Genomic DNA, 57,671 nt, shown 5'->3' on the forward strand with positions numbered 1-57,671 from the left:
ATCATCGTGATGAATAACCAGCTCAGCTTTTGCAACGTCCACACCCACGATCAATCTGTCTACCTGCATTGCCATGGGCGGTACCTCACGTTATGGTTTCGGGGCTTGAGGGGGTTTCACCAAGAGGCGCTGGCTTGCTTCTATCGTCGCTTGCAAACGATGCATTCTTTATCGGCGCTTTGGTGGAAGGGGTGGGGCGATGTCTCCCACGGTCTGTACTGCTGCGAACAGTCAGAATCGGGCATTTAGTCCCACCACCCCTTCAAGTCTAACCATACAAGCGGGCTTGCCCGCGAAAAGGCCGACGCGCGATTCAAGCCTGAACCGCGACCCGCCCGCGCCGCACCACCAGACTGTCGACCACCCACATCACTACCATCGACACGCCCACCAGCGGGAACACGACACCCAGCACCAGCATCACCGTCACCGCCGTCTTCCAGCGCGGCAGGTCATGCCGCAGCGGCGGTACGCCAAGCCCACCGGACGGGCGGCGCTTCCACCACATCACCAACCCGCTCACCGAGCCCAGCAGGATCATCAGGCACACCAGCAGGATGACGATCTGGTTGAGCGGCCCGAACATCTTGCCCTCGTGCAGCATCACCCCAAGCTCGGTGGCGCGGGCTACCGGGCTGTAGTCGTGCCAGCGCACGTCGGCCAGGACCTTGCCGGTGTACTGGTCGACATGCAGGGTGGCGTCGTTACGCGGATCATCGGCGAACACCGCGATGGTGAACACGCCTTCAGCGGTGCTCGGCGAGGTGATGCTGTAGCCCGGCGCCACGCCGCGGGCGTTGGCCAGATCCTCGACCTGCTGCAGAGTGATCTGCGGCGCGGCCGGGGCGCTGTGCATGCCGTGATGGCCCATGTGCTCGGCATGCGCGCCGGACACCGGCATCGGCGTGTTCTCCAGTGCCCAGGGCACGGTCTGGCGATGAGCGCTATTCAGCGCGCCGGCCTGCTGGTCGGATTTCGGTACGTCGTTCCACATCGCCGCCGGGAAACGGTTCCACAGGTCGGCGTACTGCTTGCCCCACAGCCCGGTCCAGGTCATGCCGCTGAGCAGCATCAGCAACAGCAGCGCCGAACCCCAGAAGCCACTGACCGCATGCAGGTCGCGCCACAGCACGCGACCGCGTGCCGACAGGCGTGGCCACAGTACGCCACGGCTGTTGCGGCCACGTGGCCACCACAGATAAAGCCCCGACACCACCAGCACGATGCCCCAGCCTGCGGCCAGCTCCACCAGCCGATCGCCGACGGTGCCGACCATCAGCTCGCCATGCAGGGCGCGGGCGATGGCCTGCAGGTTCTGCTTGCCGTCCTGCGCGCCCAGCACCTTGGCGCTGTACGGGTCGACGAATACGTTCAGTTCGCGGCCACCGTCATGCACCACGAACTGCGCGCTGCGCTCGGCGTTCAGCGGTGGCAGGTACTGGCCGACATGGCCCTGTGGATAAGCCTGACGCACCTGGGTCAGCAGCGTGTCGGCGCTCTGGCGCTGCTGGCCGGCCTCGACCACCATCAGGTCGCGGTACATCCACGGGTCGAGCTGCGGCTTGAACAAATAGATGATCCCGGTGATCGCCAGCAGGATCATGAAAGGCGCGACGAACAGCCCGGCATAGAAATGCCAGCGCCAGGCCAGGTTGTAGAAGGATTGCTTTGGTTTGCTCATGGAGCCTCCCGTTCGACCAGGTGGGGCGCGGTCAGGCCCGCGCCCCGGTTGTTATTGTCAGAAGCTGAAATCGACCTTGGTCCAGAAGGTCCTGCCCGGCTCGTTGACCGGCTGCGGGTCTGCCGCCGGGTAGCCGAACCCGGCGTTCCCGGCCAGGTTCAAGTGCTCGGCGTAGGCCTTGTCGAACAGGTTGTCGACGCCCGCGCTGAGCTTGAGGTTGTTGTTGACCTTGTAGGCACCGTTGAGCGAGAACACGCCGAAACCGCCGCTCTTCTCGTAGTCCTTGCCCACCACGTTGCCCTGGTTCTGGGCGATGCGGTTCTGCGCCGCGACCAGACGCCACAGCGCACCGACGCTCCAGGCATCGCGGCTGTAGGTCAGGCCCAGGCGACTTTCCAGCGGAGGCATCTGCGGCAGGGCCTTGCCATCGCTGCTGTTCTTGCCCCAGGCGTAGGCCAGCGTCGCGTCGGCTTTCCAGTTTTCGTCGAGCTTGTAGGCCGCGCCCAGCTCGCCGCCCATGATGCGGGCGTCGATGTTCTGCGCCTGGGTGCTGCTCATGCCCATCATGCTGCGGTAGTCGAACAGGATGTAGTCGCGGATCTGTCCGACGTAGCCGGAGGCCCAGGCTTGCAGGCGTTCGTCCTGGTACTGGATGCCGAAGTCGAGCTGGGTGGTTTTCTCCGGCTTGATGCTGTCGAAGGCGTTGACCGAGCCCCGCGGGCCGTTGGTTGGCGAGAACAGCTCCCAGTAGTCGGGGAAGCGCTGGGCGTGGCCAAGGCCGATGTAGCTGGTAGCGGAAATCGCCGCCAAGTCATGCTCGTAACGGATGAAGCCGCTGGGCAGGGTATCGGCGCGGGTATCGCCGTTGGTGGCGCTGGCCTGGCGGAAGTCGCGGGCCGAGGCACGGTCCAGGCGCGCGCCGCTGATCAGGCGATCTTCGCCGGTGGCGTACCAGGTCAACTCGCTGAACACGCCGTAGTTATGGAAGTCGGCGTCCTTGGTCCAGGCCTGGCCCTTGTGCGCATCGACGCCCATGCCGCCACGTTTGCGGTGTTCGTTGGTCTGCGCGTCGATGCCGCTGATCAACTGTACGTCGGCCCAGCGCCAGGTCGCCTTGATACGTGCGCCGAGGGTGCGCCGATCGACGTTGCTGACCATGGGCATGCCCATCATGCCGCTGCCCGAGGGCGTGCGCAGGCTGTAGTTGTCCATCACGTGGTCGGCATAGTTGTAGTAGACCTGCGCCTCGACCTTGTCGAGCACCTCGCCGAGGTTGGACTTTTCAAAGCGCAGGCCCAGGCTTTCGCGCTTGAACTGCGAGCCGTCCATGCCGCGTCCGGCGTAGCGCGCTTCGCCATCGCCCTTGCCGGCGGTGAGTTCGAGCAGGGTGTCGGTATCCGGGGTCCAGCCGAGGGTCACGTCGCCGTTCCATTTGTCCCAGCGCGAAGGCACGGTATCGCCGTTGCCGTCCTTGTAGTCGTCCGAGCGCGACTGGTTGCCGACGAAGCGAGCATAGGCCTGGCTGTTGCCGGCGGCGGCGTCGAGCACCTTGTCGAAGCGGCCGTTGGAGCCGGCGAGCAGGCTGGCGTTGACCCGGCTACCAAGGGGGCCGAATTTCTCCGGCTCACGCTCGAAGAGGATGGTGCCGGCCGAGCCGCCGGGGCCCCAGATCACGCTTTGCGGGCCTTTGATCACGGTCAGGCGGTCGTAGGTTTCCGGCGAGATGTACGAGGTCGGGGCGTCCATGCGGTTGGGGCAGGCGCCGAGCATCACGCCGCCGTTGGTGAGGATGTTCAGGCGCGAGCCGAACATGCCGCGCAGCACCGGGTCGCCGTTGGTGCCGCCGGAGCGGATGGCTGAGAAGCCGGGGATGGTCTTGAGGTAGTCGGCGCCGTCGCTGGCTGGCACCGGCTGACGTGGATCCTTGGGGTTGGTGACTACGGTCAGCGGCGAGCTGGGCGCGATGGCGGTGATCACCGTCGGGCTCAGCTCCGGGGCGTCATGGCCTTCGTGGCCCGGCTCGACGGCGAGCGCCAGCGGGCTCAGCAGCGAGCCGCAGAGCATGGCGAGGGTCCCATGGCGGGACAGGGCAGAAACAGGGGTGCAGCCGGACATAATGATTCCAGTCGATCAGTCATGAGGAAGCGCGAAGCCTCCTGGCTTCGGGCGTGAAACGGGGTGGTCAGACGTTGATCGATGGAGGTGGGGCGCGGCTGCGGGCACCGGGAAACACCGCTTGCAGGGCATGGCCCTGGCGGGTCGGGTAGGTGGCGAGGGTGGTCGGGATGGTGCTGGTGAGGCTGAGTGGGCTGAGGGTCTGGGGCAGGGCGGGGCAGTTGAACAGCAAACTGCAGTAGCCGCACTTCTCCCAATCCGCGTGCAACTGGCCGTCGTTGCCGTGACCGTGGTGGTCTTGTCCGGCATGCGGGTGCCCCGCGGCCATGGGCATGTCCATGGCCATGCTCATGTTCATGTTCATGCCGGCGTGGTGATCCATCGGCATCGACTGGGAAACCAGCGGGCCGATGAAAATCATCCACATGGCGAACAGGCTCAGCCAGCCGCCACCGACGCGCCTGCGATCAGGGCGGGTGCTGCGGGCTGTGCTGTTGCGCGGCAGGCTCACGACGAGCGCCTGTCAGCGGTCAGTGCGCGTGTTCGTGTCCTGCCTGGTCGGCGGGCGGCTGCTTCTGCACGGCGACGTCGACGGTGATGTCGCCGGCTTTCTCGAAGTGCAGGGTGAGCGGGAAGCGCTTGCCGTCGGTGAGCAGGCTGCGGTCCTTGGGCTGCATCAGCATCACGTGGTAGGCGCTGGGGGCGAAGGTCAGGTCCTTGCCTGCGGGCACGACCACACTCGGTACCTGCTGCATCTTCATGGCGCCGGCAGCGGTCTTGACGTGTTCGTGCAACTGGACGTCATCGCTGACCGGGCTTTCGACGCTCAACAGGCGGTCATCGACCTTGCCGTTGTTGTGAACGATGAAATACGCCGCGACATTGGGCGCGTTCGGTGGCAGCTCCAGCGACCAGGGGTGGGCGATATGCAGGTCGCCGACACTGTATTCGTGGGCGTTGGCGAAGGCGCTGGGCAGCAGCAGGGTGGCCAGGATGAGGGCTTGCTTGAGCATGGTGAGTCTCCGGTCTGTACAGGTTCAGGAACAGCGTCTTGAACTCAGGCCAACGGAGAGGCTCGCGGATTGAGCGCCGGCCAGAGCTGGCGCGGTGTGGGCTGGTGCGTGGCGAGTGGTGGTGCCTGGCCGAAGCGCAGTTGCAGCGGGCTGTGCAGTTGCGGTGCGTGGCTGGCCAGGGCGAGCACAGGCGAGGCACCCGAGCAGCACCAGCAGTGCTGCATGTTGGAGTGGTCGTCCTGTTGGCCCAGGTCGATCTTGGCCAGGGCCTGGACATCGAGCTTGGCCTTGCCCGCGCCAGTCGAGCAGAAGGCACCCCACAGCAGCTGTTCGGCCGGGCCCTTGGGCGCGGCAGAAGACAGCGGCATGGCCAGCAGGTTGAACAGCACTGCAAGGCAGGCTATCCAGGCGATGTGCCGACGTGGGGGCATGGAGAGATCCGGTCAGGAATCAGGTGGCTATTGTACGGCGGAGTATAGGTAAAAATGCGGGGGTGCGGTGAAGTGCCGCAGTTGCTGTTGCACAGCCGGTAAAAGCGGCGTTGTGTTCTTCGCGGGCAAGCCCGCTCCTACAGGAGCCCCGCAGTGTTCACCTCGACGGGGCATTTGTGGGGGCGGGCTTGCCCGCGAAGCAGTCACCGCCGGTATCAGGCCTTGCCGCGTCCCAGCAACCCGCGCACGGTTTCCTGCAGGTCCGCTGGCAACACCACCACCTTGGAGTTGTCGCTGCCTGCCAGGTTCTCCATTGCGCCTATGTAGCGCTCACCCAGCAGGTACATGGCCGGGGTGGTTTCATTGCCCACCGCTTCACGCACCAGGCTGATCGCCCGGGCCGAAGCCTCGGCGAGGCTGATCTGCGCCTCGGCGTCCAGCCGTGCCGCTTGCAGGCGAGCCTCGGCTTCGAGAATGGCGGCCTGCTTGGCGCCCTCGGCGCGGGTCACGTCGGCCTTTCGTTCACGCTCGGCTGCGGCCTGGCGCTCCATGGCCTTCTGCATGTTTTCGGAAGGCTTGATGTCCTGGATCTCCACCGAGCGTACGGTCACGCCCCAGTCTTCGGTCTGCTCGGACATCGCCTCGCGCAGGCGCGCCTTGATCTGCTCGCGGCTCGACAACGCCTCGTCGAGGTCCATTGCACCGACGATGGCACGCAGCGAGGTCATGGTCAGGCTGGTGACGGCGAAGGAGAAGTTCTGCACGCCGTAGGAGGCCTTCTGCGGGTCGACCACCTTGGCGAAGCACAGGGCGTTGGCGACGATCACCGCGTTGTCGCGGGTGATGATTTCCTGTTGCTGCACGTCGAGGATGATGTCCTTGGTCGGCAGGCGGTAGGCGACCACGTCCATGTACGGCACCAGGATGTTCAGGCCGGGCTTGAGGGTGCTGTGGTAGCGGCCCAGACGCTCGACGATCCATTCCTCGCCCTGGGGCACGATGCGCACCCCCTTGAACAGGGTGATCAGAACGAACAGGGCGATGGCGCCGACGACGATGAGGCTGGTCATTGCAAGCTTCCTTTCAGTACGGATTCAGGGGCGGGTAACCCGCGCGGTGTTGCCTTCGATGGCGGCCAGACGAACGCGCTCGCCAGCAGGGATGTCGCTGTCGGCGACGCAGGTCCACTCCTCGTTGCCGAGGATGGGCTTCTGGAAGCGCACCCGGCCTTTCTGGAACTGCGACACGCTGGCGGTCAGCAGCCCGACTTCACCGATCACGCTGTCGGCGGTCCAGCGTACGTCTGGCTTCTTGCGCCGGAACAGCTTGAACCACAGCAGGGTGGTGAGGGAGGAGAATGCCACCCACAGCAGCACCTGCATGTCCAGTTGCAGGGCCGGGGCGGCCAGGGCGATCAGCGACACCAGGATGGCGCCGATGCCGAACCAGAGAATGAAGAACGTAGGCAGGACCAGTTCGAGCAGGACCAGGGCGATGCCGAAGACGAGCCAGATCCACCATTGCATTTCCATATGGGCAGGGCCTTGCGGTGAGGGGGCTTGAAGTTTAAGGCAGGGGACGCGGGAAGACTATTGGCAGTGGAGGATGGCAGCGTCGGAAACTGCCGGGGCCGCTGCGACTCGTTCCGCGATTGGACTGCGCTGCTCATATCGACAAGGCTTCGCGCAACTGCGCCACCGATCCGAACAGGCGATCCACCTCCGGCAGTTCCGGTCGCTTCAACACCAGCACCGGCACCCCACGCTCGCGCGCCACTTCAAGCTTTGGCTCGGTCGCGGCGCTGCCACTGTTCTTGCTGACCAGTACATCGATCTGGCGCCGCTCGAACAGCGCTCGTTCATCCTCGAGGTGGAACGGCCCCCGTGCGCCGATCACCTCGCAACGTTCATTGCCCGGGCAGGTTTCCAGGGCACGCAAGGTCCAGAACTGGTGGGCCGGAATGTCTTCGAGATGTTGCAGCGGCTCGCGCCCCAGGGTGAACAAAGGGCGCTTGAAAGGCGCCAATGCGTCGATCAACGCATCCCAGCCCTCGACTTCGCGCCAGTCGTCGCCCGGCTGTGGCTGCCAGGCGGGGCGGCGCAAGGCCCAGCAGGGAATGCCCGCCGCCTTCGCCGCCTGTGCGGCATTGGCGCTGATCTGTGCGGCATAGGGGTGGGTGGCGTCGATCAGCAGCTCGATCCGTTCGCGCTGCAGGTAGTCGGCCAGGCCGTCGGCCCCGCCGTAACCGCCCACCCGCACCTGGCAGGCCAGGTCCTGTGGGATACGGCCGATACCGGCGAGGCTGTAGACATGCTCCGGCCCCAGCAACCGGGCGATGGCCAGCGCCTCGGTGACGCCGCCCAGCAACAAGATACGGCCGCTCATTGCACACCCGCCTTGCCGACGACACCGCCCTGGCGGTCGATGGCGAAGACCTCGACCTGTACCTGTGCAGGCACCACGCTGCGGGCGAATGCCAGGGCGTGGGCACAGACGGCATCGCCCAGGGCGATGCCGGCGGCATGGGCGAGAGCCAATGCCTGCTGGCTGGTGTTGGCGCCGACGATCGCCGCCTGCAGGGCGGCGTCTGCACCGATATCGGCGGCCCAGCCTGCCAGTTGAGGCAGGTCGATGCTCGAATGACGGCTGTGCAGGTCCATGTGGCCCGCGGCGAGCTTGCTGATCTTGCCGAAACCGCCGCACAGCGTCAGGCGTGGCACCGGTACCTTGCGCAGGTGCTTGAGCACCGCGCCGACGAAGTCGCCCATTTCGATCAGGGCGATTTCCGGCAGCCCATAGACCCGGCGCATGGTGTCTTCGCTGGCATTGCCGGTGCAGGCGGCGATGTGGGTGTAGCCGTTGGTGTGGGCAACGTCGATGCCCTGGTGGATCGAGGCGATGTAGGCCGAGCAGGAAAACGGCCGGACGATGCCGCTGGTGCCGAGGATCGACAGCCCGCCGAGAATGCCCAGCCGCGGGTTCATGGTCTTGAGCGCAAGCTCCGCGCCGCCCTGCACGTTCACCGTCACCTCGAATCCGCCCGCGTAGGCGCACTCGCCTGCCAGGCGCTGCAGGTGCTCGCTGATCATCCGCCGCGGCACCGGATTGATGGCAGGTTCCCCGACCGCCAGGACCAGGCCGGGACGTGTCACCGTGCCCACGCCTTGACCGGCGACGAAGCGCACGCCCGGCTCGTCGATCAGGCGCACCTGGCTGTAGAGCAGGGCACCGTGGGTCACGTCGGGATCGTCGCCTGCGTCTTTCACGGTGCCGGCCTCGGCGCGCTCGCCGTCTCGGCGGCAGAATTCCAGGCGCATCTGCACCTGCTTGCCCTTGGGCAGGGTGATCTGCACGGCGTCGGTGGACTGGCCGGTGAGCAGCAACTGCGCTGCCGCCAGGCTGGTGGCGGTGGCACAGCTGCCGGTGGTCAGGCCGCTGCGAAGTGGCGCGGGCTGTTCGCGGGTTTCTTCACGCATCGAGGGGTTTCACCACCTCGAGCAGCGTGATCGGCAAGGCCTGGCGCCAGGTATCGAAACTGCCCAGGGCCTGGGCCTGGGCCACATGGATGCGGGTCAGTTCGCCGCCATGCTGCTCACGAAAATGCGCCAGGGCCAGTTCGCTTTGCAGGGTCACGGCATTGGCTACCAGCCGCCCTCCAGGGCGCAGACGCTCCCAGCACAAGGGCAGTACGCCTTCGCCGGTGACGCCGCCGCCGATGAAAATGGCATCGGGGCGTTCGAGATCGGCCAGGGCTTGTGGCGCCTTGCCGCGAATCAACTGCAGGCCAGGAACGCCGAGCTGGTCGCGGTTGAATTCGATGAACGCCTGGCGACCTTCGTCGGCCTCGATGGCCAGTGCGCGGCAGCTGGGGTGGGCGCGCATCCATTCGATACCGATCGAGCCACAGCCGGCGCCGACATCCCACAGCAGTTCGCCTGGCTGTGGTGCCAGGCGTGCCAGGGTGATGGCGCGCACGTCGCGTTTGGTCAACTGGCCGTCGTGGCGAAAGGCGCTGTCGGGCAGGCCGCTGATGGGCGACAGGCGCGGGCTGTCCGGCGCGGCCTGGCATTCGATGGCGACCAGGTTCAGTGCTGCGACCTGGGCGTGTGGCCAGTCCTCTGCACTGCCGCTCAGGCGCTTCTCATCGGGGCCGCCCAAGTGTTCGAACACCTGCATCCGGCTCGGCCCGAAACCGCGTTCACGCAACAACTGCGCAATGGCCGCAGGGCTGTCGCCGTCATTGCTCAGCACCAGCAGGCGCACACCGCTGTAGAGTTGGGCATTGAGCGCCGCCAGCGGCCGCGCGACCACCGACACCACCTGCACCTCCTGCAACGGCCAGCCCAGACGGGCGGCGGCCAGGGCGCAGGAGGAGGGCATCGACAGCACCTGCATCTGTTCGGCCGGGACCTGGCGCGCGAGGCTTGCGCCAACGCCGTAGAACATCGGGTCGCCGCTGGCCAGCACGCACACGGGCTCGCCGTGCAGGGCCAGCACAGGGGCGAGGGAGAACGGGCTGGGCCAGGCCAGGCGCTCACCGACCACGCAGCGTGGCAACAGGGCCAGTTGGCGCGGGCTGCCGAAGATACGTGCAGCAGAAAGCAGCGCGCGCCGGGCCTGCTTGCCCAGGCCGCTGAAGCCGTCTTCGCCGATGCCTACTACTGTCAGCCAGGGGGTCATCTGATCATTTCCGTCGTGTTGGGAGTCGTGGGGCCCGTTTCGCAGGCAAGTCGCAGCGGCGAACCGCCGTTCCCATAGCTATCCGGACCTGCAGGATACCTGTGGGAGCGGGCTTGCCCGCGAAAAGGACGACACGGTCCTGATGCATTGCTCGACCATCGGCTTTTCATGCCGCCGGACAAAGCAGGCATAATACCGCGCCTTCTACACTGAAGCGCGTCTTCACGATTGCCGGAATCCCCCTTGAAGCCACCCCACACACCCGCCGTTTCGCCCCGCCCCTCGGCTTGCCCGGGGTTGTGGCGCATCGTCGCGGCGCGTGATGGCGGCATTTGCCGGATCAAACTGCCCGGCGGCCTGCTGCTGGCCGAGCAGGCAGAGGCGGTGGCCGAGGCTGCCGAGCGCTTCGCCGGCGGGGTGATCGAGGCAACCAACCGCGCCAACTTGCAGATACGCGGTATCGGCGACCACCACCTGGCGCTGGTCGGGCACCTGCTCGATGTCGGCCTCGGCCCGCGCGAGGCGGCCGGTGACGATGTCCGCAACCTGATGCTCAGCCCGTTGGCCGGTGTCGATCCGGCGATGCTGATCGACATCCGGCCCTTGGCCGGGCAGATCCTGCACCTGCTGGAAACCACCCCGCGTCTGCATGAACTGTCGGCCAAGTTCGCCGTGCAGCTCGACGCGGGGGAGTCCCTGGCGATGCTCGCGCACCCCCATGACCTGTGGCTGTCGGCGCTGTTGCTTGACCGGCAGGTGTGGCTGGCCTTCGGGCTGGCGGGCTGCCCGGGCGATGGCGCAACCCTTGGCGCCGTCCCGCTGGAGCAGGGGGTGGCATTGGTGCAGGCGGTGCTGGAGCGCTTCCTCGACCTGGCCACGCCCGAGCAGACACGGATGCGCCAGTTGCTGCAGACCTGCCCCGTGCAGGATTTCGTCGAAGGGCTGGGCCTGCCGATTCGTCGCGACAGCGCTGTGCGTCAATGGCGGCGTGTGCCTGCCACACCGCGCTGGCTCGGTGTGTTGGCTCAGCGTGAGGGCAGTGCGTTCGGCGTGGCGCCGCCGCTGGGGCGCTTGACGCCCGCCATGCTGCGCGGCCTGGCCAGGCTTGCGCGCGAGGCCGGAGATGGCAGCCTGCGGCTCACGCCCTGGCAGAGTCTGGTGCTGCCGAACTTCGATCCATCGCTGCTCGCGCAGGCCCAAGCCGAGACAAAGGCGCTGGGCATGATCAACGACGTCTTGCAGCCACTTGCACGCATCAGCGCTTGCACCGGTTCCAGTGGTTGCGCCAAGGGCCAGTCCGACACCAAGGCCGATGCGCAGGTGATTGCCGGCCTGCTGCACCATGGCGCCCCGGCCAGTGTGCACCTGTCGGGCTGCCCGCGTTCCTGTGCCGTGGCCCATGTCGCCCCGGCCACCCTGCTGGCCCGCGCCCCGGGCCGTTATGACCTTTATTTTCGCGATGCACGCCTGCCGGGTTTCGGCCGACTGCGCGCATCCGACCTTACCCCAGAAGAAGCAGGCGCCATGCTCGACCTGCCGACGGAGCACCTTGATGATTGACTACATCCGCGATGGTCAGGAGATCTATCGCAATTCCTTCCGCATCATTCGCGAGGAGGCCCGCCTGGAGCGGATTCCGGCCGATCTGGAAAAGCTCGCGGTGCGGGTGATCCACGCCTGCGGCATGGTCGAGGCCATCGACGGCCTGCAGTTTTCCGAAGGTGCCGGAACGGCGGGGCGCCAGGCCCTGGCCAAGGGCGCACCGATTCTCTGCGACGCGCACATGGTTGCCGAAGGTATCACCCGCGCGCGTCTGCCGGCCGACAACCCGGTCATCTGCACCCTGCGTGATCCCAGCGTGCCGGGCCTGGCCAAGGACGCCGGCAACACCCGCTCGGCGGTGGCCCTCGAGCTGTGGCGCCCGCATCTGGAGGGCAGCGTGGTGGTGATCGGCAATGCCCCGACCGCGCTGTTCTACTTGCTGGAAATGCTCGACGCGGGTGCGCCCAAGCCTGCGTTGATCCTGGGCTTCCCGGTAGGCTTCGTCGGCGCTGCCGAGTCCAAGGCGATGCTGGCCGCCGACAGCCGTGGTGTGCCGGTCGTCATCATGCAGGGGCGCCTGGGTGGTAGCGCCATGGCCGCCGCTGCTGTCAATGCGCTCGCCACGGAGGTGGAATGATGCAGCCCCGTGGACGTCTGCTCGGCCTGGGGGTTGGCCCTGGCGACCCGGAACTGATCACGGTCAAGGCCCTGCGCCTGCTGCGCGAGGCGCCGGTAGTGGCGTATTTCGTGGCCAAGGGCAAGCGCGGCAATGCCTTCGGTATCATCGAGGCGCACCTGCAGGCGCAGCAGACCCTGCTGCCGCTGGTGTATCCGGTCACCACCGAGGTGCTGCCGGCACCGCTGTCGTACGAGCAGGTGATCAGCGACTTCTACGACGAAGCCAGCGTGCAGGTGGCCGAACACCTGGACGCCGGTCGTGATGTGGCGGTGATCTGCGAAGGCGATCCGTTCTTCTACGGCTCCTACATGTACCTGCACGATCGCCTGGCCCAGCGCTATGAGGCCGAGGTGATCCCGGGCGTGTGCTCGATGCTCGGCGGGGCGTCCGTACTCGGTGCGCCGCTGGTCTACCGCAACCAGACCCTGACCGTACTCTCCGGTGTATTGCCCCACGAAGAACTCAAGCGCCGCCTGGCCGATGCCGACGCTGCAGTGATCATGAAGCTTGGGCGCAACTTCCCCAAGGTGCGCGAGGTGCTTGCCGAGCTGGACCTGGACGGTCGCGCGTTGTACGTGGAGCGCGCAACCATGGCCAACCAGAAGATCGTCGCGCTGGACGCGGTTGATCCGCAGTCTTCGCCGTATTTCTCGCTGATCGTGGTACCGGGTGAAAAATGGCAGGGATGAACAGCGACAAGGCACCGGTCATCGTCATTCTCGGCCCTGGCAGCCTGGCCACCGCCCAGCGAATCCAGCAGCGTTATCCACAGGCGCGGGTTTACGGCCTGAGCGGCCGGGTCGAAGGTGTCGAGCACTGCTACGAATCCTTCGGCGACACCCTGCGCGGCCTGTACCGCGAGGGTGCGCCGATCATCGCCCTGTGCGCGGCCGGGATCGTCATTCGCACCCTGGCGCCCCTGCTTGACGAGAAGGGCGCCGAGCCGCCGGTGCTGGCGGTGGCGGAGGACGGCAGCGCCGTGGTACCGCTGCTGGGCGGCCTGAGCGGCGTCAATGTCATGGCGCGGGAGATCGGTGAGGTGCTGGGGGTGGCGGCGGCCATCACCACCAGCGGTGAGCTGCGTTTCGGCACCTGCCTGCTCAATCCGCCGGCAGGCTACGCCTTGGCGGACCTGGAGCAGGGCAAGCGCTTCGTCTCTGACCTGCTGGCCGGCGAGAGCGTGCGCATCGAAGGCGCGGCGCCCTGGCTGGCCCAGGCGCAACTGCCCGAAGACGCAGCAGCCCGACGCAGTATTCATGTCGGCTGCCAGGCGCGTCCTGCCAGCCGCGACGAGTTGCTGATCCATGTGCGTTCGGTGTTGGTCGCGGTTCAGGCCGGGCAGGCCGATCTGCCTGCCCGTGTGCATGACGCCCTGGCTGCGGCGAATATCGCCGATGCATCGCTGGCGTGCTTGCTGGCTGGCGACGAGGCGATGGCCGAGCCCGCCGTGCACGACGCCGCCCGCAGCCTGGGTGTGCCCCTGCGATTCGCTCCAGCAGGTGGCAGCCTGGTCGAGATGGCCGGGCAGGCGCTGGAGGGCGCGCAACTGATCGAACAGGGCGGGGTGGTCATCGCTGTGGCGCCGTCGCCGATCGACCCGTTGCAGGTCGGGCGCGCGCGCGGCCGCCTGGCGGTGATCGGCCTGGGCCCGGGAGCCGCCGAATTCATGGTGCCAGCAGTAAAGGCCGAATTGGCCCGTGCCGACGATGTACTGGGTTACGAAACCTATGTGCGCATGGCTGGCCCTTTCCGCGCCGATCAAGTGCTGCACTGCACCGACAACCGCGAGGAGATGCAACGTGCGCGGCACGCCTTCGAGCTCGCAGCGCAAGGGCGCTCGGTGGTTGTGGTGTCTTCCGGCGATCCTGGCGTGTTCGCCATGGCGGCTGCGGTGCTCGAGGCACTGCACGAGTCCAGCGATGCGGCCTGGCATCGCGTCGACCTGCAGATTCTGCCCGGCGTTTCGGCCTCCTTGGCCACTGCCGCCCAGGCTGGTGCACCGTTGGGGCACGACTTCTGTGTGATGTCGCTGTCGGACAACCTCAAGCCCTGGTCGATCATCGAGAAGCGCCTGGACCTGGCGGCACAGGCCGACCTGGTGCTGGCCTTCTACAACCCGATCTCCCGCGCCCGGCCTTGGCAGCTGGGGCAGGCCGTGGAGATCGTTCGCCGTCATCGAGATGGGCAGACCCCTGTCGTCCTGGGGCGCGATATCGGCAGACCGGGGCAGACACTGAGTGTCGTCACTCTGGCGGAGCTGCTGCCGGAGATGGTCGATATGCGCACGATGGTGCTGGTTGGCTCCAGTACCACCACCGTGTTCAAGCATCCCGATGGCATGCAGTGGGTCTATACCCCACGCTGGTATCCCCCGCACCATTGACCTTATTGGAACTCCTTCAGCCCGCCAGATCGAGCTGGCGCTGGCTAACGTGGTCGCCCCTGGTGTTCAGGGGCAACCCAAAGGAGTTTCACATGAGCGATGATAAACAAGTCACCACCACCGACGCCGGCCTGCTGGTCGAGGGCAACTTGCTGGCGTGCGGTGCGGGCATGACGGCGCAAAGCCGCCACGACGTGAAGAATGCGTTTCACTTCGCCACCCTCGTCGCCGACAAGGCGCTGGATATCGAAGAGAACGGCAAGGCCTGGTACGAAAAATTCCTCGACGCGATGCGTGACCTCGGCTTCACCACTCCCCACCGCAGTTTCGAACTGGAGACCTCTTCGGAGGTGAAAGTCACGCTGGGCGCGGTGGCCGTTCGTGTCATCGGTGCAGCCGGCAGTGCACTGCTGGGCGGCACCACGCTGGGCGTACTGGCCAAGAAGGGGTTCGACAAGCTTACCAACGTCGAAAACGATACCCGCATCATCCACCACAAGAAAAAGAGCAAGGCCAGGGGCGTGGTCGGGATGGCGGCTTGCCTGGAAACCGAGCAAGGCGATGTGGTCATGGTGATGAGCTGCGTGCGGGCGACGGAGCCGAACGTGGATGAAGATGTGCTGGGGGTGCAGTTCCAGATCGAGAAGTCGGAGTACTACGCCGGTCATGCAGTGCTGACGCTGAACAATTTCGTCTACGACAAAGTGCGTGCCACGGTGGAAGAGAAGCTCGGCGTGCGCAGTGTCGAGAACGTTCTGCAGTACGACATCTGATCACGGGCGCGGGCCTTCGGGCACCGCGCTTTTCAGTTTCTACAGACCGGAACACCTGCCATGACCTATACAGACCACACGCTGACTCTGATTGGCCAGACCGCGCTGCTCGTGCCACCTGGCATCGAGGTACAGCAGCGCGAGGATGCCCTGGATTCACTGCATTACTGCCAGTTGCTGGCCGACAAGCAAGCTGGCTCATGCTTCGATCATCCCGATGAGTGGGCGGTTGCTTATCGCAAGGCCTTCGCGTCACTGAACTGGATCAAGTTCGTCAGCACGCACGACAGTATCTCGCTCGCGCCGCAGGCCATCCCCAGACAGGATACGCCCCTCTTGAGCTGGCTGAAGCAGCGCGAGATCGATGTCGATATGGCATTGGCGAAGCTGTCGCAGGTGCTGTCGGGCGCGCCCGAGGGTCTGGAGCATCTGCTGCGTTTCGCCGTGCGTAACGAGGCCAACAAGGGCGAGGTGCACATCGAGTTCGGGCTGCTCGGCGCCGGGCCGATTCTCGACCTGTGCAGCGTGTCGATGCAGTGCGACCACCCGATCACTCGGGAGACACTGGCCACCATTGCGCAGCGTACCCAGCTGCAAGGCGAACTGGCGGTACGGGCACTGTCGCTGAACCTGAGCAACCAGCGCTTCGCTGCGCGGCGTTCGGACCTGCACATCCTGATACTCGACAAGGAACGCGAGAAGCCTCGTCGACTGGCGCTGGGAGTGATTCCACGTGAATGAAGCCAATGCTGCTGTGATTGGTGCGGGAGTCGTCTCGTTCCTGCCGGGGCTGTCGCTGGTACAGAAAAACAAGGTGAAGCTGGCCTTGGCGTTGGCCGAGCGAGCTACCCAGACGGCTTTCGACGAAGGGCTGGTGGAGGATTGGTTCGCCTACTACCGCAACCAGTTGAAATTCATGGGCTGGGACGCGGTTTCTGCCGAGCAGGTCCACTGGCCGGATGCGGGGCGCGCCGAGGAGGTCGACAAAGTCCTGGGCTTGATCGCCAAGACTGCGGGTGAGCGCTTTGCCAGCAATGTGCAGGTGTCCCTGCAGCGGCTGTGCAACAGTCCGCAGACGCTCGCCACTCTGGAGAAGCACGCGCGCGAGCGAGGGCACTTTCAGTTACTGCCTTGTGCCCCTGCCGGGCAGAACCGGGTCGATATGGTGCTGTATCACGAGATCGATACCCAGGATGCCTGGCGTGCCGGTTTCATCACCCGCAAGCGTGGTATGAAGAACGTGCGCGCCGAGCTTGTACGGTTCAACATCCTGGCATTCGAGAACAGCTACCTGCCCAAGGTTCAAGCACGGATCGTGGAGGTATCCCTGAAACAGATACACGACTACGACGTTTGAAGGGCGCTGGGCGATCAGGGCGTATGGAGAGGGCCGGCGGCCGCTTCGCGCTGGTTCGCCCAGAACTGGATCAGTTCGCGCAGTTGCGACAGCTCTACAGGTTTGGCCATGTGCCCGTCCATGCCGGCCAGGCGCGCGCGTTCCTTGTGTTCGCTGAGAATATGCGCGGTCAGCGCCACCACCGGGGTGCGCTGGCGCTGGTTGGCCGCCTCCCAGTCACGCAGGCGTTGGGTCGCGGAGAAACCATCGAGTATCGGCATCTCGCAATCCATCAGGACCAGGTCGTAGCGCGTGGCCTGCATTGCCTCCAGCGCCTCTTCGCCATTGCTGGCAGTGTCGGGCTCGAGGTTGAGCTTGCCGAGCATGCCGCGGATCACCTTGGTCGAGATGCTGTTGTCTTCGGCGACGAGGATACGGAAGTCGGCAGGCAGGTTCAGCGGCGCCGGCGTGCCACCGAGGGCGGCAATTATCGCCGGCTCGCGGCCGCGCTGGGCCAGCTCTTCGGCCAGGGTGGTCTTGAGCGTGTAGCCGGCTACCGGCTTGGCGAGGATGCGTTTGACCCCGGCATTGCGGGCGATGATCTTGCTGGGCGCGTTGCTGATGCCGGTCAGCATGATCACCAGGATGTCGTGGTTCAGGCTCGGATCTTCCTTGATCTTGGCTGCCAGTTGCATGCCTGTCATGCCGGGCATGTTCTGGTCCAGCAGCACGGCATCGAAGTAGTCGCGCAGGTGTGCCTTGGTGCGCAGCAGCGCCAGTGCCTCCTTGCCGGAAGGCACGGCGCTGACGTTCATGCCCCAGGCGCTGCACTGCTGCACCAGCACCTTGCGACAGGTGTCGTTATCGTCCACTACCAGCACCCGAGCATCGCGCAGCGGGCCGTCGAGGTCGGCGGGCGGCTGTTCCAGGCGCAGTGGATCGAGCGGCAGTGTCAGCCATAGCGTATTGCCCAGGCTGGTGCTGGTCTTGATGCCGAATTCGCCGTGCATAAGCCCGATCAACTGCTTGGCGATCACCAGCCCCAGGTGGCCGCCGAGCTTGTTGCTGGAGAGGAAGTGGTGGCTGTGCAGCTCGGCCTGCAGCAAAGCCTCGCGCTCGGCGCTGGCCATCGGCTCGCCGCTGTCCTGCACGGCGATACGCAGGCGCGGAGCGTCACCGCGCTGGTCGAGGGCCACCACCAGCAGGATTTCGCCTTGGTCGGTGTTCTTCAGGGCATTGTCCAGCAGGCTCGACAGCGCCTGACGCAACCGCGTCGGGTCGCCGCTGATCACGCGTGGCACCTGTGGCTGGGTGAAGCTGATCAGCTCGATGTTCTGCTGTTCGGCCTTGGCCCGGAAGATGTTCAGGCAGTCTTCGATCAGTGCGTTGAGATCGAACTGCACATCATCCAGCTCGATCTGTCGTGATTCGAGCTTGGAGATGTCGAGAATCTCGTTGATCAGCGTGAGCAACTCGTTGCCGGCGCTGTGGATGGTCTGCACATAGTCGCGCTGCTTGACCGACAGCGGTGTGCCCAGCAGCAGCTCGGTCATGCCCAGCACGCCGTTCATCGGCGTGCGGATCTCGTGGCTGATCTTGGCCAGGAATTCGGCCTTGGCGTTGATCTCGGCGTCGCTGGCGGCGAGGGCTCGGCTGGCGCGCACGCGCTCCTCGTTGATCTTGCGCAGGCGCTCGCTGACGGCAAGGTTCAGCAACAGGCCGCTGACCACGGTCAGCCCCATCAGGATGACCAGCAGCCAGGGGGTGGGGGTGCGGGTCAGGCCGAGCAGCGCCGGCAGCAGGACCAGGCCACCGAGGTTGAACACCAGCATGGCCAAGGTGAACAGGCGGGCGGGGTTGTAGCCCTTGTACCAGTAGTAGGCGCTGGCCAGGAGCATGCTCAGGCTGCCGAGGGCAAGCAGGGTGTAGGTGGTCAGGTTCAGCGGCAGGGTGTCGATGAACAGCAGGAGCAAGCCGCTGATCGCGGCGATCAGCATTTCTGCCTGCAGGATGCGGGTGAGCCGCGCGCAACCGCAGGGCGAGAAGAAGCGCTGGGTGAAGTACAACCCGCAAAGCCCGGCCAGGACCAGCGTGAGGTAGGCAGCAGGCGTTTGCGCGCTGTGCCACAGGTGCCACCACGGGCCGCTGAGGTTGAGCAGGATCAAGGCACTGAGCAGCATCAACGCGTGGTAGAGCGCCAGCACCAGGGTTGTGCTGGAACGGGTGTAGAAAAAGCGAATCAGGTTGTGCAGGATCAGCATCACCAGGCCGCCGAACAGCAGGCCGAACAGCAGCGGCTGGCGCTGGTCGATGGCCGCGCTGGCCGCCGATTCCAGAGAGATCGCCGGGCGCAACTGGTGCTCGGAGACCAGGCGCAGGTAGATGTCCAGCGGTTGCGTGGCGTTGGGCAGTGGCAGAACGTGGTCGCTGCCGCGCAGGGTGGGGCTGGCGTTGCCCAACTGTCGACCATGGTGCAACTGGCGCAGCAGCGTGCTGCCGTCGAGGGCGTAGAGGTCCAGGCGTGACAGGTCGGGGGCGAAGATGCGCAGCAGGCGCTCCTGGTCGGCGGGCTCCAGGCGGTAGTGCAGCCACAGGGCCTGGTCGGGCAGGGCGGCATCCAGCGCGTCCAGTTGCAGCGGGCTGAACTGGTTGCGGTAGCGGTCGGAACGTACGTCGGAGAGCTGCAGGCTTGCCTGTTCATCGAGCAGCACAGACCACCCGCCGCCTTGTTCGGCCGCAGCCGGAAGCAGGCAGAGCAGGGTCAGCAGGCTGACGATCAGGGCAGTGGCAATCCGAAGCCGACGCACGACGAGATCCTTTCTTGGCTGATAAGCCGGATAACAACTATGCGCGGCGTGCCGCGCCGAAGGCAAGGCCCCGGTGGGGCCCTGTCGACGAGCCGCAGGCCGTGCGCCATGGCGCTACGACCTGCGGGCCGCAGTTTACTGCTGGTGTTCACCGCGCTCGCGGGCGATGGCTCGGTAGCCGATGTCGGTACGGTAGAAACTACCGTTCCAGCTGACTTCCTTGGCCAGGCGGTAGGCCTGCTGCTGTGCATCGGCAACGGTGCTGCCCATGGCAGTGGCGCACAGCACGCGTCCGCCGTTGGTGGTTACCTGGCCATCCTTGAGCGCAGTACCGGCATGGAATACCTTGCCTTCGATCTTGGCAGCAGCATCCAGGCCGTCGATCACGTCACCCTTGGCGTAGTCGCCCGGGTAACCGCCAGCGGCCAGCACTACGCCCAGGCTCGGGCGTGGGTCCCACTGTGCTTCGACCTTGTCCAGAGCCTTGGCGAATGCGGCCTCGACCAACAGCACCAGGCTCGACTCCAGGCGCAGCATGACCGGTTGTGTCTCGGGGTCGCCGAAGCGGCAATTGAACTCGATGACCTTGGGATTGCCTGCCTTGTCGATCATCAGGCCCGCATAGAGGAAACCGGTGTAGACGTTACCTTCCTCGGCCATGCCGCGCACGGTCGGCCAGATCACCTGGTCCATCACGCGCTGGTGCACCTCGGCCGTGACCACCGGGGCTGGCGAGTAGGCGCCCATGCCGCCGGTGTTGGGGCCGGTGTCTTTGTCGCCGACACGTTTGTGGTCCTGGCTGGTGGCCATTGGCAGCACGTTGTGGCCATCGACCATGACGATGAAGCTGGCTTCCTCGCCGTCGAGGAATTCTTCGATCACCACGCGTGAACCGGCTTCACCGAAGGCGTTGCCGGCGAGCATGTCGCGCACGGCGTCTTCGGCTTCCTGCAGGGTCATGGCGACGATCACGCCCTTGCCTGCGGCCAGGCCGTCGGCCTTGATCACGATCGGTGCGCCTTTCTCGCGCAGGTAGGCCAGCGCCGGCTCGATCTCGGTGAAGTTCTGGTAGTCGGCGGTCGGGATCTTGTGGCGAGCCAGGAAATCCTTGGTGAAGGCCTTGGAGCCTTCGAGCTGCGCTGCGCCCTTGGTCGGACCGAAGCAGTCCAGGCCGCGGCTGCGGAACAGGTCGACCACGCCAATCACCAGTGGCGCTTCAGGGCCGACAATCGTCAGGTCGACGTTCTTCTCGGCGAAATCGGCCAGTTGCTCCAGGGCGCAGACGTCGATGGCGACGTTCTCGCATTTGGCTTCGATGGCCGTGCCGGCGTTGCCCGGGGCCACGAAGACTTTCTCGACGCGTGGATCCTGGGCGACTTTCCAGGCCAGGGCGTGTTCACGGCCGCCGCTGCCGATGATCAAAACTTTCATGTCAAAACCTCGAAATCTGTCGAACGAGAGACAATGCTTCTCGCTGTACGAGGTCGCAATGAAGCAGGTAGATGCAAGGCGGGGACGGTTCCGATGAGCGGAGTTGCCTTCTGGCAATGAGCATCAGCGGAACCGGCCCCAACGCAGCAGATGCCTGCTTCAGTGCGGCCGATTGCCATAAATCAGTGGCGGAAGTGGCGCATACCGGTGAACACCATCGCAATGCCCGCTTCGTCGGCGGCGGCGATGACTTCTGCATCACGCATCGAGCCACCCGGCTGGATCACAGCGCTGATACCCACCTTGGCGGCGTTGTCGATGCCGTCGCGGAACGGGAAGAACGCGTCCGAAGCCATGACCGCACCCTGTACCTGCAGACCAGCATGCTCGGCCTTGATTGCAGCGATGCGAGCGGAGTTGACGCGGCTCATCTGGCCGGCACCGACACCGATTGTCTGGCGGTTCTTGGCGTAGACGATAGCGTTGGACTTGACGAACTTGGCGACTTTCCAGGCGAACACCAGGTCGTGGATCTCTTGCTCGGTCGGCGCGCGTTTGGTGACGACTTTCAGGTCCTCGGCGCTGATCATGCCGATATCGCGGCTCTGCACCAGCAGGCCACCGTTGACGCGCTTGAAGTCCCAGCCAGCAGCGCGTTCGGCAGGCCATTCGCCACACTCGAGCAGGCGTACGTTCTGCTTGGCGGCGACCACGTCGCGGGCGGCCTGGGAGATTTTCGGTGCGATGATCACTTCGACGAACTGACGCTCGACGATGGCCTTGGCGGTTTCGCCGTCGAGTTCGCGGTTGAAGGCGATGATGCCGCCGAACGCCGACTCGGTGTCGGTGGCGTAGGCCAGGTCATAGGCCTTGCGAATGCCACCTTCGTTTTCCGGGACCACAGCCACGCCGCACGGGTTGGCGTGCTTGACGATGACGCAGGCCGGCTTGACGAAGCTCTTCACGCACTCCAGCGCGGCGTCGGTGTCGGCCACGTTGTTGAACGACAGTTCCTTGCCCTGCAACTGGACGGCGGTGGAAATGCTGGCCTCGCCTTTCTTTTCCTCGACATAGAACGCCGCGCTCTGGTGCGGGTTCTCGCCGTAGCGCATTTCCTGGGCCTTGACGAACTGGCTGTTGAAGGTACGCGGGAACTCGCTGCGGCCTTCGGTCGACAGGGTGTCCTTGGACTGGTCGATGCTGCCCATGTAGTTGGCGATCATGCCGTCGTAGGCGGCGGTGTGCTCGAAGGCCTTGAGCATCAGGTCGAAGCGCTGGGCGTAGGTCAGGCCGCCGGCCTTGAGGCCTTCGACGATGCCGGCGTAGTCGCTGGCGTTGACCACGATGGCGACGTCCTTGTGGTTCTTCGCCGCGGAACGCACCATGGTCGGGCCGCCGATATCGATGTTCTCGATGGCGGTCGGCAGGTCGCAACCTGGCTTGCTGATGGTGGCTTCGAACGGATACAGGTTGACCGCGACCAGGTCGATCGGCTTGATGCCGTGCTCGTTCATGATGGCGTCGTCGGTGCCGCGACGGCCTAGGATGCCGCCGTGGATCTTCGGATGCAGGGTCTTGACCCGGCCGTCCATCATTTCGGCAAAGCCGGTGTAGTCGGCCACTTCCACCGCGTTCACGCCGTTATCCTTGAGCAGCTTGTAGGTGCCACCGGTGGACAGGATCTCGACACCGAGCTGTTGCAGCTCACGGGCGAACTCGAGGATACCGGTCTTGTCGGAGACGCTGATCAGGGCGCGGCGGATCGGCAGGCGGGTAGTCTGGTCGGTCATTTCGGATTCCATAACGCGGTGGAGTCAGCAAAAAAGGCGCCTCTTTCAACGGAGCCGCCTTTTCTGATTGGGATTCTGGCTTACAACAGGTCGTACTGTTTGAGCTTCTTGCGCAGGGTGCCGCGGTTGAGCCCGAGCATCTCGCTGGCCTTGGTCTGGTTGCCCTTGACGTGGTTCATCACGCTCTCGAGCAGCGGTGCCTCGACTTCCGAGAGCACCAGGTTGTACACGTCCGTGACGGTGGCGCCTTCCAGGTGGGCGAAGTAGTTGTGCAGTGCCTTCTCGACGCTGTCGCGCAGGGTCTGGCCCTCTTCGCTCGGCGTGTTCAGGTGCTGCTTCAGGTTGGCGTTGTCGCTCACGGGCGTTGTTCCACTCACTAATGTCTCGGTCATCATCGTCATGCGGCCACCCCTTGTCCGTCCTCTGTCTCAAGGCTCTGTCGACGTTCGGCGAAAAACGCCCGAACGTTGGCGCACTGCGCTTGGGTATCTTCCAAGGCATTGAAGCGGGCGCGAAACTCCCTGCCGCCCGTGCGTGTTGCCAGGTACCAGCCCACGTGCTTGCGGGCGATACGTACGCCCATCACATCCCCATAGAAGGCATGCAGCGCGGCAAGGTGCTCCAGCAGAATGCGTTCCACTTCATCCAGCCCGGGGGCCGGAAGATGCTCGCCTGTCCGCAGGTAATGCTCGATCTCGCGGAAGATCCACGGCCGCCCTTGGGCGGCACGGCCGATCAGCAGGCCGTCGGCCCCGGTGGCATCCAGCACCGCCCGGGCCTTTTCTGGCGACGTGATGTCGCCGTTGGCGAAAACCGGGATCGACACCGCCTGCTTGATTGCGGCGATGGTGTCGTACTCGGCTTCACCGGTGTACAGGTCGGCGCGTGTGCGGCCATGCACCGCCAGCGCCTGGATTCCGGCCTGTTCAGCGATCTTCGCCACGTTCAGGCCGTTCTTGTTCGAGCGATCCCACCCGGTGCGAATCTTCAGGGTGACCGGCACATCGACCGCACCGACCACCGCGTCGAGGATTTCAGCGACCAGCGCTTCATCTCTCAATAAAGCAGAGCCTGCCGCTTTGTTGCAGACTTTTTTTGCCGGACAGCCCATGTTGATATCGATGATCTGGGCACCGGACTCGACGTTGGCTCGCGCTGCCGCAGCCAGCATCTGTGCATCGCCGCCGGCGATCTGTACCGAACGGGGTTCGGGATCGCCTTCGTGGATGCGGCGCAGGCGCGATTTGCGGCTGTTCCACAGGTTCATGTCGCTGGTGACCATCTCCGACACCACCATGCCCGCCCCCAGACGTTTGCAAAGCGTGCGGAAAGGCTGGTCCGTCACCCCGGCCATAGGCGCGAGGATCAGGTTGTTCTGCAGTGTATATGGGCCGATGCGTACCGCCGACATAGGTGTTCCCTGTTGTGGGGCCGGATCATTGGAGTTCGAAAAAGGGATGGCATGATACCCGCTCTCGGTGACCGGATAAAGATGGAACTGGATAAAATCTGAACAGTTGTGGGCTTATGACATTTAGGTTGGTGATGTCGCCCACCGCGCTCCCTCAGGTATGGCGTGCTACTCGGGGGAGCGGAAACTCAAGCTGTAGTTCACCGCCTTGGGGCCTGGATCGAGGATGTCCAGAGCGATGTGGATCGGTGTCTGGCTAGGCATCTCGCCGCGCCCGGCCAGCTCGCCCGACAGGTACTCGCTGGGTTTGAACCGACGACTGGCGATCAACTGCCCGTTGAGGTCGGCGAAACGCAGCTCCAGCAAGGGGAAGGGTTGGCTGAAGGAGGCGCGGTTGTAGATGATCGCGTCGACGATCAGCGCGCCCTTGAAGTCCGGATGGCTGCGCACCACCAGGTTGCTGCTCTTGATACGAGCGATGTCGACTCGGGTGGGTACCTGGCAGCCGACGATCGGGCACAGTTGCTGGAACAGCGGCCGGTAACGATCGTGCCGGGCCATTTCATCGAAGTGGTAGTAGACGTACTGGAAGGCCAGCAGGCCAGCGGCGAGCAGCGCCAGGAAGCCCCAAAGCAGGCGCTTGCCCCAGTTCGGTGCGGGCTTTTGCCAGTCCAGTTGCAGCGGGTCGTCGACCACATCGACCAATGGTTCCTTGCGCGCGCGCGAGGGTTTGCTGGCCAGGACCGGCTCCAGCCGTTCGTCGTCTTCGGCGTCGTCGTGGTCGTCACGTGCCGACAGGCGCAGATTCGCGACATCGTCGTCCAGGGCCGAGAGGCCTTTTTCCGGACGAGGCTCGTCGAGGGACGAGAGCTGCTCGGTGGCTGGTTCGTCGTGTTCGGCGGGCAAGTGTGCGGGGGTGTCTTCGTCGTCGAGCTCAAGCGTCTGTCCGAGGGTTGGCTCGGTACGCTCCTGGGCTATCGGTTCCAGGTCGAGGGGTTCCTGCTCGACCAGAACCGGTGCAGGTGTGGGTTGCGAGTCGGGCTCGAGGCGGTCATCGGTTGCGGTGCCGAAGGGCTCGTCACCATGTTGCTCCGGGTGCTGATCGTCACGCCGCGCCTGCAAGGATTCGTCGCGCTCGGCGTTTTGGCGCTCGGGGCGAGGGCCGCGTCGCTCCAGGCGCGCAAGCTCCTGGTCCAGATCCATGGCATCCAGCGTGGCAGCCCAGTCGTCCTGGCTCGGCGCGGGTGGCTCGACCGCAGGCGTTGCTGGCACCGGTGGCGCCACCGGTACCGTGGCGACCGGCGGCGCAGCCTCCTGGCTTTGCTCGAGCAGCTGCCGGGCGGCATTGAACACCTGCAGGCACTGGCCACAACGCACCACCCCACGGGCCACGCTCAACTGGTGATACGTGACGCGAAAACGCGTCTGGCAATGCGGGCACTGGGTGACGAAACTGTCGGTCATGCGGCGATCCGGGCGTTGTGCAGGGTTGGAGTCTGGTGCTTCACGAACTGTAGCCTAGCGACGACGGCCGCTGATACGCACCCAGCCATCGCGCACGACGATCGGGTCGAGGTCGAAGTCGGCGGCGTAGGCAGCAGCCACTTCCTCGCCCTGCTCGGCGAGAATGCCCGACAGCGCCAGGAGGCCACCAGGGCGCACCAGGCCGGACAACTGCGGGGCCAGGGAGACCAGCGGGCCGGCCAGGATGTTGGCGACCAGCACGTCGGCCTGCATCGCCGGCATGTGCTCGGGCAGGTACAGCGCCAGCTTCTCGTCGGCGATGCCGTTGCGCTGGGCATTGTCACGCGAGGCTTCGATGGCCTGCACGTCGATGTCGGTCCCCACCGCTTCGCGGGCGCCCAGCAGCAGGGCGGCAATGGCCAGGATGCCCGAGCCGCAGCCAAAGTCGAGCACCTGGGTGCCTGCGAGCGACTGGCCGTCGAGCCATTCCAGGCACAGAGCGGTGGTCGGATGGGTGCCGGTGCCGAAGGCCAGGCCCGGGTCGAGCAGCAGGTTGACGGCGTCTTTCTCCGGGGCCTCATGCCAGCTCGGCACGATCCACAGGCGTTGGCCGAAACGCATCGGTTGGAAACCGTCCATCCAGCTACGTTCCCAGTCCTGGTCCTCGATGACTTCGGCCTGGTGCTCGGGGAGCTCTGCACCGGTCAGCAGCTGCAAGTGGGCGAACACCGCTTCGGGCTCGGCATCGGCTTCGAACAAGGCCAGTAGATGCGTGTGCGACCACAGTGGGGTGGTGTTGAGGTCCGGTTCGAAGATCGGCTGGTCTTCGGCATCCATGAACGTGACCGAGACGGCGCCGACTTCGAGCAGGGCGTCTTCGTAGGTTTCGGCTTGTTCCGGGCTGATGGCCAGACGTACTTGCAGCCAGGGCATGGCGGGCACCTTAAATGTGGTTCGGTGTGATTCGAAGAGGCAGTCTGCGACTGCCAAATCGAGCATTTTACGCGAGCGCGCCCCGTACGGACAGGCCGGAGGATGATCCGTCGAACAAATAACTACCGCTGGCCGTGCCGCGGCGCTACCTAGAATTCGGGCCCCCCAGCCTACGAGGTATAGCGTCATGAACGATCAGCCCGCTACCCATTCCCCCATTGACGATTCGTCGGCCCACTCCATCATCGAGCGACTCGGGCGCTGGAGTGCGGCCTTCGAGCAACGACGCAACTCCCAGCTGAGCTTTATCGAGGCAATCGAAAGCGACGCGCTTGTGCAACTGCGCACCTACTACACCGAAGATATCGACCCGACTTTCATCCAGGACCTGCTGGATGCCGCTCTGCAGCGCCTGGCCACCCAGCAGCCGGTGCTCTATGACGAAGCAGAACATGCCATCTATCGCATCAGCGACGGTGAGCCGCTCGAAGTGCCGCTGGAACGGCGCCAGCAGGTCGAACAACTGGTGGAGGGCATCGGTGGGCGCATGGTTGAAACCTACCGGGATTACCTCGGCCGCCATTGGCAGGCGAAGCCCCAGGGGTTGAGTGATGTACTCGAGTATCAGAAGCGAATCAGCCAACGTTGCGAGCAACACTGTCTTGATCTTGACGCCGCGCTGGGCGCGCCGCAGGTCGCCGGGATGACCAGTGTCCAGGTGCGGGCGCTGATTCGGGAGCGGGAGCGGGACTGGCATGCGCAGCCTGCGCTGTTGCTTCTTGCCGATGACGATGAGAAGCAAGTGATCGACAGGCTTGTCCGCAAGCACCTGCCGGAGTGGTATCGCAATTTGAATGCCGAGGACGTCGCGGCGCTGAATGCTGCTCAGGGTGCTTGTTACGGAGCACAGTCAACGCTCGAAAACTTGCTCGGTAGTGCGCGCTCGTTGCGTGAGCATGCGGGCAGCCTGGCGAGCGCCTATCTGCGCGAGCATTTCGACCTGCCACTGTCTGCCGACCTCATCACCGTCAAATGCGAACCGTCAGCCACGGAAAATGTGAGCGTCAGGACACAGACGCTTACCGAACTGGTGATGGAAGGCGCCATTGACGTGACGCAGGTATACAAGCCGCTCCAGGTAAGTATGCCGTTACTGCATTGCAAGCCACCTTCCGCTGAGCAACTGCAGGTCTTGTTGAGCGAACTCGATGCACCGCACAGCTTCCTGACGACCCTCAAGCAACGCCATCAGGACGCTGAAGTCGGGTTGGCGCAGCTAGAACTCTATGACATGCAATTGCGCTACAGCCTGCTGATTGCCAGCAAGAAAGGGCACCTGTCGGATGCGCGTCATGATCAGGTCGTGGCATTGCTCGCCCAGGAGCCGCCAGGCGACGAGATCTGCCCTCTGCAGTTGTGGGCGGGCGCAGATTGCAGTGACTTGTTGTTGTTCGCCGTAGCAGATGACGCCTTTGTGCTGTATGCCCCTGGTAAACCAGATGGCCAGGAGTGGATAGAGCTGGTATCACAGCGCGCGCTCAACAGTGAAATCGGTGGTTGGTTGGCGGAGGAAACGGGTCGTCATTATCTGTTGAGCCAGGTTCCCTTCGATCAACGAGCCACGGTCAGTGCATCCATCCTGAGCATCGTGGAAAAACCTTCCGAATGGTCCCTGAGTCTGGATCGCAGGAGAGCCCTGAGGGGGTACGAGGCATGCTTGGCCGAGCGGGTGCGCTTGAGCAATAAAAAGGCCGAGGATGAGATCGAGGCCTCTATTGCGCCGTATTACGCACTTAACCTGAACATTGGCCAAAAGCGCGTGATCAACCTGGAAAAGCAGGTGGCGTTGCAAGCTGAGCACGTGTTTGCCGCGTCGATGCAGGATTATGAAGGTTTTCACGCGTTCGCCCGGCGTACCGTCGAGACTGCCATCAAGCCTTACCTGGCCGACAAGGGCATCACCGAACAGGTTGACCCGGAGTCTATTCTGTTCGATCTGCCGTCCACAGGCACGGATACGCCGCTGACGATGAACCTGGTCGATCTGGTCTGCTATGGATATGACGACAATTCTGGCCTGGACAACCCGAATAAGGGCGTGCGCTCTCTGGTTGGCCAGGACCTGAGTGCTCTGCGCAGCCACGACTTTACGCGCTATGCACGTCGCGCTTACGTTGGCGAGACGTACATCACACACATACGCGAACACTATCTGAACGAGTCCTCGGCGGATTATGCGGCTCGCCGGAAGATGTTCGGTCGTGCGCTGATCTCGGCGATGGACCGCGATTTGCGCCTGGCCAGTATCAAGGCTGAACTCGATCAAGCGACCTATACGAAACTGATTGCACTGGTGACGGCGCTGGGGCGGACGTTGAGCCAGCCCGACATCGTCAGTGAGTCGGAAACGGTGGTCGAGAGTTCGGGGGTGTTTCGCTTGTCGATCGACGGCTGTTTCGTTCTGGGCGCCTATGTCCTGCGCGATGTGGCAGACAAAGTGGCGACTGACTGGCTGTATACCCCGGACGCCCCGGATGGTGTTCTGCTGCGTCCCTATCAGTCCTTGAACGCCACAGGTACGGGCGTGCTTTACGATTATCTGCTCAACCGCGTTACGTTGGCCTCCAGATCCAAGGTCAGCACGCGTCTGAAGAGGTTGGCCAGTGGCGACAGTCATCGTGATTCCCTGCGTGGGCTCAACCAGGTGGTAACGGTGGCCGGGGAGTACAACGCGTTCATCGAGCATGCGCTCGCCGATGTCGAGGATGCGACCCTTGGCAAAGCCGAGGTCATTCGCGCCCAGGTGTTCAAAGGCGTTTTGTTCAGCGCACTGCCATTGCTGGTGTATCCACCGTTCGCCATAGCGTTTGGTGCCTTCATGACCGCCTCCGCTTTGAAAAAGGCCATTGTCGCCCATACTCGATGGGAAACCGCGGCGGCCCTGCAGAACTGGCTGGAAGCGTCGTGGAGTTTGTTGGGGGCGGTGTTGAGTGTGCCGGGAGTGAGCCTGGGAATGCTCAAATCAGCGCTTGCGCCCTTGCGCCAGGCAGTTGTTCGCCGCCCGCAGGTGACGGGTGCGACACGAACCCCCTCCCTGCAGTTCGACAAGTCCTGGGCAGTCAAGAGCAAGCCTGGCGATCTGCACAAGGTGACGGAGGACGGCATCTGGAAGGGCACCTACCGCAGCGGCGCCGAGGACGCTGCCAATGCAGAGCATTTCATCCACTCGGGCGGTCGTTACTACAAGGTCACACACGACGTCGAGCAGGCCACCTTACGGGTGTTCAAGGCCAATCGCCCGCAGAGCTACCATCGCCAGGCAGTGCGATTGCATGAAGATGGCCGATGGGTTGCCAACAGCACAGGCCTTCGCGGCGGCAATCATGTGCAGGATGCTGGAACCCTGGCGCAGGCACGGCAAATTACCGACGGTGAGGGTGCGCCATCGCAGATACGTGGCGCTCTGCAGGGAGAAGCCGTAGTGGCGCGACACTTGGGGAGGGCGGATGACTACCTGTATACCGTCAATGCACAGTCCTGTGTGGCGGTATCCTTGTATAACCCTGCAACACGTGCAGGTGCGGTACTGCATGTTGATCACAATGTCCGCAGCCTGATCGAGCCCGCACTGCGGCAAGTGCTGACGGAGATTGGTGCTGCGCAGAATGGCGCGGGCGTCAGGGCAGTCATGGCTGGCGGCGACTGGCTGGGAGGTGTGGATATCGGCGGCGTCGTGCGGACGTTGCTCAGGCGCCAGGGAATCCAGGCAAGCTGGCAGCACTGGTCGTTCTCGTCGTGTTTTGGCGGTAGCTATGGCATGACGCTGAACCTGGGGAGCGGAGTTACGCGTGTCTACCGAACGCCTGCGAGGTTGGTCGAGCAAGTGCTTGATCCGATCATGAAGCAGGCCAATTTCCGGGTGCCGGGTGTGCCCGCTCGCGCCTTCAGATTCAAAAGCCGTTTCCGCGCCGGCCCACTGTATGAGCGGTCAGGCGGAGTCGTGGAAGATGCTGCCGGATTGGCGCCGGGCCGGGACGAACTCGCCTTGCAGGCGATCTCCGTGGTGAGCGTCTGACAACCAGGTATCACGCTCACGCGAGTCAGGCTGACCTGCTCGATCCTGCGCAGGTGGCAAAAAAAACCGATGCCAGATTCTGGCATCGGTTTTTTTGTGGCATCCCCGGCTTTTCTGAAAGGCCAATGGCTGGCATCGCAGCGATTGCCGGGCGTGCTACCTCAACAAGCGATCACTCCTGGTTGGCCAGTTTGTGCTCGAGGTAGTGGATGTTGATGCCGCCTTTGCAGAAACCTTCATCACGCACCAGGTCGCGGTGCAGCGGGATGTTGGTCTTGATACCGTCGACAACGATCTCGTCCAGGGCATTACGCATGCGCGCCATGGCTTCGTCGCGGTCCTTGCCGTAGGTGATCAGCTTGCCGATCAGCGAGTCGTAGTTCGGCGGAACCGAATAGCCGCTGTACAGGTGCGAATCGACCCGCACGCCATTGCCACCCGGGGCATGGAAATGCTTGACGGTACCTGGGCTCGGAATGAACTTCTTCGGGTCTTCGGCATTGATCCGGCACTCCAGCGAGTGACCGCGGATCACCACGTCTTCCTGGCGGAACGACAGCTTGTTGCCAGCGGCGATGCTGAGCATCTCCTTGACGATGTCGATGCCGGTGACCATCTCCGAAACCGGGTGCTCGACCTGGACGCGGGTGTTCATCTCGATGAAGTAGAAGCGACCGTTCTCGTACAGGAACTCGAAAGTACCTGCACCGCGGTAGCCGATCTCGATGCAGGCATCGACGCAACGCTTGAAGACTTCCTGGCGGGCCTTCTCGTCGATACCGGGGGCCGGCGCTTCTTCCAGTACCTTCTGGTGACGGCGCTGCAGCGAGCAGTCGCGGTCGCCCAGGTGCACGGCGTTGCCCTGGCCATCGGACAGTACCTGAACTTCCACGTGACGTGGATTGGTCAGGAACTTTTCCAGGTAGACCATCGGGTTGCCGAACGCAGCACCGGCTTCGGTACGGGTCAGCTTGGCCGAGGCGATCAGGTCTTCTTCCTTGTGCACCACGCGCATGCCGCGACCACCACCGCCACCGGCGGCCTTGATGATCACCGGATAGCCGACTTCACGGGCGATGGCCAGTGCAGTTTCTTCGTCTTCCGGCAGTGGGCCGTCGGAGCCCGGCACGGTCGGGACGCCCGACTTGATCATCGCATCCTTGGCCGAAACCTTGTCGCCCATCAGGCGGATGGTGTCGGCTTTAGGGCCGATGAAGGCGAAACCGGATTTCTCCACCTGCTCGGCGAAGTCGGCGTTCTCGGCGAGGAAGCCGTAGCCCGGGTGGATGGCGGTGGCGCCAGTCACTTCGGCGGCAGCGATGATCGCCGGGATGTGCAGGTAGGATTCTTTCGACGATGCAGGGCCGATGCAGACCGATTCGTCTGCCAGGCCCAGGTGCATCAGTTCGCGGTCAGCGGTGGAGTGGACCGCGACGGTCTTGATGCCCAGCTCTTTGCAGGCACGCAGGATCCGCAGGGCAATTTCCCCGCGGTTGGCGATCAGGACTTTTTCGAGCTTCCCAGACATCGTTGGCTCTCCGCGATTCAAACGATGGTGAACAGCGGCTGGTCGAACTCAACCGGCTGACCGTCTTCCACCAGGATGGCGTCGATGACACCGCCGATATCGGCTTCGATGTGGTTCATCATCTTCATGGCTTCGACGATGCACAGGGTGTCGCCTTTCTTCACCGACTGACCGACTTCAGCGAAGTTCGGCGAGGTTGGCGAAGGCTTGCGGTAGAAGGTACCGACCATCGGCGAGCGGATCACGGTGCCTTTGAGGGCAGGTGCTGCAGCGGCTTCGGCAGCCGGGGCGGCGGCCACGGGGGCTGCGGCGGCAGGGGCTGGAGCGGCAAATTGCGCTGGGGGTGCGAAGTACTGGGCGCCGGCAGGTTGTTTGCTGTTACGGCTGATGCGAACGGACTCTTCGCCTTCCTTGATCTCCAGTTCGTCGATGCCGGACTCTTCCAGCAGTTCGATCAGCTTTTTGACTTTACGGATATCCATTAATCAGCAACTCCCAAGGTTCGGTCGGGGACTTAATTATCAAAACGTGTCGAAAACGTTTCTTCGTAGTGTTTCGAAGCCCAGGCATGTAGGCCTGGGCTTTGCGTCATCAGGGCTGTGCGTTGGCAGCCAGGTGTTCCAGAGCAGACTCCAGGGCCAGCCGGTAACCGCTGGCGCCCAGGCCGCAGATCACGCCCACTGCCACATCGGAGAAGTAGGAGTGATGACGGAACGGTTCACGCTTGTGCACGTTGGAGAGGTGCACTTCGATGAATGGGATGCTCACAGCGAGCAATGCGTCACGTAATGCGACGCTGGTGTGGGTGAAAGCGGCCGGGTTGATCAGGATGAAGTCCACGCCTTCGTTGCGCGCGACATGGATACGGTCGATCAGTTCGTACTCGGCATTGCTCTGCAGGTACTGCAGGTGGTGGCCGGCGGCGCGCGCGCGCTGCTCGAGGTCCTGGTTGATCTGGGCGAGGGTGACGGCGCCGTAGACTCCCGGCTCGCGGGTGCCGAGCAGGTTGAGGTTGGGGCCGTGCAGCACCAGTAGGGTGGCCATCTGCGGTTTCCTTGGTTTTGTAGGGCAATTCGACATAGCGCGGCGACTATGCCGCAATAGACTAGCGAGTGTCCAGTTCTCTGCAATAGCCAGCACGATGACCGAGATTCGCGCAAAGTATGTGACCAGATGATGAGCTCTGGTCACTTCGTTGGAGAAAGTTACCGGTGCGCGGGAAGTTATAGACCGAGTTTGCTGCGCGTGCCGGTGAGAATTTTCGCAAATTCGTCGGCGTTCACCTCGCCTACCACCCGATCAGTGGTCATTTCGCTGCCGTTTGCGGCAAAAAACAACAGGGCGGGTGGGCCGAACAGCGTGTAGCGGTCGAGCAGGGCGCGCTGTTCGGCGTTGCTCTCGGTCAGGTCGAACCGCAACAGCTTCAAGCCGTTCAGTTGGGCCTGCACCTGTGGCGCGTTGAGTACTTCGTGTTCGATCACCTTGCAACTGATGCACCAGTCGGCGTACCAGTCCAGCAGCACCGGCTGGCGTTCGGCCTTGGCCTGGGCCAATGCGGCTTCCAGGGCGGCAGGGGTGGTGAGGGTTTGCCACGCATCTGCCTGGGGGGAAGCGTGGGACGAGGTGCTGACGCCGGGGCCGGGCAATGGACGCAGAGGATCGCCCTGACCCGCGAGGGCGCCGTACCAGCACGCCAGTGCATAGACCAGGCAGAGCAGCCCCAGCAGCTGGGCCAGGCGTTGACGTGGGGTCTTGACCACGAACTCCAGCGCGCCGAGGAACAGCGCCACGCCTGCCGACAACAGGCCGATCAGCAGCAAGGTCACCGGCCCCGGCAACACGCGGCTGAGCAGGCCAAGCGCCACGCCCAGCAGCAGGACCCCGATCACGTTCTTCACCGTGTTCATCCACGCCCCGCTCTTGGGCAGCCAGGCGGCACCGCCGGTCGCCACCAGCAGCAGTGGCGCGCCCATGCCCAATCCGAGCGCGAACAGCTTCAGTGCCCCGCCCAGGGCATCGCCGCTGGCGCTGATATAGAGCAGGGCACCGGCCAGTGGTGCCGACACGCAGGGCGAGACCAGCAGGCTGGAAAGCACGCCCAGCACTGCAGCACCCAGCAGCGAACCGCCGCGGGTATTGCTCGCGATGCGGTCCAGGCGTTGGCTCAGGGCGTGCGGCAGCTTGAGTTCGAACAGCCCGAACATCGCCAGGGCGAACACCACGAAGAACAGGGCGAAGGGCACCAGTACCCAGGCCGACTGCAGACGTGCCTGCAGGTTGAGGCTGGCACCGAACAGGCCCATCAGCGCACCGAGCGCGGCAAAGCTGGCAGCCATCGGTAGCACGTAGGCCAGCGAAAGGCTGAAGCCGCGCCACCCTCCCACCTGGCCGCGCAGCACCACGCCCGAGAGAATCGGCAGCATCGGCAGCACGCAGGGGGTGAAGGTCAGGCCCAGACCGGCGAGGAAGAACAGCAGCAAGGTCTGCCAGCTCCAGCCCTCGGCCGTGGTGGTAGGCAAGGTGCTGCCTTCGCCGGGAATCGACAGTCGTGCGGTTTCCGGCGGATAGCACAATCCCTTGTCGGCGCAGCCCTGGTAGCCGACCAGCAAGGTGAAGGCGCGCGAGTCGGTGCGCGGTACTTCGATGTCGACGATGCCATGGTAGACCTCGACATCGCCGAAGAACTCGTCGTGCTTGGCTTCGCCTTGGGGAATCCGTGCGTTGCCGAGGGCGATGTCGGCCGGCTCGCTGCGAAACTGGAAGCGATGGCGATAGAGGTAGTAGCCCTCGGTGGCGACGAAGCGCAGCTTGATCGACTGTGCATCGGCGCTGATCAGGTCGAGCTTGAAGGCTTCGTGGACCGGCAGGAAATCGGCGCTGTTGGACAGCGAGGCGGCGCCGAGGGTGGCGCTGGGACGGTTGTCGAGCAGGCCTGAGGCGAAGGTGGGGCTGGCCAGCAGCAGGAACAGCAGGAGGAACAGGCGGCGCATGGCGGACTCGCGAGGCGGAACGTGCCCGGCATGATAACGGAGTTGGCTGGAGGCGGGGATGACAGGTGGTCGCAGGTTCGGCTGCTTGCAGGCCTGGCCCCTTCGCGGGCAAGCCCGCTCCCACTGGGTAGCGGCGAGGAAACCTCCTGCTGGCGCGGTTCCTGTGGGAGCGGCGGTTCGCCGCTGCGACTTGCCCGCGAAGGAGCCAGGCCTGTCGATTACACCCTGAAGGCCCCCACAGCGGTATTCAGCTCACCACCCAGTTGCAGCAACTGCTCACCCTGCTCGCGCCCTTCGCCGATGCGTTGCAGGTTGTCCTCACCGAGCGCATGAATCCGCTCGCTGTGGTCGCGGATCTCGCTCACTGCACCGCTCTGCTGGGCGGTGACGTCGGCAATCCTCACCGCTGTATCGGAGATGGTGCGAATCGCGCTGACGATCTCATCCAGCGCACCATCCGCCGCCTGGGCCTGGCTGGCGGTGGCTTCGGCGTGTTCGAGCTGGGTGCGCATGCCATTCACCGATTCGCGCGCCGCCTGCTGCAGGCGGTCGATCAGCGCCTGGATTTCGCCGGTGGCGCCGGTGGTGCGCTGGGCCAGCGAACGCACTTCGTCGGCCACCACGGCAAAGCCGCGGCCCATTTCCCCGGCGCGGGCCGCTTCGATCGCTGCGTTGAGGGCCAGCAGGTTGGTCTGCTCGGCGATCGAGCGGATCACCGTCAGCACGCCACCGATGGTCGCCGACTCCTCGGCCAGCTGTTCGATCAACTGCGCATTGCCCTGCACCTCATCGACCAGTGCTCGCAGGCCGGAGAGGCTGTGGCCGATCACCGCCTGGCCGTGCTCCACGGCGCGCCCGGCGTCGCGGCTGGCATCGGCGGCCGAACTGGCATCGCCGGCCACCTGCTGGATGGTCGCTTCGAGCTCGCTCAGGGCATCGCGGATCTGTGCGGTATCGCCTGCCTGGCGTTCGGCACCGTCATGCAGCGCGCTGCTCATGCCGGCCAGGGCATGGCTGCTGCCTGCGACTTGCTCGGCGTTGTGGCGGATGGTGCCGACCAGCGTCACCAGGTACTGGCGCAGCCGGTTGAGCGACTCCTGGATGTCGTGCAGTTCGAGGTTGGTCTTGCCAAGGGCGACCGGCTGGGCAAAATCGCCCTCGGCCCAGCGCGACAGGGCCGGCGCAAGGCTGGTGAGGGTGCGTGTCAGGCGGCGCTGCAAGGTGTCGATGAGCAGGGCGATCAGCAGGATCAGGCCGATCATCAGGCCCTGGATGACCCGGACCTCGCCAGCGATCTTCGCGTGCTGACCACGCACCTCTGGTTCCAGTCCGGCGATGGCCTTTCGCACAGCGTCGAGGCGCTCGCTGGTGCTGGCGGCCAGTACGGCACGACGCTCGATCTGTTCACGGGTGCGCTGCAGTTCGGCCGGATAGCGACCGAGCAAGCTCTGCAATTCACGCTTGAGGCTCACGGCAACGTCTTCCTTCTGCTCGCTGCCCTGGCTTTGCAGGCCCATCATCGCGGCGAAGTCGTCGGCGTTGGATTCGGCCGCGCGGGTCACCCCCAGCAACGGCAGGCTGTCGATGATTTGCGCCTGGGCGCGGATCTGTTGCAGTTCACGCTCCACTTCGTCGGCCAGTTCCGCGCGACCGCTGCTGACCAGCTTGTCGCGGGCCAGTGCCAGGCGGCCCAGGTGCAGCGAGGCGTCCATCAGCGGGGCCAGGTAGCGACCAGCCTCGGCGCTGCCGCTGTCGCGGGCATAACCGGCCAGTTGCTCAAGGTTGGCGCCCAGCTCGCGCTCGGCTTGCAGCAGCAGTGCCTGCGGATCACCGGCCAGCTTGCCGGCGGCCAGCAATTCGTTGGCGGTGAAGCCCTGCAGGCTGTCCAGGCTCGGGCGAAGCTTGGCGGCCAGTGCGTCTGGCCATTCTCCAAGGGCGCTGTGCAGCTGCTTGTTGGCCTCCATGGCCGAGGCGTGGCGCAGGGCGTCGCCGCTGGCCAGGTAGGCCTGGATATTGGCGGCGGCCTCGTTCTGGAACTGCTGGGACAGCCCCAGGTAGCGCTCCATCATCTGGTAGGGGCGCTCGAGTGCACGTTGCGACCACCACAGGGTTGCGCCCAGGGCGAAGCACACGGTCACCAGCAAGAGGGTGTTGAAATTGGTCAGCCACTTCAGGCGCATAGCCGCGAACTTCCTGCGGGAATGGAGAGGTAGGTGCCTGAAGTTATTGCGATTTTGTGACCGGGTGATGACGAGGACGGGGTGGCGCCATAAAAAAGTGGCAGAGTGCCAGTCTAGGGCTCGACCCTCACCACGCAATTGCGCCCCGCGTGCTTGGCCCGGTACAGCGCCTCATCCGCCGCGCTGGCCATGGTCAGCGCGTCCAGCGTGTCATCGAGTTGCACCACCCCGGCGCTGAAGGTGCACTGCAGGTCGTTCGGCTGGGCGGGATAGTGGATTTCGGCGAAGCGCTGGCGGATTTCGTCGAGGACCTTGTGCGCAGCTTCCAGCCCGGTGTTGGGCATGACGATGGCGAATTCCTCGCCGCCATAGCGGCCGATGAAATCGGTCTTGCGCAGGCGCTGCTTGAGGAACAGCGCCAGGCTCTTGATCACCCGGTCGCCCATGGGATGGCCATGCCGGTCGTTGATCTTCTTGAAATGGTCGATGTCGAGCATGGCGAAGCTCAGTGGGTGTTCCTCGCGGCGGGCGCGGAAACTGCAGTCTTCGAGCAGTTGCAGGATGTGGGTATGGTTGTACAGCCCCGTCAGGCTGTCGCGCACCATGCGCGCCTTGAGATGACGGGCGCGGGCGGCGCGGTTGCGCACGGTGGTCACCAGATGGCGGGCGCGTATCGGCTTGGTGAGGAAGTCGTCGCCACCTTCGCTCATGGCGTCGAGCTGCTTGTCCAGGTCGTCCTCGGCCGACAGGTAGATGATCGGTACGCTGACATAACGGTCGTTGTGGCGGATCACCTTGGCCAGTTCGGTACCGGTGCAGTCGGGCATGTACATGTCGAGGATGATCAGGTCGGGCTGGAAGTCAGCGAGCTCGGCCATGGTGCGGATCGGCTCGGTGAGCGTGCGGGTGATGATGCCGGCGCCGTTGAGCAGGCGCTCGGTGTGCATGGCCTGGGCGCGCGAGTCATCGATGATCAGCACCCGAAACGGGTCGTATTGGGCGGCGCTGGTCAGCAGTTCGACCTTCTCCAGCAGGCTGGACGCCTCCAGGGTGCCGGTGAGGAACTCCTGGCCGCCGGCGCGCACGGCGGCCAGGCGGGTCGGGGTGTCGGTCTCGTGGAGGCTGAAGAACAGCAGCGGAATGTGCAGCTCCAGCCTTTGCTGGGCTTCGGCGGCCAGTTTGAGGCCCTGGCCGGGGCCACTGAAATCGACATCCATGACGATGGCCGAAGGCAGGCGTTCGCTCATCGAGGCACGAAAGGCATCGGCGTTGCCCAGTGCCTGCACACCCAATCCGAAGAACTCCAGCTGTTGCGCCAGGCGTTCGGCGCGGTCATGGTCCTGCAGCAGGATGTACACCGGCTTGCGCAAGGGCGGCAGGGGCACATGATCGAGCTGGTCGCCCTTGCGCAGGCCGGTGCGCGACAAGCGTTGCATCAGGCGATTGAGCTCGCCGATCAGTTCTGAATTGAGCCGCGTGCTGTTCGCTTCGATGGCCCTCAGCGTCTGCTCGATGGCCGTCGACAGGCTGCCGTGCTCGGGCTGTTCGAAACGGTCGGCGTAGCGTTGCAGGCGCAGATTGGCGTCGCTCAGCTCGCCCAGCCCTGCGCTCGACCACTCGCCACGCTGCAGGCGTTGCCAGATTTCGAGAATCTGTCGGGCCTGATGGATGACCCGCTGGGCGAAATGCTGCTTCAAGCGCTCGTGGCTGGGCTCGGCTGGCTGGGTCATGTCCTGACTGCTTGTTGGAGGTTGGGGTGCAGGTTCAATGATGGCTCTATGCTAGCAGGTCTTTTCCTGCTCGCGAGTGCTGTGAATCAACAAAGCGTTCAGGCCCGATTATTCAGTTTCCGACCCATTGGTCGCTTATGCGTATGGCGGCGTCTGCTTTATAGTGCTGGGACGCGGGCTTGCCGTGGCACCCTGGCCGAGGCCTGTGGTCCAAGCCCCTGAACCGTCATGATTGATTAAGGACAACGCCATGCTGGACTGGAAAAACCGTGAGGCCAAGGCCGAGCGCCCTGAGCGCGCCGATGGCCGTGGCGCCGCCACCCGTAGCTACCTCGGCGGACTCTGGAGCCGCGCCCTGGGCATTCTGATCGGCCTGTACCTGCTGGTGTGCATCGGCCTTGGCTGGTACTGGAGCGAAGAGCCCGACCTGTTCCCGGTGCAACAGAACGCCCAGGCTGCGGCCGAGCGTAACGGCCAGCAGATGGTGGTTGGCTATACCACCATCGAAACCCTCAAGAACGTTGCCGGCACCCTGCTCGACAAGCCGGGCGGTTATATCTCCAACGACCGCTTCCCGCCGGGGTTGTGGATGGACAACATGCCGAGCTGGGAATATGGCGTGCTGGTCCAGGTGCGCGACCTGTCGCGTGCGCTGCGCAAGGACTTCGCTCGCTCGCAGTCGCAATCGACCGAAGACGCCGACCTGGCCAAGGCCGAGCCGCGCTTCAACTTCGACAACAAGAGCTGGATCCTGCCGTCCAGCGAGTCGGAGTTCGAGGAAGGTATCAAGTCGCTCAACCGCTATCAGGTGCGCCTGGCCGCTGGCGACCAGGGCGCGATCTTCTACACCCGCGCCGACAACCTGAACAACTGGCTGGGCGACGTTGCCACGCGTCTGGGCTCGTTGTCTCAGCGTCTGTCGGCGAGCGTGGGACGGGTCAAGCTCAACAGCAACCTGAAGACCGAAACCGTCCAGGCCGGCCAGGCACCGCAGGTCGACGAGGAAATCGTCGAGACGCCATGGCTGCAGATCGACAACGTCTTCTACGAAGCCCGCGGCCAGGCCTGGGCGCTGTCGCATCTGCTGCGTGCCATTGAGGTCGACTTCGCCGACGTACTGGCCAAGAAGAACGCCACCGTCAGCGTGCGCCAGATCATTCGTGAGCTGGAAGCTTCGCAGGAGCCGCTGTGGAGCCCGATGGTACTCAACGGCAGTGGCTTCGGCATGTGGGCCAACCACTCGCTGGTGATGGCCAACTACATTTCCCGGGCCAACGCCGCAGTCATCGACCTGCGTCAGTTGCTCTCGCAAGGATGACCATCAATCCCGCCGAGGTCGCGCACCGCGCGGCCTCCGATGCTGAGCTGGTGGCCTGGGTGGACGAGCACGACCAGTACCTGGGCGCCCTGGCGCGGGCCGAGTTGCGCGAGCGTGGGCTGATCGGGCGCTGCACGTTCATTCTGCTGTTCAACAGCCAGGGCGAGCTGTGCGTGCACCGGCGCACCTTGAGCAAGGCGTTGTATCCCGGGTACTGGGATGTGGCGGCCGGTGGCATGGTCGGGGCGCACGAGGAGTACGCCGAGTCTGCGGCCCGCGAGCTGGAAGAGGAATTGGGCATCGCCGGCGTGACGTTGCGCTTTCACGAGAAGTTCTACTTCGACCAGCCGGGCAACCGGCTGTGGTGCGCGGTGTTCTCGGCGGTGTCCGATGCGCCGCTGCGGTTGCAGCCTGAAGAGGTCATCGAGGCGCGCTTCGTCACGGTGGAGCAGGCAGAGGCCGAGAGCCGGAAGAAGGACTTCTGTCCGGACTCGCTGGCGGCGTTGCAGCGCTACAAGGCGAGCCTGTAGCAGCCGGCGCTCCCCCACGTCGCAAAACATTCGCAAAATGCCGCAATCCAGTACTTAGCAAGCCAAGGATTTATCGTTACACTGCGCGCCCTTTTCGGGCTGTCGCAACACCTGCGACAGTAGCGCCGCCCCTGCCAGAGTGGGGCTTCGCGGTCGGTCCAGTCCCCCTGTGGTCCGACCAGTTTTTGTCCTCAGCAAGAGGAACAAAAGTGGCCAAGAAAGCTTCTTCCTTCTCCGCCCTCGGCGGTCTCGTGTTTTCCACCGACGCTGGTCGGCACTGCCCCGACTGCAGCAAGCCGGTGGACGCGTGTGTCTGCAAGCAGCAACTCATCCCCGAAGGCGATGGCATCGCCCGGGTACGTCGTGAAAGCAAAGGGCGTGGCGGCAAGACCGTCACTACCATTACCGGCGTCCCGCTGCCGCTCGAGCAGCTCAAGGATCTCGCCAGCACGCTCAAGCGTCGATGCGGTACCGGTGGCGCCCTCAAAGACGGCGTCATCGAGATCCAGGGTGATCACGTCGAGCTGTTGCTCGCCGAACTGATCAAGCAGGGCTTCAAGGCGAAGAAGTCCGGCGGCTGAGCCAGCCCGCAGGATTTTTTGCCCAGTGCTTTCTAAACTCGTTTCCGTTGCCGGGGTCTACCCCCGAAGACGGACGAATCGTCATTTTCAGCTTCTACACTGCGCCCGCACCCATCGCGGGGCAGTGTCTTGACTTATCTATAGGGGACTTGAATGTCCGTACGACGCACACGCAAGGACGATGGCAGCCAATGGACCGTGGCCGACAGCCGCAGTGTTTATGGTATCCGCCATTGGGGCGCTGGTTATTTCGCCATCAATGAAGCCGGGCGTGTCGAAGTACGCCCTAACGGCCCCGACAGCGCGCCGATCGATCTCTTCGAGCAGGTCGACGAGCTGCGCCAGAGTGGCCTGTCGCTGCCCCTGCTGGTCCGCTTCCCGGACATCCTGCAGGACCGCGTACGCCAACTGACCGGTGCCTTCGACGCCAACATCGCGCGCCTGGAGTACCAGAGCCAGTACACGGCCCTTTATCCGATCAAGGTCAACCAGCAGGAAGCGGTGGTCGAGAACATCATCGCCACGCAAAACGTCTCGATCGGCCTCGAAGCCGGCTCCAAGCCCGAGCTGCTGGCCGTGCTGGCGCTGGCGCCCAAGGGCGGCACCATCGTTTGCAACGGCTACAAGGACCGCGAGTTCATCCGCCTGGCGCTGATGGGCCAGAAGCTCGGCCACAACGTGTTCATCGTCATCGAGAAGGAATCCGAGGTCGCTTTGGTGATCGAGGAGGCCGCCGAGCTCAAGGTCAAGCCACAGGTCGGCCTGCGCGTGCGCCTGTCGTCGCTGGCGTCGAGCAAGTGGGCCGACACCGGGGGCGAGAAATCCAAGTTCGGCCTGTCGGCTGCGCAATTGCTGTCGGTGGTCAGCCGCTTCCGTGATGCCGGGCTCGACCAGGGTATTCGCCTGCTGCACTTCCACATGGGCTCGCAGATCGCCAACCTCGCCGACTACCAGCACGGCTTCAAGGAAGCCATCCGCTATTACGGCGAGCTGCGTGGCCTGGGCCTGCCGGTCGATCACATCGACGTCGGTGGCGGGCTGGGCGTCGACTACGATGGCACCCACTCGCGCAACGCCAGCTCGATCAACTACGACATGGATGACTATGCCGGCGTGGTGGTGGGGATGCTCAAGGAGTTCTGCGACGCCCAGGGCTTGCCGCACCCGCACATCTTCTCGGAGAGCGGTCGCTCGCTGACTGCACACCACGCCATGCTGGTGATCCAGGTCACCGACGTCGAAAGCCACAACGACGAAGTGCCGACCATCGAGAACAAGGAGGCGCTGCCCGAGACCGTGCAGTGGCTGGCCGACTTGCTCGGCCCGACCGACATCGAGATGGTCACCGAGACCTACTGGCGCGCCACCCACTACATGGGTGACGTGGCCGCGCAGTATGCCGACGGCAAGATCAGCCTCTCCGAAAAAGCCCTGGCCGAGCAATGCTACTTCGCTGTGTGCCGTCGCCTGCACAACTCGCTCAAGGCTCGCCAGCGTTCGCACCGCCAGGTGCTGGACGAGCTCAACGACAAGCTGGCCGACAAGTACATCTGCAACTTCTCGGTGTTCCAGAGCCTGCCGGACACCTGGGCCATCGGCCAGGTACTGCCGATCATCCCGCTGCACCGCCTGGACGAAGAGCCCATGCGCCGCGCGGTGCTGCAGGACCTGACCTGCGACTCCGATGGCAAGATCAACCAGTACGTCGACGAGCAGAGCATCGAAACCAGCATGCCGGTGCATGCGGTGCGCGAAGGCGAGGACTACCTGCTGGGTGTGTTCCTGGTCGGCGCCTACCAGGAGATCCTCGGCGACATGCATAACCTGTTCGGTGACACCGACTCGGTAAACATCTACCAGAACGCGGACGGCAGCGTGTACCACGCCGGCATCGAGACCCACGACACCATCGAGGACATGCTGCGCTACGTGCACCTGTCGCCGGAGGAGTTGATGACTCACTACCGCGATAAAGTCGCCAGCGCCAAGATCACCGCCCGGGAGCGGACCCAGTTCCTTGATGCGCTGCGTCTGGGTCTGACCCGCTCTTCGTACCTGTCGTCGTGATCGGCGGGCCGCTCCTGCAAGGTTTGCAGGAGCGGCCCTGCTTCAACCGATCCATGCTGCCCGCTGTTGCAACCGCCACCCCACCCACCCCAGCGTCACCGCGCGCAACCCCATGAATCCGAGAAACGCCAGCCACAGTCCATGGTTGCCGAATCCTCTGAGGGCGAATGCCAGCGGCAACGCGATCGCCACCGATACCAGCATCGCGTTGCGCATTTCGCGGGCACGCGTCGCACCGATGAACAGGCCATCCAGCAGATAGCTCCACACCGCTACCAATGGCAGCAGCGCCAGGTAAGGCAGGTAGGGGTAGGCCGCGTCACGCACGCTTTGGATATCGGTCTGCAAGTCGATGAACAGGTGCCCACCCAGCAGAAACAGCCCGGCAAAGACCAGGCTGACGATCAGCGACCAGCCGCAGGCGACCACCAGCGAGCGGCGCAGGGTGTCGCGTTCACGTGCGCCGATGGCGTGGCCGCACAGGGCCTCGACCGCATGCGCCAGGCCGTCCAGGGCATAGGCAGTCAGCAGCAGGCCATTGAGCAGCAGCGCGTTGGCCGCGACCGTCGCCTCGCCCAGGCGCGCGCCCTGTACGGTGATCAGCAGGAACACCAACTGCAAGGCCAGGCTGCGCAGAAAGATATCGCGGTTGACCGCCAGCAGCGGGCGCCAGGCCTGCCAGCATTTCAGCGCGGCCCAGGCGATGCGCCCCGGATAGGCGCGCAGCGCCGGGCGGGTCAGGGCAAGGCCCAGCAGCGCCGCGCTCCATTCGGCGATCACCGAGGCGCGCGCCGAGCCGAGTACGCCCCAGTCCAGTCCGAGCACGAACCACAGGTTGAGGACGATGTTCAGCAGGTTGGTGGTCAGCAGGATCGCCAGCGGTGCGCGGGCGTTCTGGGTGCCGAGGAACCAGCCGACCAGGGCATAGCTGGCCAGTGCCGCTGGCAGCCCGAGCAGGCGGGTATGGAAGAAGTCTTCGGTGGCGCTGTGCAGCGCTTCGCCGGGCTGCATCATGTGCAGCGCAAACTGGCTGAACGGCAGGGCAAGCAGGCCGATCAGTGCGGCGAACGCCAGCGCCAGCAGCAACCCTTGTACAAGCACCTGGCGCAGCGCGGCGCCGTCGGCGCGGCCGGCGGCCTGGGCGGCAAAGCCGGTCGAACCCATGCGCAGGAACCCCATCAGGCCGACCATGAAGGTGAACAGTGTGGCGCCGACGGCGACGGCACCGAGCTGGTGGGCGTGGGGCAGATGGCCGATGACCGTGCTGTCGACCAGTGCCACCAGCGGCACCGAGATGTTCGAAAGGATCATCGGCGCGGCCAGGGCCCAGACCTTGCGGTGGGTGAGGCGGTGGTGCCAGTCGGTGAGCAGTGAGGGCATGCGGGAGTGCTTATCCTGTGGGAGCGGGCTTGCCCGCGAAGGGGCGCATGGCGGCCCCGGTTTTCGGCTGGTGGCCATTGTACCGGCCAGGCAACCAATCCGTGCGAACGCGGTCTCATTTGCCACTGCAGCGCAGGTAGCCTGCCGAACGTTGCGCTATAGTTCCTGCCCTCACCACCCTGCTGCCGAAGAGTCCTCTCTCCCATGTTCAACAAAGGATTGTTGCTGGCCTGCGCGCTGGCCCTGCTCAGTGCCTGTGATTCCTCCTCCAAGGACGCCCCCGCGCCGGCGGAAAAGCCGGCGGCCAGCGCGCCAGCCGAAGCCAAGCCCGCCAAGCGCGAGGACCCGGCAGCGCTCGCCAAGCGCTACGCCGACCGTGAGCTCGACGTGCTGGACGTCTCGGAGGTCCAACTCGACGGTGCCAGTACCCTGTCGATCAGCTTCTCGGTACCCCTCGATGCCAACCAGGACTTCGCCGCCAAGGTGCACCTGGTCGATACCGTCAAGGGCAAGCTCGACGGCGCCTGGGAACTGTCTGACAACCAGATGGAACTGCGCTTGCGCCACCTCGAGCCGCAGCGCAAGCTGGTGCTGACCGTCGACAAGGGCCTGCTCGCGGTCAACGGCAAGACGCTTCAGGGCGAGTCGGTCAGCCGCCTGGAAACCCGTGACATGCAGCCGACCATCGGTTTTGCCAGCCGTGGCTCTTTGTTGCCCACCCGCCTGGCCGAAGGCTTGCCGGTGATCGCCCTGAACGTCGACAAGGTCGATGTCGAGTTCTTCCGGGTCAAACCGGAAATGCTCTCGACCTTCCTGGTCAACTGGGGCCGTAACAGCAGCCTGTACTACTACCAGTCCAAGGAAACCCTGGACATGGCCGAGCTGGTCTACAGCGGCCGCTTCGACCTGAACCCTGCACGCAACACCCGCGAAACCGTGCTGCTGCCGATCGCCGGGATCAAGCCGTTGCAGGAACCGGGCGTCTACCTGGCGGTGATGCGCGCCTCCGGGACCTACGACTATTCGCAACCGGCGACCCTGTTCACCCTCAGTGATATCGGCGTGTCCGCCCACCGCTACCGCGACCGCCTCGACGTGTTCGCCCAGGCCCTCGAGGGCGGCAAGGCCCTGAGTGACGTAACCCTTGAACTGCACGACGACAAGGGCAAGCTGCTGGCCCAGGCCAAGACCGATGGCAAGGGCCATGCCGAGTTGCCGATCACGGCCAAGGCCGACACCCTGATCGCCACCCAGGGCGTGCACACCACGCTGCTGCGCCTGAACACCGCCGCACTGGACCTGGCCGAGTTCGACATCACCGGCCCCCAGGCCAACCCGCTGCAGTTCTTCATCTTTGGCCCGCGCGACCTGTATCGCCCCGGCGAAACCGTGCTGCTCAACGGCTTGCTGCGCGACCAGGACGGCAAGCCGGTCAAGGCCCAGCCAGTGACGGTCGAAGTGCGTCGCCCCGATGAGCAGGTCAGCCGCAAGTTCGTCTGGGAGGCTGACCAGAACGGCTTGTTCCAGTACCAGTTGCAACTGGCCAGCGAAGCGCCCACCGGGCGTTGGCAGCTGTTGCTCGACCTGGGCGGCGGCCGCAAGCAGGTTTACGAGTTCCTCGTCGAAGATTTCCTGCCCGAGCGCCTGGCGCTGGAGCTCAAGGGCAGCAAGACACCGCTCAGCCCCGAAGAAACCGCGCGCATCCAGGTCAATGGTCGCTACCTCTATGGCGCGCCTGCCGCCGGCAACCGCCTGAGCGGCCAGGCCTACATCCGCCCGCTGCGTGAAGCCGTGCCGGCGCTGCCGGGTTATCAGTTCGGCTCGGTCACCGAGAACGAGCTGAACCAGGACCTGGAACTCGATGAAGTCACCCTCGACCAGGCCGGCAAGGCCACTGTCGATATCGAGAGCCGCTGGGCCGAGGCCCGCTCGCCGCTGCAACTGACTGTGCAGGCCAGCCTGCAGGAGTCTGGCGGTCGACCGATCACCCGTCGCCTGGAGCAGCCGATCTGGCCGGCCGATCGCCTGCCGGGCCTGCGCGGCCTGTTCGATGGCGAAGAGACCGACAGCGATGCCCCGGTGCAGTTCGAGGTGCTGGTCGCCGATCGCGACGGCAACAAGCTCGCCGCCGACGACCTCAAGGTGCGGTTGATCCGTGAGCGGCGCGACTACTACTGGAACTACTCGCAGAGCGATGGCTGGAGCTACAACTACAACGAGAAATTCCTCACCCAGAGCGAAGAAACCGTCAGCATCAAGGCCGGTTCCACCGCCAAGCTGACCTTCCCCGTGGAATGGGGCCCATACCGCGTCGAGGTCGAAGACCCCGAGACTGGCCTGGTATCCAGCGAGCGCTTCTGGGCCGGCTACCGCGCCCAGGACAACGCCGAAGGCGGCGCGGTACGCCCGGACCAGGTCAAGCTGGCGCTGGACAAACCGTCCTACGCCGACGGTGCTACCGCCAAGGTCACCGTCACGCCGCCTGCCGCGGGTAGCGGCTACCTGATGATCGAGTCGAGCGACGGCCCGCTGTGGTGGCAGGAGATCGACGTACCTGCCGAGGGCAAGACCTTCGAGGTCGAGCTGGACAAGAAATGGGCCCGTCACGACCTCTATATCAGCGCCCTGGTGATTCGTCCGGGTGAGCGCAAGGTCAATGCCACGCCCAAGCGCGCCGTCGGTGTGCTTCACCTGCCGCTGGACCGTGCCGAGCGCAAGCTGGCGGTCAGCCTGCAGGCGCCGGAGAAGATGCGTCCCAAGCAGCCGCTGACCGTCAAGCTCAAGGCCGTCAATGCCGATGGCAGCGTGCCGAAACAGGTGCATGTGCTGTTGTCTGCGGTGGATGTGGGCATCCTCAACATCACCGACTTCAAGACCCCCGACCCCTTTGCCAGCCTGTTCGGCCGCAAGGCCTACGGCGCCGACCAGTTGGACATCTACGGCCAACTGATCGAAGCCGGCCAGGGGCGTCTGGCGAGCTTGGCCTTCGGTGGCGACGCCGCCATGGCCAAGGGCGGCAAGCGCCCGAACACCACGGTCATCATCGTCGCCCAGCAGAGCCTGCCGGTAACGCTCGATGAGAAAGGCGAAGGCCAGGCCACGGTCGATATCCCCGACTTCAACGGCGAATTGCGCCTGATGGCGCAAGCCTGGACCGACGAGCACTTCGGCATGGCCGAAGGCAAGACGGTCGTAGCGGCACCGCTGATTGCCGAGCTGTCGGCGCCGCGCTTCCTTGCCGGTGGCGACCAGACCCGCCTGGCCCTGGACCTGGCCAACCTGTCTGGCCGTGCACAGCAGCTCAATGTGCAGGTGACGACCGATGGGCAGCTCGACCTCGCTGGGGCTGCCCAACAGAACATCAACCTCGCCGAGGGCCAGCGCAGCACGTTGATGATCCCTGTCCAGGCCCGTGGTGGCCTGGGGCAGGGCAAGGTACACGTGCGTGTCGATGGCCTGCAGTTGCCGGGCGAGACGGCCACTGGCTTCGAGCGCGAATGGACCCTGGGTGTGCGCCCGGCGTATCCGGCCATGCTCAAACACTACCGCGTGGCGCTGAAGGACCAGCCTTGGACCCTGCCAGAGAACGAACTGGCCGAGTTCGAATCGGCAGGCCTTGAAGCCAGCCTGGCGCTGTCGAGTCGCCCACCGCTGAACCTGGCCGAACAGATCCGCGCCTTGGAAGCCTACCCCTACGGATGCCTGGAGCAGACCACCAGCGGCCTGTACCCCTCGCTCTATGCCGATGCCGACAGCCTCAAGCGCCTGGGTATCAAGGGCGAACCGGCCGATGTGCGCAAGCGCAAGATCGAAATGGGCATCGAGCACCTGCTGGGCATGCAGCGCTACAACGGCAGCTTCGGCCTGTGGAGTTCGGACAGCGAGGAAGAGTACTGGTTGACCGCCTACGTCACCGACTTCCTCCTGCGTGCGCGTGAGCAAGGCTACGGCGTGCCTGCCGATGCCTTGAAGAAGGCCAACGAGCGGCTGCTGCGCTACCTGCAGGAACGCAACCTGATCGAGGTCGACTACAGCCAGGACGCCGAGCACACCCGCTTCGCCGTGCAGGCCTACGCCGCCCTGGTGCTCGCCCGCAGCCAGCAGGCGCCGCTGGGTGCGCTGCGCAGCCTGTTCGAGCGCCGCAGCGACGCCCGCTCCGGCCTGCCGCTGGTGCAACTGGCGGTGGCACTGGACAAGATGGGCGACAAGCCGCGTTCGCAGCAGGCGTTGCAGGCCGGTCTTTCCATCGGCCGTGGCAAGGGTTGGCTGGCCGACTACGGCAGCGCCGTGCGTGACCAGGCACTGATCCTGGCCCTGCTGCAAGAGAACAACCTGGCCAGCAACCAGGTCGATCAGCGGCTGTTTGCGCTGTCCGACGAACTGGCCTCCAACCGCTGGCTGTCGACCCAGGAGCGCAACGCGCTGTTCCTCGCCGGTCGTGGCCTGCTGGGCAAGCCCGAAGGCAACTGGCAGGCGCGCCTGGACAGCGCCGGCGAGGTTCGCGAGTTCAACAACGCCGAATCGGGCATGAAGCTCGAAGGCCCGTTGCTGGCATCGCCGCTGAGCATCCAGAACCAGGGCAGCGAGACCCTCTACCAGCAACTGACCCTGTCCGGTTATCCGCGCCAGGCACCTGCGGCCAGCAGCAATGGCATGGAGATCCGTCGCGAATACCTGGGCATGAACGGCCAGGCCCTGGACCTGCGCAACCTGCGCAGTGGCGACCTGGTGCTGGTGCACCTGGCGCTCAAGGCCCAGAGCCAGGTGCCGGATGCGCTGGTGGTCGACCTGCTGCCGGCGGGCCTGGAGCTGGAAAACCAGAACCTGGCGCAGAGCGCGGCCAGCCTCGACAACGCCAGCAGCGCGGTCAAGCAATGGCGCGAATCGATGCAGAACGCCAGCGTGGTTCACCAGGAGTACCGCGACGACCGCTATGTGGCCGCCCTCAAGCTCGACAGCTATGGCACCACGCACCTGTTGTACCTGGCGCGTGCGGTAACGCCGGGCAGCTATCGCATTCCGCCGCCGCAGGTGGAGTCGATGTACCGGCCGAACCTGCAGGCAGTGGGGGATAGCCAGGGCGAGATGGTGGTGCGTAGCCGTTGATGCGACTGTGGGAGCGGGTGACTCCGCTCCCACAGGTTCATGGATGGCGGGCCTTGGGTCAGTGAATGATCCAGCTCAACACCCACAAGCCCAGCACCAGCCAGATGATGCCCATCACGATCGACGCCCGCATGAACGCCCGGATCGCCGAGTACAGCAGCATCAGCCCGACGATCAGCGCAAGGATGCTGACCAGCGAGGTGTCCATGCCCAAGGTGCGCGCCAGCCCGTCGATGAAATTGCCGCCGGCATTGGCCAGCAGATTGAACAGCCCGCTCATGATATCGACGATGAACTTGATCACCGCGCCCAGCGCCTGGCCCAACCACTCGAAAAACCCTTCTACATGCATAGCTGCTTCCTGATGATCATCCCAAGCCTTTGGCCATCGTTCGATGGGGTCGGTTCCCGATGCCAGGCGCAAGCATAGTTCGCCCGCGTACGCGCAGCGCAAGGATCTTGCGTGGTATCGGCATTACTGTGTTGTCGAGCGTCGTCTTGCTGTGGCTGGCGGATCGCCTGTGGCCGTTGCCGATGCCGGGTGACGACCTGGCGCGGGTGGTGCTCGCCGAGGACGGCACGCCGCTGTGGCGCTTCGCCGATGCCGATGGCGTGTGGCGCTATCCGGTCAGCCCCGAGGAAGTATCGCCTTTGTATCTGGAGGCGCTGCTCACCTACGAAGATCGCTGGTTCTACGACCATCCCGGGGTCAACCCGCTGGCCCTGGCGCGCGCGGCCTGGCTGAACCTGCGTGGCGGGCGCGTAGTGTCCGGGGGCAGCACGCTGTCGATGCAGGTAGCACGTTTGCTCGACCCCCATGATCGCACCCTGGCCGGCAAGCTGCGTCAGCTGTGGCGTACGGCGCAACTTGAATGGCACCTGTCCAAGCGCGAGATCCTGCAGATCTACCTCGATCGCGCGCCCTTCGGCGGCACCCTGCAGGGCGTCGCTGCCGCCAGTTGGGCCTACCTGGGCAAGTCGCCCAAGCACCTCACGCCTGCCGAAGCGGCATTGCTCGCCGTACTGCCCCAGGCGCCCAGCCGCCTGCGCCCGGATCGCCATCCCGAGCGTGCGCAGCGTGCCCGCGACAAGGTGCTGCAACGCCTGGCCGACTACCAGGTGTGGCCTGAGCAGCGGATTGCCGAGGCGCGCGAGGAGCCTTTGTTGCTCGCCCCACGCCAGGAGCCGGCGCTGGCGCCACTGCTGGCTCGGCGCCTGAACACGGCGGACAGCCCGACGCTGATCCGCACCACGCTCGATGCATCGTTGCAGCGTCGTCTCGAAGACCTGCTGCTCGGTTGGCGTGCACGCTTGCCCGAGCGCACCTCGGCGGCAATCCTGGTGGTCGAGGCGCAGACCATGGCCGTGCGTGCCTACCTGGGTTCCATCGACCTGGGCGATGAGCGCCGTTTCGGCCATGTCGACATGGTGCATGCCCTGCGCTCGCCGGGCTCGACCCTCAAGCCGTTTCTCTATGGCATGGCCCTGGACGATGGGCTGATCCACTCCGAATCGTTGTTGCAGGATGTGCCGCGTCGCTATGGCGACTATCGTCCGGGCAACTTCTCGATGGGCTTCAGTGGGCCGGTGTCGGCCAGTTCGGCGCTGGCGTTGTCGCTCAACCTGCCAGCGGTTCAGTTGCTCGAGGCCTATGGGCCCAAACGCTTTGCCGCGCAGATGCGTATCGGTGGGGTGCCGCTGATACTGCCGCCACTGGCCGAGCCGAACCTGTCGCTGATTCTCGGCGGCGCGGGCAGCCGCCTGGAGGACCTGGTGGGTGGCTATGCCGCGCTGGCGCGTGAAGGCAAGAGCGCGAAGATCCGCCTGCAGCCCCAGGACCCGCTGCTGGAGCGGCGCCTGTTGTCGTCGGGTTCGGCGTGGATCGTGCGGCGTATTCTCAGCGGCCAGGCGCGTCCGGACCGCGATCCGCATGCCGAGCTGGTGCAGCGCCCGCAACTGGCCTGGAAGACCGGCACCAGCTATGGCTTTCGCGATGCCTGGTCGGTCGGCGTCGGCCCGCGGTACATCATTGGTGTTTGGATAGGCAGACCCGATGGCACGCCGGTGCCGGGCCAGTTCGGCCTGGCTTCGGCAGCGCCGCTGATGCTGCAGGTGCACGACCTGCTAAGCAACCGCGACAGCCAGCGCGGCGTTGCCGTGCCCGTGGAGAACGTGCCGGGCAGTGTCGGCGTGGCAGCGATCTGCTGGCCGCTGGGGCAGCCAATGAATCGTCAGGACCCGCAATGCCGCCGCCAGCGTTTTGCCTGGACCCTCGACGGCACCACGCCGCCGACCTTGCAGGCTGCCGACCAGCCGCTCGGGTTGGGCCTACGCGAAACGGTATGGGTCAATGAGCGCGGCTTGAGGGTCGATGCCAGCTGTCGAGGGGCGAAAGCGCAGGAAATTGCCCTCTGGCCTGCGCCTCTGGAACCTTGGCTGCCACGGGTAGAGCGGCGGAGTGCGCGGCTGCCGATGGTCGATCCTGCCTGTCCACCGCAGGTGCCGCCCAGCGCGCCGCCGCTTTCGATCGTCGGTGTGCGCGCAGGCGACAATTTGCGCCGGCCGCTCACCAGTCACGAGCCATTGCAACTGCACGTATCGGCACTGGGTGGGGCAGGGCGGCGCTGGTGGTTCCTCAATGGCCGGCCGCTGGGCGAGACCGAAGGGCAGGACAGCCTGCTGGTGCGTTTCGAGCAGTCAGGCCGCATCGAGTTGAGTGCGTTGGATGAGAGCGGCGAGACGGCACGGGTCGAGTTCCAGGTGGCGGAGTAGCCGCTCTCAGCCAGCGCTTCCTTGTACTAATGACATGGTATTAAACCTTTCGGTCAGCCATTCGGGCTGCCCTCACAACTCACTGAATTTCATAGGCTTTCCAGCGCCGTCAGCACTTTATTCCCCCGTATTAATACCAACTTACGACCTACCGCCGTCGAACCGCCGGAGCTTCACTGCTGACTGAAGGCATAACGCTGGCCAGCCTGGCCAGCGCGCCTATCCAACAACAAAGCAGTGCGGGAGTCGCCCATGAAAACTCAGGTTTGGATGAAAGCGAGTACGGCATTGGCGCTGGTGATGGCCCTTGGGCTTGCCGGGTGCAGCAGCGGTGGTGGTGGTCATCACAGCGAGGTTGATGGCTCGTCCCCCGACAGTGGCGCTGGTGCAGGTGCAGGCGGCGGCTCCGACGGATCGGGCGGCAGCGGTGGTGATGGCGGCGGTATGGCGGGTGGTGGCAACGGCGCAGGCAACGGTGGCACTGGTGGTGGCACCGGTGGTGGAGATGGTACGGGAGGCGGTGGTACCAATCCTGGTAACGGTGGCGGAACGCCAGGCGGTGGTGATGGTGGTACGGGTGGCGGTAATACGCCGACCCCGCTGGTCACCGGTCAGGTCGTCGGCCAGGTCGGCAATACCGTTTCCGGCCTGGGCGATGGTGTCAGCAACCTGGGTGAGATGATCGGCTCGCTGCCGGTGGCGGGGAACACTTCGCTGACCGGCGGCGTCGGTTCGCTGGTGTCCTCCACGGGTGATGCAGTCAGTAGTGTCGGCTCCGGCCTGAGCGAGGGGCTTGGGCAACTGGGCACCGGAAACAATGCCGTTGGTACGACACTCGGCGTGGTGGGGGCAGCCACTTCCAACCTCGGGACCGGCGTATCCGGCCTGGGACAGGGCATAGGGGCGCTCGCAACGAGCTCACCGGTCGAGCAGGTTCCATTGGTCAACCAAGTGGTGGCAGGCGCCGGGCAAGGCGTCGACCGTGTCGGTCAGGCGGTCACCATGCTGGGCAACACGCTGACCCCTGTCGGTACCAGCGGCCCGCTGGCGGGCGCCACGCAGGGGGTAAGCAATGCGTTGGTGCCGGTGGTGTCGCTGGTGGAAAACACCACTGCCAATGTCACCCGGCAAACCGGGCTCGCTGGCCCGCTGAACCAGACCCTCAACCAGGTCGGCGGGGCGCTCGACCAGGCCGGGCAACAGGTTGCAGGTACCGGCAACGGCAATCCATTGACCAGTACGCTCGGGCAAGTGGTGAGCAATGTGGGTAGCACCGTCAGCACCACCAGCGGCCTGGCCCCTACAACCGGCGGCGCACGCACTGGCCTGCTGGAAACCGTGGGCGGCGTGGTTGCTGGCGCTGGCAGCGGGCTGGCGGCGGGCACTGGTAATCCGGCGGTAGCGTCGGTGGGTGGCAGCACGGGCCAGGTTGGCAACACCGTCGCTGCGCTCGGCACGGTGCTCGGTGGCAATGGCGTCACCAATACGGCAGCAGGTGCTCCGGTGGCAGCGGTGACGCAACAGGTAAGCGCCGGTGTGACGCCGGTCGTCAGTGGCGTGGCCAGTGTCACCCAGCAGGTTGGTGCTGCGACGGGCGTCGGTGCGCCGGTCGCCGGGTTGCTCAATCAGGTGGGCGGTGCGGTGGCCAGTGCAGGCAGCCAGCTTGGCGCGGCCACTGGCAACCCGGTCGTCAGCCAGGTGGGGGCGACGGTCAGTGCAGTCGGTGGCACCGTTGGCCAGGCTGGCACGCTGGTCAATGCCAGCGGTGGCCAGAGTGGCGGGCTCGGCGGCGTACTGGGTGGTGTGACCGGTGCCTTGGGCGGCGTGCAGCGTTGATAAAGTGCCCGGCGGATCCTTTTCGCTGATCCGCCGGGCGCTCGGTTAGACGACGGCGCGCTCAGCACCTACGCTTGCATTGACAAGGGCGTCCCTGCCGGGCGCCCCTGGTTCCACAGGATCATGGAGTGTCCGAATGCGTCCACTGCTGGTGACGATGCTGGCGCTGTCCTGGGCCTGCGTGGCCCGCGCCGAACCCCTGCCGAGTTTTCTCAACAGCAACGAAACCGAACGCCGCCTGCCCACGCCGAATCTACCGGTGGACGCCTACCGTCCGGGCAAGCCTGGGCTGAATGTACCGGCACCAGCAGCACCCCAACAAACGCCATTGCAGATGAACACCCAGGTCCTGGTGCGCAAGGTGCGCTTCGAGGGCGGGACCGTCTACCCCTTGGCAGATTTGCGCGAGCATTACCAACCGATACTCAATCGCAGCGTGACCCTCGCTGAACTGATCGAGGTCACCCGACGCCTGACCCAGCGCTACCAGCAGGACGGCTACCTGTTGTCCTACGCCTATCTTCCGCCGCAAGACTTCGCCGATGGCCGCGTGCGGGTGGTGCTGGTGGAAGGTTATATCCGCGACTACGAGGTTCAGGGCGATATCGGCTCCGCATCGGGTTATGTCGAGCGTCTGGTGAACAAGCTCAAGGCCGAACGGCCGCTGACGCGCAAGACCTTCGAGCGCTACACCAGCCTGATCAGCCGTATCCCCGGTGTCACCTTCCAGGCCCAGGTGCCGCCACCGGGCACCACCGACGGTGCCACGCGCCTGATTGCCCAGGCTTCGCGCAAGCCCTTCACCACCACGCTCAACCTCAGCGACGGCAACCGTGACGACCTGCAAGCGCTGCTGGGCGCCAGCAGCAATGCCCAGACTCGCTTCGCCGAGCAGTTGAGCGCCAGCGTGCTGGTGCCGCCGGGCGAGGACAAGGAACACTATTACCGCGTCGACTACAGCCAGTTCTTGGATGACGAGGGTACGCAACTGCTGTTGTCGGCATCGCGCTATCGCAGCGACCCGAAGGCACGCATTCGCCTGGACAACGGTATCGACCTGACCCAGCACCGCGAGAACGAGCGTTACTCGATCGGGCTCAGCCAGGCGTTGATCGCCTCGCCGACCGAATGGCTGGATGTGGTCGGGCGCTTCTATGCGGTCAATGACCAGATCGACTACCAGGTCGTGGGCTTCCCGCTGAAGCTCGACAGCCACACCGACATTCGCGCGCTGTCGTTCGAGGGTGATTGGCGCAAGGCCGAGGCCAAGCGCCTGCGCATCCTCAGCGCCGGGGTTTACCAGGGCCTCGACCATTTTGGCGCACGCACCAATGCAGGCTACGACCTGGACTTCCTGCGCCTGCGCCTGTCCGGGGTGCAGAGCGACAATTTCCTCGAACACTGGCAAGGGGTCGTGTCCGCTGCCGGTTACTGGAGCAACGACAGTTTGCCCGACAGCGAACGGGCGGTGTTCGGCGGGCAGAACTTCGGTCGCGGCTACCCCAGCGACCAGGCCTCCGGCGACAAGGGCTGGGGCCTGGCCTACGAGCTGAACTACAGCATCCAGCGTGATGGTCAGTGGCTGAAGGTGCTGCAGCCCTATGTGGTGCTCGATACCGCGCGGGCCTGGTTCAACGAACTGGAGGTGCAGAAGGCGAAGATGTCTTCGGCAGCGGTAGGGCTGCGGTTTGGCGATGCGCGCTATTACAACATCGCGCTGGAGGTAGCCAAGCCCATGTCGGACATCGCCCTCGACAGCCTGAACCGGCGGCCGCGGTTCACGGTGAGCTTCAGTTATCAACTGTAGGGAGGATGGATCTTCCTAGGAACTGTCTGACCTGATCTGTCGAATAGCGTCTGATTGTCGCTCATGGGGGGCCTGTCTAGTCTTTGCGAGGATGTCAGGGAAGGGAAATAGGTGATACTTGATTTTTCGTTTATTTCGAATATGTTGAAGTGAACAGAAGTCTTCAGCGAGAAAGTTCATGACTGTGCCTATCCGTACCGAGTTTCCCGAGGCCCGTGAAGTAGCAGCCGCTGTGCAGGGGCAACGAGACCTGGCAGCCGTGCTATGCACCCAGGCTGACATGCAGCGCATCGAGATCTACGACGCCGATAACAAGGCGCATGCCGTCGAACTGCCAACCAGTGCGCTGCGGTTGCTCCTGGACATACTGGGAGAGTTGGCACAGGGCAACTCTGTGCGGGTAGTGCCGGTCCACGCGGAGCTGACCACGCAGGAGGCTGCGGATCTGCTGAGCGTTTCGCGCCCTCATCTGGTGAAACTGCTCGAGGAAGGAGCCTTGCCCCATCACAAGGCGGGTCGACATCGTCGTGTTCTCTTCTCTGACCTGATGACCTACAAACAGCAGCGGGATCAGGCCAGCCGCAAGGCGATGGACGACTTGACCGCGCTATCGGAAGAGCTTGACCTGGGGTATTGATGCGTCACTCACCGTTCACCACGATTTACGACGCATGCGTTCTTTATCCCGCCCCTTTGCGCGACTTGTTGGTCAGGCTCGCTGGCAAGGGCCTTTACAGAGCCAGATGGAGCGCCCAGATCGATGATGAATGGAAAAGGAATCTATTGCTGAAACGGCGGGATCTTACCCGGGGGCAATTGGACCGTATTTCCACACTGATGGAAGCGGCGATTCCCGATGCACTGGTTGTCGGTCATGAATCCTTGTACCCGGCTCTGAGTCTGCCCGGCCCTGATGACGTACATGTTCTTGCCGCCGCGATCAGAAGCAACGCGGAAGTCATCGTGACGTTCAACCTGAAAGACTTTCCCCCATCCGCATTGCGCTGTTTCGGTGTAGAGGCACAGCACCCTGACGAATTCATCATGGACTTGTGGGACCTCGATCAGGCTGCTGTTCTGGAGGCTGTGGCTGAAATGCGGCGCAGCTTGGTTCGTATGCCTTACACCGCCGAAACCCTGCTGGAGTGCTATTCGAGGCAAGGCCTACCGCAGACGGCAGGGGTTTTGCGCGACTTCGCCTTGTTGATCTGAACGCATTGGCCTACCGCCCCACCACCTGCATCACCGACTTGGGAAACAGATTGTCGAGTGTCTCCAGCAAGCGGGCGTGGTAGATCGGTT

44 protein-coding genes and 1 pseudogene (1 of these 45 running past the window's edge) are annotated in these 57,671 nt (G+C 64.6%); 19 read left to right on the forward strand and 26 right to left on the reverse strand.

Translation table 11 applies throughout. From position 1 onward, the window contains the following. The coding region (locus VA602_RS22120) for a hypothetical protein (RefSeq protein WP_323454349.1) at positions 1 to 249 on the forward strand (249 nt) is incomplete at its 5' end. Positions 250 to 313: 64 nt separating this feature from the next. Here the strand turns inward: VA602_RS22120 and VA602_RS22125 are convergent. The 10 genes from VA602_RS22125 to cbiE form a co-directional block, all read right to left on the reverse strand. After that, a complete protein-coding gene (locus VA602_RS22125) occupies positions 314 to 1,681 on the reverse strand; it encodes a PepSY-associated TM helix domain-containing protein (RefSeq protein WP_323454350.1) in 1,368 nt (455 codons plus the stop codon). 57 nt (positions 1,682 to 1,738) lie between these two features. Then, positions 1,739 to 3,796 (reverse strand): TonB-dependent copper receptor, encoded by a 2,058-nt coding sequence (locus tag VA602_RS22130; RefSeq protein WP_323454351.1) that lies wholly within the window; start codon positions 3,794 to 3,796, stop codon positions 1,739 to 1,741. A gap of 67 nt (positions 3,797 to 3,863) precedes the next feature. After that, positions 3,864 to 4,307, reverse strand: coding sequence for a DUF2946 domain-containing protein (locus VA602_RS22135; RefSeq protein WP_323454352.1), 444 nt, complete (start codon positions 4,305 to 4,307; stop codon positions 3,864 to 3,866). Between the two features lie 19 nt (positions 4,308 to 4,326). After that, positions 4,327 to 4,809 carry a copper chaperone PCu(A)C gene (locus VA602_RS22140; RefSeq protein WP_323454353.1) on the reverse strand — a complete coding sequence of 161 codons (483 nt, stop codon included), beginning with the start codon at positions 4,807 to 4,809 and terminating at the stop codon, positions 4,327 to 4,329. 44 nt (positions 4,810 to 4,853) lie between these two features. Beyond that, positions 4,854 to 5,240: a DUF2946 domain-containing protein gene (locus tag VA602_RS22145; protein ID WP_054894579.1), complete on the reverse strand. Its 387-nt coding sequence runs from the start codon at positions 5,238 to 5,240 to the stop codon at positions 4,854 to 4,856. Between the two features lie 215 nt (positions 5,241 to 5,455). Then, positions 5,456 to 6,310 (reverse strand): SPFH domain-containing protein, encoded by an 855-nt coding sequence (locus VA602_RS22150; RefSeq protein WP_153774094.1) that lies wholly within the window; start codon positions 6,308 to 6,310, stop codon positions 5,456 to 5,458. Between the two features lie 24 nt (positions 6,311 to 6,334). Next, on the reverse strand, positions 6,335 to 6,772 hold the full coding sequence (locus tag VA602_RS22155) for an NfeD family protein (protein ID WP_054894581.1): 438 nt from the start codon (positions 6,770 to 6,772) through the stop codon (positions 6,335 to 6,337). Between the two features lie 133 nt (positions 6,773 to 6,905). After that, positions 6,906 to 7,625, reverse strand: a complete 720-nt coding sequence (locus VA602_RS22160; RefSeq protein ID WP_323454354.1) for a cobalt-precorrin-6A reductase — start codon at positions 7,623 to 7,625, stop codon at positions 6,906 to 6,908. After that, positions 7,622 to 8,716, reverse strand: a complete 1,095-nt coding sequence (locus VA602_RS22165; protein ID WP_323454355.1) for a cobalt-precorrin-5B (C(1))-methyltransferase — start codon at positions 8,714 to 8,716, stop codon at positions 7,622 to 7,624. The genes VA602_RS22160 and VA602_RS22165 overlap by 4 nt, the downstream gene beginning before the upstream one ends. Next, on the reverse strand, positions 8,709 to 9,920 hold the full coding sequence (gene cbiE / locus VA602_RS22170; RefSeq protein WP_323454356.1) for a precorrin-6y C5,15-methyltransferase (decarboxylating) subunit CbiE: 1,212 nt from the start codon (positions 9,918 to 9,920) through the stop codon (positions 8,709 to 8,711). The genes VA602_RS22165 and cbiE overlap by 8 nt, the downstream gene beginning before the upstream one ends. Before the next feature lie 228 nt (positions 9,921 to 10,148). Between cbiE and cobG the strand changes: the two genes are divergently transcribed. From cobG to VA602_RS22205, 7 genes are all read left to right on the forward strand, one after another. Continuing rightward, positions 10,149 to 11,480: a precorrin-3B synthase gene (gene cobG / locus VA602_RS22175; RefSeq protein ID WP_323454357.1), complete on the forward strand. Its 1,332-nt coding sequence runs from the start codon at positions 10,149 to 10,151 to the stop codon at positions 11,478 to 11,480. Beyond that, entirely contained in the window at positions 11,473 to 12,099 is a 627-nt protein-coding gene (locus VA602_RS22180; protein WP_323454358.1) for a precorrin-8X methylmutase, read from the forward strand. Before cobG ends, VA602_RS22180 begins: the two co-directional genes overlap by 8 nt. Then, the gene (locus tag VA602_RS22185) at positions 12,096 to 12,830 is read left to right on the forward strand and encodes a precorrin-2 C(20)-methyltransferase (protein ID WP_197892425.1); all 735 of its coding nucleotides are present in this window, start codon (positions 12,096 to 12,098) and stop codon (positions 12,828 to 12,830) included. Before VA602_RS22180 ends, VA602_RS22185 begins: the two co-directional genes overlap by 4 nt. After that, on the forward strand, positions 12,818 to 14,524 hold the full coding sequence (gene cobJ, locus VA602_RS22190; RefSeq protein ID WP_323454359.1) for a precorrin-3B C(17)-methyltransferase: 1,707 nt from the start codon (positions 12,818 to 12,820) through the stop codon (positions 14,522 to 14,524). The genes VA602_RS22185 and cobJ overlap by 13 nt, the downstream gene beginning before the upstream one ends. Positions 14,525 to 14,616: 92 nt before the next feature. Further along, complete coding sequence (locus tag VA602_RS22195; RefSeq protein WP_323454360.1) at positions 14,617 to 15,297, forward strand: hypothetical protein; 681 nt, start codon at positions 14,617 to 14,619, stop codon at positions 15,295 to 15,297. A 60-nt stretch (positions 15,298 to 15,357) separates the two neighbouring features. Further along, positions 15,358 to 16,038 carry a hypothetical protein gene (locus VA602_RS22200; protein WP_323454361.1) on the forward strand — a complete coding sequence of 227 codons (681 nt, stop codon included), beginning with the start codon at positions 15,358 to 15,360 and terminating at the stop codon, positions 16,036 to 16,038. Further along, on the forward strand, positions 16,031 to 16,654 hold the full coding sequence (locus VA602_RS22205) for a hypothetical protein (RefSeq protein WP_197892422.1): 624 nt from the start codon (positions 16,031 to 16,033) through the stop codon (positions 16,652 to 16,654). Before VA602_RS22200 ends, VA602_RS22205 begins: the two co-directional genes overlap by 8 nt. A gap of 14 nt (positions 16,655 to 16,668) precedes the next feature. On the opposite strand, the gene VA602_RS22210 is transcribed toward VA602_RS22205, so the two are convergent. From VA602_RS22210 to prmA, 7 genes are all read right to left on the reverse strand, one after another. Beyond that, positions 16,669 to 19,440 carry a hybrid sensor histidine kinase/response regulator gene (locus tag VA602_RS22210; RefSeq protein WP_323454362.1) on the reverse strand — a complete coding sequence of 924 codons (2,772 nt, stop codon included), beginning with the start codon at positions 19,438 to 19,440 and terminating at the stop codon, positions 16,669 to 16,671. 135 nt (positions 19,441 to 19,575) lie between these two features. Further along, the gene (gene purD / locus VA602_RS22215) at positions 19,576 to 20,871 is read right to left on the reverse strand and encodes a phosphoribosylamine--glycine ligase (RefSeq protein WP_323454363.1); all 1,296 of its coding nucleotides are present in this window, start codon (positions 20,869 to 20,871) and stop codon (positions 19,576 to 19,578) included. 182 nt (positions 20,872 to 21,053) lie between these two features. Then, positions 21,054 to 22,661, reverse strand: a complete 1,608-nt coding sequence (gene purH, locus VA602_RS22220) for a bifunctional phosphoribosylaminoimidazolecarboxamide formyltransferase/IMP cyclohydrolase (RefSeq protein ID WP_063546312.1) — start codon at positions 22,659 to 22,661, stop codon at positions 21,054 to 21,056. An 80-nt stretch (positions 22,662 to 22,741) separates the two neighbouring features. After that, complete coding sequence (fis, locus tag VA602_RS22225) at positions 22,742 to 23,062, reverse strand: DNA-binding transcriptional regulator Fis (protein WP_029614158.1); 321 nt, start codon at positions 23,060 to 23,062, stop codon at positions 22,742 to 22,744. Further along, a complete protein-coding gene (dusB, locus tag VA602_RS22230) occupies positions 23,059 to 24,072 on the reverse strand; it encodes a tRNA dihydrouridine synthase DusB (RefSeq protein WP_054894209.1) in 1,014 nt (337 codons plus the stop codon). The genes fis and dusB overlap by 4 nt, the downstream gene beginning before the upstream one ends. Positions 24,073 to 24,240: 168 nt before the next feature. Then, positions 24,241 to 25,536, reverse strand: coding sequence for a DUF3426 domain-containing protein (locus VA602_RS22235; protein WP_323454364.1), 1,296 nt, complete (start codon positions 25,534 to 25,536; stop codon positions 24,241 to 24,243). Positions 25,537 to 25,590: 54 nt separating this feature from the next. Then, positions 25,591 to 26,469 (reverse strand): 50S ribosomal protein L11 methyltransferase, encoded by an 879-nt coding sequence (gene prmA / locus VA602_RS22240; RefSeq protein WP_323454365.1) that lies wholly within the window; start codon positions 26,467 to 26,469, stop codon positions 25,591 to 25,593. Between the two features lie 187 nt (positions 26,470 to 26,656). Between prmA and VA602_RS22245 the strand changes: the two genes are divergently transcribed. Then, positions 26,657 to 30,544, forward strand: coding sequence for a dermonecrotic toxin domain-containing protein (locus tag VA602_RS22245; RefSeq protein WP_323454366.1), 3,888 nt, complete (start codon positions 26,657 to 26,659; stop codon positions 30,542 to 30,544). Between the two features lie 172 nt (positions 30,545 to 30,716). Here VA602_RS22245 and accC read toward each other — a convergent pair whose 3' ends face one another. The 6 genes and pseudogenes from accC to VA602_RS22275 form a co-directional block, all read right to left on the reverse strand. Then, complete coding sequence (gene accC, locus VA602_RS22250; RefSeq protein ID WP_186666012.1) at positions 30,717 to 32,072, reverse strand: acetyl-CoA carboxylase biotin carboxylase subunit; 1,356 nt, start codon at positions 32,070 to 32,072, stop codon at positions 30,717 to 30,719. 17 nt (positions 32,073 to 32,089) lie between these two features. Continuing rightward, on the reverse strand, positions 32,090 to 32,554 hold the full coding sequence (accB, locus tag VA602_RS22255; RefSeq protein WP_054894204.1) for an acetyl-CoA carboxylase biotin carboxyl carrier protein: 465 nt from the start codon (positions 32,552 to 32,554) through the stop codon (positions 32,090 to 32,092). Between the two features lie 109 nt (positions 32,555 to 32,663). After that, positions 32,664 to 33,116: a type II 3-dehydroquinate dehydratase gene (aroQ, locus tag VA602_RS22260; RefSeq protein WP_323454367.1), complete on the reverse strand. Its 453-nt coding sequence runs from the start codon at positions 33,114 to 33,116 to the stop codon at positions 32,664 to 32,666. 179 nt (positions 33,117 to 33,295) lie between these two features. Continuing rightward, positions 33,296 to 35,062: a protein-disulfide reductase DsbD gene (locus VA602_RS22265; RefSeq protein WP_323454368.1), complete on the reverse strand. Its 1,767-nt coding sequence runs from the start codon at positions 35,060 to 35,062 to the stop codon at positions 33,296 to 33,298. A gap of 218 nt (positions 35,063 to 35,280) precedes the next feature. Further along, positions 35,281 to 35,805, reverse strand: a pseudogene (locus VA602_RS26980) (methyl-accepting chemotaxis protein); the annotation flags it as partial. A gap of 1,550 nt (positions 35,806 to 37,355) precedes the next feature. Continuing rightward, positions 37,356 to 38,972, reverse strand: a complete 1,617-nt coding sequence (locus VA602_RS22275; RefSeq protein ID WP_125931321.1) for a response regulator — start codon at positions 38,970 to 38,972, stop codon at positions 37,356 to 37,358. Between the two features lie 250 nt (positions 38,973 to 39,222). Here VA602_RS22275 and VA602_RS22280 point away from each other — a divergent pair, with 250 nt between their 5' ends. The 4 genes from VA602_RS22280 (at position 39,223) to speA (ending at position 43,468) form a co-directional block, all read left to right on the forward strand. Beyond that, positions 39,223 to 40,290, forward strand: coding sequence for a DUF2333 family protein (locus tag VA602_RS22280; protein WP_323454370.1), 1,068 nt, complete (start codon positions 39,223 to 39,225; stop codon positions 40,288 to 40,290). Continuing rightward, the gene (locus VA602_RS22285) at positions 40,287 to 40,820 is read left to right on the forward strand and encodes an NUDIX hydrolase (protein WP_153774080.1); all 534 of its coding nucleotides are present in this window, start codon (positions 40,287 to 40,289) and stop codon (positions 40,818 to 40,820) included. Before VA602_RS22280 ends, VA602_RS22285 begins: the two co-directional genes overlap by 4 nt. Positions 40,821 to 41,029: 209 nt before the next feature. Further along, positions 41,030 to 41,401, forward strand: a complete 372-nt coding sequence (locus VA602_RS22290) for a translation initiation factor Sui1 (RefSeq protein ID WP_054894197.1) — start codon at positions 41,030 to 41,032, stop codon at positions 41,399 to 41,401. Positions 41,402 to 41,554: 153 nt separating this feature from the next. Continuing rightward, positions 41,555 to 43,468: an arginine decarboxylase gene (gene speA / locus VA602_RS22295; protein ID WP_054894196.1), complete on the forward strand. Its 1,914-nt coding sequence runs from the start codon at positions 41,555 to 41,557 to the stop codon at positions 43,466 to 43,468. Between the two features lie 42 nt (positions 43,469 to 43,510). Here speA and VA602_RS22300 read toward each other — a convergent pair whose 3' ends face one another. After that, positions 43,511 to 44,848, reverse strand: a complete 1,338-nt coding sequence (locus tag VA602_RS22300; protein WP_323454371.1) for an MATE family efflux transporter — start codon at positions 44,846 to 44,848, stop codon at positions 43,511 to 43,513. A gap of 204 nt (positions 44,849 to 45,052) precedes the next feature. On the opposite strand from VA602_RS22300, the gene VA602_RS22305 reads away from it, so the two are divergent. Beyond that, a complete protein-coding gene (locus VA602_RS22305) occupies positions 45,053 to 49,954 on the forward strand; it encodes an alpha-2-macroglobulin family protein (protein ID WP_323454372.1) in 4,902 nt (1,633 codons plus the stop codon). Positions 49,955 to 50,012: 58 nt separating this feature from the next. On the opposite strand, the gene VA602_RS22310 is transcribed toward VA602_RS22305, so the two are convergent. Then, positions 50,013 to 50,306, reverse strand: coding sequence for a hypothetical protein (locus VA602_RS22310; protein ID WP_054894193.1), 294 nt, complete (start codon positions 50,304 to 50,306; stop codon positions 50,013 to 50,015). Between the two features lie 59 nt (positions 50,307 to 50,365). Here VA602_RS22310 and pbpC point away from each other — a divergent pair, with 59 nt between their 5' ends. From pbpC to VA602_RS22335, 5 genes are all read left to right on the forward strand, one after another. After that, a complete protein-coding gene (gene pbpC / locus VA602_RS22315; RefSeq protein ID WP_323454373.1) occupies positions 50,366 to 52,726 on the forward strand; it encodes a peptidoglycan glycosyltransferase PbpC in 2,361 nt (786 codons plus the stop codon). A gap of 252 nt (positions 52,727 to 52,978) precedes the next feature. Continuing rightward, positions 52,979 to 54,562, forward strand: a complete 1,584-nt coding sequence (locus VA602_RS22320) for a collagen-like triple helix repeat-containing protein (RefSeq protein WP_323454374.1) — start codon at positions 52,979 to 52,981, stop codon at positions 54,560 to 54,562. Positions 54,563 to 54,698: 136 nt separating this feature from the next. Continuing rightward, the gene (locus VA602_RS22325) at positions 54,699 to 56,369 is read left to right on the forward strand and encodes a ShlB/FhaC/HecB family hemolysin secretion/activation protein (RefSeq protein WP_323454375.1); all 1,671 of its coding nucleotides are present in this window, start codon (positions 54,699 to 54,701) and stop codon (positions 56,367 to 56,369) included. A gap of 178 nt (positions 56,370 to 56,547) precedes the next feature. Beyond that, positions 56,548 to 57,006 carry a helix-turn-helix domain-containing protein gene (locus VA602_RS22330; protein WP_125931330.1) on the forward strand — a complete coding sequence of 153 codons (459 nt, stop codon included), beginning with the start codon at positions 56,548 to 56,550 and terminating at the stop codon, positions 57,004 to 57,006. Continuing rightward, entirely contained in the window at positions 57,006 to 57,581 is a 576-nt protein-coding gene (locus VA602_RS22335; RefSeq protein WP_323454376.1) for a PIN domain-containing protein, read from the forward strand. Before VA602_RS22330 ends, VA602_RS22335 begins: the two co-directional genes overlap by 1 nt. A 10-nt stretch (positions 57,582 to 57,591) precedes the next feature. Here VA602_RS22335 and VA602_RS22340 read toward each other — a convergent pair whose 3' ends face one another. Continuing rightward, positions 57,592 to 57,671: the end of a response regulator gene (locus VA602_RS22340; protein WP_054894187.1), read on the reverse strand. It continues 331 nt past the right edge of the window; 80 of the gene's 411 nt are visible here — the last part of the coding sequence; its start codon lies beyond the right edge, outside the window; the stop codon is at positions 57,592 to 57,594.

This window comes from Pseudomonas machongensis, from assembly GCF_034961125.1.
GTDB lineage: Bacteria > Pseudomonadota > Gammaproteobacteria > Pseudomonadales > Pseudomonadaceae > Aquipseudomonas > Aquipseudomonas machongensis.

Coding starts and splice junctions, on each gene's coding strand:
- VA602_RS22200 (WP_323454361.1), top strand. CDS start 15,358: ATGACCTATACAGACCACACGCTGACTCTGATTGGCCAGACCGCGCTG.
- speA (WP_054894196.1), top strand. CDS start 41,555: ATGTCCGTACGACGCACACGCAAGGACGATGGCAGCCAATGGACCGTG.
- VA602_RS22195 (WP_323454360.1), top strand. CDS start 14,617: ATGAGCGATGATAAACAAGTCACCACCACCGACGCCGGCCTGCTGGTC.
- purH (WP_063546312.1), bottom strand. CDS start 22,661: ATGACCGACCAGACTACCCGCCTGCCGATCCGCCGCGCCCTGATCAGC.
- accB (WP_054894204.1), bottom strand. CDS start 32,554: ATGGATATCCGTAAAGTCAAAAAGCTGATCGAACTGCTGGAAGAGTCC.
- VA602_RS22235 (WP_323454364.1), bottom strand. CDS start 25,536: ATGACCGACAGTTTCGTCACCCAGTGCCCGCATTGCCAGACGCGTTTT.
- pbpC (WP_323454373.1), top strand. CDS start 50,366: ATGCCAGGCGCAAGCATAGTTCGCCCGCGTACGCGCAGCGCAAGGATC.
- VA602_RS22280 (WP_323454370.1), top strand. CDS start 39,223: ATGCTGGACTGGAAAAACCGTGAGGCCAAGGCCGAGCGCCCTGAGCGC.
- VA602_RS22305 (WP_323454372.1), top strand. CDS start 45,053: ATGTTCAACAAAGGATTGTTGCTGGCCTGCGCGCTGGCCCTGCTCAGT.
- purD (WP_323454363.1), bottom strand. CDS start 20,871: ATGAAAGTTTTGATCATCGGCAGCGGCGGCCGTGAACACGCCCTGGCC.
- VA602_RS22145 (WP_054894579.1), bottom strand. CDS start 5,240: ATGCCCCCACGTCGGCACATCGCCTGGATAGCCTGCCTTGCAGTGCTG.
- cobJ (WP_323454359.1), top strand. CDS start 12,818: ATGGCAGGGATGAACAGCGACAAGGCACCGGTCATCGTCATTCTCGGC.
- prmA (WP_323454365.1), bottom strand. CDS start 26,469: ATGCCCTGGCTGCAAGTACGTCTGGCCATCAGCCCGGAACAAGCCGAA.
- VA602_RS22245 (WP_323454366.1), top strand. CDS start 26,657: ATGAACGATCAGCCCGCTACCCATTCCCCCATTGACGATTCGTCGGCC.
- VA602_RS22160 (WP_323454354.1), bottom strand. CDS start 7,625: ATGAGCGGCCGTATCTTGTTGCTGGGCGGCGTCACCGAGGCGCTGGCC.
- VA602_RS22265 (WP_323454368.1), bottom strand. CDS start 35,062: ATGCGCCGCCTGTTCCTCCTGCTGTTCCTGCTGCTGGCCAGCCCCACC.
- VA602_RS22320 (WP_323454374.1), top strand. CDS start 52,979: ATGAAAACTCAGGTTTGGATGAAAGCGAGTACGGCATTGGCGCTGGTG.
- VA602_RS22130 (WP_323454351.1), bottom strand. CDS start 3,796: ATGTCCGGCTGCACCCCTGTTTCTGCCCTGTCCCGCCATGGGACCCTC.
- cbiE (WP_323454356.1), bottom strand. CDS start 9,920: ATGACCCCCTGGCTGACAGTAGTAGGCATCGGCGAAGACGGCTTCAGC.
- VA602_RS22125 (WP_323454350.1), bottom strand. CDS start 1,681: ATGAGCAAACCAAAGCAATCCTTCTACAACCTGGCCTGGCGCTGGCAT.
- VA602_RS22150 (WP_153774094.1), bottom strand. CDS start 6,310: ATGACCAGCCTCATCGTCGTCGGCGCCATCGCCCTGTTCGTTCTGATC.
- VA602_RS22285 (WP_153774080.1), top strand. CDS start 40,287: ATGACCATCAATCCCGCCGAGGTCGCGCACCGCGCGGCCTCCGATGCT.
- dusB (WP_054894209.1), bottom strand. CDS start 24,072: ATGTCGGCGGTACGCATCGGCCCATATACACTGCAGAACAACCTGATC.
- VA602_RS22155 (WP_054894581.1), bottom strand. CDS start 6,772: ATGGAAATGCAATGGTGGATCTGGCTCGTCTTCGGCATCGCCCTGGTC.
- VA602_RS22275 (WP_125931321.1), bottom strand. CDS start 38,972: ATGACCCAGCCAGCCGAGCCCAGCCACGAGCGCTTGAAGCAGCATTTC.
- aroQ (WP_323454367.1), bottom strand. CDS start 33,116: ATGGCCACCCTACTGGTGCTGCACGGCCCCAACCTCAACCTGCTCGGC.
- fis (WP_029614158.1), bottom strand. CDS start 23,062: ATGACGATGATGACCGAGACATTAGTGAGTGGAACAACGCCCGTGAGC.
- VA602_RS22310 (WP_054894193.1), bottom strand. CDS start 50,306: ATGCATGTAGAAGGGTTTTTCGAGTGGTTGGGCCAGGCGCTGGGCGCG.
- VA602_RS22180 (WP_323454358.1), top strand. CDS start 11,473: ATGATTGACTACATCCGCGATGGTCAGGAGATCTATCGCAATTCCTTC.
- VA602_RS22140 (WP_323454353.1), bottom strand. CDS start 4,809: ATGCTCAAGCAAGCCCTCATCCTGGCCACCCTGCTGCTGCCCAGCGCC.
- VA602_RS22300 (WP_323454371.1), bottom strand. CDS start 44,848: ATGCCCTCACTGCTCACCGACTGGCACCACCGCCTCACCCACCGCAAG.
- VA602_RS22335 (WP_323454376.1), top strand. CDS start 57,006: ATGCGTCACTCACCGTTCACCACGATTTACGACGCATGCGTTCTTTAT.
- accC (WP_186666012.1), bottom strand. CDS start 32,072: ATGTCTGGGAAGCTCGAAAAAGTCCTGATCGCCAACCGCGGGGAAATT.
- VA602_RS22325 (WP_323454375.1), top strand. CDS start 54,699: ATGCGTCCACTGCTGGTGACGATGCTGGCGCTGTCCTGGGCCTGCGTG.
- VA602_RS22165 (WP_323454355.1), bottom strand. CDS start 8,716: ATGCGTGAAGAAACCCGCGAACAGCCCGCGCCACTTCGCAGCGGCCTG.
- VA602_RS22330 (WP_125931330.1), top strand. CDS start 56,548: ATGACTGTGCCTATCCGTACCGAGTTTCCCGAGGCCCGTGAAGTAGCA.
- VA602_RS22185 (WP_197892425.1), top strand. CDS start 12,096: ATGATGCAGCCCCGTGGACGTCTGCTCGGCCTGGGGGTTGGCCCTGGC.